Raw genomic sequence first — 57,671 nt, 5'->3', positions numbered from 1 at the left:
ACGGAGAACTGAATGTGAATATTTACGGAGGCTTAGGATTGATGATGTTCAGCGCTAATGCATATGACATTACGAGCAACACACTTTTAAGATTTACCAACAGTCCATCCAGTGCCCGAAATCCACTTTTTTTACGTTGGGGAAATCCTCATGGAAGCCCTGGAATCAAAAAAACAAACGAACGAATTATTCCAGTCGGCCTTTGCGTTGACTACAAACTTTTTGAAAAACTAATTTTTGGTTTTGATTACCGCTTTTATTTCGTGCGAACGGACAAAGTAGACGCCACATCAGGTATGCGACTGATCAATCCGGAAGAAGCAGACTCGTACAGTAAAACACCGAATGACAAATTCAGCTTTTTGTCACTTTCTGCAACCTATAAATTTAGCAGATACCCGAAGCGCGGGAAAAGATGACAGATGTTTATCTTTGTAAATAAAAGCGGCTTAACTTTCATCCATTGGCTTCAATCGCATATAATTTCTACCCGACACTGCTTAATCTTTTTAATCGATATCAAAAAGGATATCTCGAACGACAGGATTTTTTAAACCGGATCAATCGTGTACCAATGCCGCAAACAGAGGCACAGTTCAAAGGATCCTCGTTTGAGGAAGCAGTAATAAAAGGCGTTAATGAGGATGCGTTTGATCCTGAGATCCTTGACAAAGTCCGTGCGCTTTTGCCTCGTCCGATGATGAAAACGCAGGTTTACTGTGAGTATCAGCTGGATAATGTGTTGCTGTATGGATACGTTGACGTGATCGGGAAAACTCTTGCCGTTGATATTAAAACAACGAGCAGCTATCAGGAAGGTCGGTTTGCTCATAGTCATCAAAATTTCTATTTGCCCGCCCTGCGATCAAAAGGTATACGGACTTTGCGGTACGTCATCACCGATTTTCAGGATGTCTACCAGGAAAATTACGACCAGACAATTGATTTTTCAGTGCAGGAAATTCAGATTAAGCTATTTTGCGATTTTCTCGAAGAACACCGGAATGAGATAACGGATCGGAAGATATTTGGGAAATGATAATTTAATCAGCAATTAGGGTTCATACAGAACGAAGGTTGGATCAGCAACTTGACTAAATTGTTTATCCGCCAGCGAGAAGAAGAATGCCTAATATTATCATCGATCATTGTTTTACTCCCACTCATCACGAACCCTTTTTGAGATTCCTAAAGGGTCTTTCGTAAGAGTTATCTCCCCAAAATACATTATAGCATTTAATCTCTTCTCGCCTTTTTGCAAAGCATTACTTGGCAATACCTCCTATAATCACAATTTCTAAGTTTAATCGGATTAAAATTCAAATATTATAGCCATACAAGGTTGGCATCAGCTAATGCTAAAACAAAAAATCCTGCCAGAATTTCTTCTAACAGGATCTTGTGGTGATGGACGGAATCGAACCGCCGACACAAGGATTTTCAGTCCTTTGCTCTACCGACTGAGCTACATCACCAGCTCAATTCGTTCCCTTTGGGACTGCAAAGGTAGAATTACGATTTATCTTTCCAAATTATTTGGACAAATATTTTTCAAAAATTTAATTTGCTACCGTACAACTAAGACTTAGCATTCTGATTTTCTATCACTTACCAGAATGAAAAAAAATATTTATTTTAAAATAATTGATGCTAAATACATTTTTGTCATATTTGCTTTTAGTATGCTTGCATACTATCTGAACGAATATTAGTTATCAACGGAGCAAATCGAAGTATTATGGCGATAATCCAGCAAATCATCTTTTTAATTGTTCTTGGGATAGTCGGCTGGTTCGTCTTTAAACGCGCCAATCTGATCCGAAAAACTATCTCACTAGGACGGGATGAAGACCGTTACGATCAGCCGGCGCAGCGCTTTTCTATTATGCTACGCGTCGCTTTCGGCCAGAAAAAGATGTTTGATCGCCCATTAATTGGTCTCATGCACTTTGTTGTGTATGCTGGGTTCTTGCTTATAAATATTGAAGTTCTCGAAATTGTGCTGGATGGAGTTCTGGGAAAGCACCGGCTTTTCGCTCCATTTTTAGGAACATTTTATAACTTCCTTATCGGCTTTTTTGAATTTTTGGCCATTGGCGTTTTAGTAACCTGTTCGATTTTTTTAATTCGAAGGGCAATATTAAAAGTGGAACGGTTGCAACCCTCGCGTCATCGGGAAATGAATGGCTGGCCGGAATTGGACGGCAAAATCATCTTGCTCTTCGAAATCGTATTAATGATCGCAATATTAACGATGAATGCGGCGGATACTGTTTTACAGGAAATGGGAAGTCCACATTACACGCCCACCGGAGACTTTGCTTTTAGCCAGTTCCTGAAACCCATTTTTGCTAACTGGTCAGAAAACTCGTTAATTATTTACGAACGTTTTGCCTGGTGGTTCCATATCCTTGGCATTTTTACTTTTGCCGTTTATGTCACGTACTCCAAACATTTACACATCGCTCTTGCTTTTCCCAATACATATTTCTCTCGTTTAACACCAAAAGGAGAAATGAATAATATGCCTGATATCACGAAAGAGGTGAAAATCATGTTGGGTTTGACTACCTCAGAAGATCCTGCTTCCGGAACCGAAAGTGTTATTCCAGAGCGATTTGGCGCGAAAGATGTGCCTGACCTGAGTTGGAAAAACCTGATGGATGCCTATTCATGTACGGAATGTGGCCGCTGTACTTCTGCGTGTCCGGCAAATTTTACGGGCAAGAAATTATCTCCGCGTAAAATTATGATGGACACGCGTGATCGGTTAGAAGATATTGGAAGAAATATGCAGACAAATAAGGGAGAATTTGTCGACGATGGAAAAAGCCTGATGGGCGATTATATCAGTAACGAAGAAATTCTTGCTTGTACAACCTGCAACGCTTGTGTTCAGGAATGCCCGATTCTGATCAATCCGCTCGATATTATTTTGCAATTACGCCGGTATAAAATTATGGATGAGGCCCAGGCACCGGGGTCCTGGAATACGATGTTCCAAAATCTGGATACAAATCAGGCTCCATGGAAATTTTCACCTGACGACCGTTTTAACTGGGCCGAAAAATTAAGAAATGAGGTTTAAACCCGGCACGACCGACTTGCCTTAAAGACTATAAAATCATGAGTGAGTTAATAAACAAAGTACCAACTATGGCAGAAATGGCCGCTGGAAATGAAACGCCAGAAGTGCTTTTCTGGGTTGGTTGTGCAGGATCTTTTGACGATCGATACAAAAAAGTTACGGTAGCTTTTGTTAAAATTCTAAACAAAGCGGGTGTGAAATTTGCGGTTTTGGGTACCGAAGAAAGCTGTACCGGAGATCCTGCGCGTCGTGCTGGAAATGAATTTACTTTTCAGATGCTCGCGATGTCCAACATTCAGGTTTTGGATATGTATGGCGTCAAGAAAATCGTCACGGCTTGTCCACATTGCTTTAATACTTTGAAAAATGAATATCCGGAACTCGGTGGAAACTATGAAGTTTTACATCATTCCGAATATTTACAGCAACTCATCGACGAAGGTCGAGTTCGGATTGAAGGAGGAGAAACCTTTAAAGGCCGAAAAATTACTTTCCACGATTCCTGTTATTTAGGAAGAGCAAATGGAATTTATGAGGCGCCTCGTCACGTCCTGGAAGCATTGGATGCTGATTTGATAGAAATGAAACGCAGTAAAGTCAAAGGCTTATGCTGCGGCGCAGGCGGCGGGCAAATGTTTAAGGAGCCGGAGCCTGGGAAAAAGGACGTTAATATTGAGCGAATTGAGGAAGCAATCGATACCGGCGCAACAACCATTGCGGTGGCTTGTCCATTTTGTATGGTTATGATGACGGACGGCGTTAAAAATAAAGAAAAAGAAGATTCCGTGAAAGTTTTCGACCTGGCCGAATTAATTGCCCAGGCAGAAGGATTGTAAATAATTATTTCTCGATACCACTGAATAAATCTGTAATATCGATTAATAATTTCTCGTTAATCCAAAGCTGCCGCCCTCTTTTATTCCGAACTTAGTTTCTGGCAAGCTTGTTTTGATTGCTGAGATAATGGAAGATATTATTCTAAAACGATTAACCAGACTTACTGATGTATATCCCTTTTAATGAAATTAATTTATCTGCCCGCGTCTGGATCTATCAGGCAAACAGAAAGTTTTCAGAAGAAGAAGTTGGAATTTTGACAGAGACACTCAAAGCTGCACTCGAAGGCTGGGAAGCACACGGACATCCTTTAACGGCGTCAGGGAAAATTTTCGAACATCGCTTTGTAGTGATCGCGGTGGATGAAAGCAAGGAATTACCAAGCGGCTGCTCAATTGATAAATCGGTTCATTGGCTACAAGAAATCGGTGCGCGCCTGAATGTCGACTTCTTTGATCGTTCATTGGCCTATCTTGACGATGACAATAATGTTGAAACTATTCCGGTACCGAAAATAAAGCAGGCTGTTACAGATCAGATCATTACACCTTATACCACCATTTTTGATAATCAGGTAGCTACAAAGGCACAATGGATGAAACGCTGGAAAATTCCGGCAGCAGATTCATGGCTTAGCCGTTATTTTTCTGCACAAACTGCATCTTAGTTTTGAAAGGTTTCTTTGGCGGCTTAGCTTTGCAAACTACTTACTGATACCTGCATGAAAACTTTTGGACTGTTTGCCGCGATTTGTTTGGGAATTTTGCTTGCCGGATGCGACAAAAATGTTGTTTACAAAGCTTACGAAGATATTGATGACGGGCAGTGGTTTATCAAAAATACACCTTCTTTCAAGGTTGAAATAACGGATTCCTCTCAGGCGTATAATATTTTTTATCTGGTGCGAAATACGTTGCAATATCCTTACTATAACTTATATCTGACCAGAAAAATTACCGCCCCAGACAGTTCGGTGACTACGAATATGGAAGAAGTTTTTCTTTCCAATGAGACAACTGGAAAACCGTTTGGCAAGGGTTTGGGAGATTTATTTGATCACAAGATCCCTTTCCTGAAAAATCACAAATTTCCACGAAATGGTACTTATACATTTACGTTGTCACAATCCATGCGGCAAAACCCTTTACCATTTATTATGGGGATTGGTATAAGTGTCGAGAAAGTTGAGAATGGGAAATAATAAAAATGGATTCTCCTACCGGAGAATCCATTTTTATTATTGAATATTTGTGTTAGGTTGACCTCCTTCCCGGCTTTCCGGCTTTTTACGTGGACGGTTTCTGTAATTCCGATAACGTTTCTTCTGCCCCTCTTTCTGCTCAACTGCTTTTTGCTGCTCTTCGGCTTTATCTTCTGCCACTTCGTGAACCGGTTCTCCTAATAAAAAACCATAGGGTTCTAAACTTGGAATTGTATCTAAAACAACTTTTAAGATGGCCGTAATAGGTAAAGCCAGGATTAATCCGGATAATCCCCAAAGTTGTCCGCCAAGAAAAAGAGCAACGATTGCTGCCATCGGGTTTACACTTACTTTCGATCCGACAATATTTGGCGTAATGAAATTACCTTCCAGAAACTGGACAAAACTCATTACACCGATCACGCCGAGAGCATACCAGGGCGAATCCATGGTAACGATACTCAACAGCGCCGGAAATAGGGAACCGATGAGAATTCCTATGTATGGAATCAATATTAAAAAACCAGCCAGAAAACCGAAGAAAATGGCATGAGGAATTCCGAGTAACAAAAGGCCGATACTATTCAAAACACCAACAATTATAATTACCAGAAATAATCCGGATAAGTAGCTCTGAATAACTTCGTAAATTTTTTTCAGCAGGGCATTTAAGTTCTCATTGGGAACGCTGGCAATTGCCTTATAAAAAAATCGTCTGAAAAAATCTCTGTAAAGGAGAAAGAAAAAAACATAAAGGGGCAATAAAATAAACGTAGAAATTGCCCCTGTTGTCGTGACCAGCGTATTCAACAAAACCGCCCGGCCTTCACTAAGCATATTAACCAGATATTTTTTCGCTTCGGTCACTTGCTGGCTTCTACTCAGACTTAGATACCGCTCGCCCATTGTCAATGTTTGATCTAAAAGGACTTCTGCCTTCTCAGTGATGCGAGGAAGTTCTTCGGCAAAACTTCCGATTTGTAACGTAACAACATAAACCAGTACCACAATGACAATAATAAGCACAAGAATACTTAACAGAATTGCAGCAATTCGAGGTACTTTCTTATGTTCCAGAAAAACACACACGGGGTGCAATAAAATGGCGAGCAAAACTGAAAATGCAAGCGGAATCAGGGTTTCACGAAGTACAAAAAGAATATAAACGCCAGCAATAAGGGCAACAAGAACACTGGCCAGCTTCAGGTAAGTCGGTGTTTGATTATCTTTGCCAGGCACAGAATGTAAAGAACGGTTCATGAATAAGTTAGTATATCTGATGTTTGCTATTGAAACGGTGTTATGTACCTGTAACCCTGACAAGCGGACAAATAGTTTTAAAAAAGTCCGCTCTGATTACAAAATTAGTAAAATTGGCAATCTTCCTGATGTAGCTAACGAGAGTTCAGGCATCGCCAGAACGAAGAAAGGCACATTTTGGACCCATAATGATAGTGGGGGAAAACCAGAGCTTTATGAAATTGATTCCACAGGCAGGTTGTTATCTACAAAAGTCATTCCAAATTCTGAGAACAAAGATTGGGAAGATCTGGCACAGGATGAAAATGGGAATATTTACATTGGAGATTTTGGAAACAACAGCAATTCCCGACGTGCGTTAATTGTTTACAAAGTCCCGCAGGTAACGGGCGAAACAGAAAAAATCACGTTTAATTATGCGGATCAAAAAGAATTTCCACCGTCCAAAGATCAGTTAAATTTCGACTGCGAAGCTTTTTTTCATCACAAAGACAAACTGTACTTATTTTCCAAAAACCGCAGCCGGCAAAATAGATATGTAAAATTATATGAGTTACCCAGTCAAAAAGGGAATTATTCGGTAGCACCAATCGATAGTATCGAAATCAAAACGCAGGTAACCTCAGCTGATATTAGTCCGGATGGAAAGACGTTCGCGCTGCTGACCTATGGAAAAATTCTAACCTTCGGAATTGATGATGGAATTATTAATTTTAAAAAACCGCTGGGTTGCTTCAAATTTGCGAGAAAACAGGCCGAAGCGATGATTTTTGTAAATAATACAGACATGATCGTAACAAATGAGCAACAGCAAATTTTCCGTATTACTTACCGCTGATATTATTTTTTTGTTAACAATGCAATAAAGTAGATAATGTCAAAAACACAACAACTAATTTCGAACTGGATTTAACCTGGTAATCATCACATGAGCAGTGCAAAAGCAACAAACTCAGCACCGAAAGTATTAGTAGTTGACGACGATTCAGATATAGTAGAGCTTCTGGAATACAATCTGGTTAAAGAAGGATATTCTGTTCAAACAGCCTCCAATGGCAAGAAAGCAATAGAAACGGCGAAGACCTTTATCCCGGATCTTATCCTTTTGGACATTATGATGCCGCAGCTTGATGGTATCGAAACGGGCAGAATATTGCGCCAAAACCCTGATATCAAACATACTTACATTTTGTTTTTAACAGCCCGTTCAGAGGAATATTCGGAGGTAGCGGCTTTTGAAGTAGGTGCTGACGACTATATCACAAAACCAATCAAGCCACGCGCTTTAATGAGCCGCATTAATGCTTTGTTCCGCCGCGAAGCCCAAAAAGCAGATTCAGGCGACCAAATCGAAGTGCTGGATCTGGTCATTAACAGGAAAAATTATACGGTAACACAAGGTGCAGACAAATCTGTTGTCTTACCTAAAAAGGAATTTGAACTATTGTTTTTTCTGGCACAGACTCCTAATAAAGTTTTCAGTCGCGACGAATTGCTGCAAAAAATCTGGGGCGCAGACATTTATGTCTTGGAACGCACTGTTGACGTTCATATTCGAAAATTACGTGAAAAACTTGGTGACCGGTACATCAAAACGCTCAAGGGAGTTGGTTACATGTTCACAGACGAAGCAGAGTGATTTGGACTATTTTTCTACATCATCATTTTCCTCTTCCTCTTCGTCCTCTTTTTTGTCCTTAGGCTTCTTTTTCCGGAACGCCAGTTTTATATTGACCTGACCATCTTCATCCACGGCCCGAAGATAAATCCGAGAACCTTTCTTTTTCTTCGGGTCGTTTGGATTAAGCTGATAGGTCGAATCGCGGCGGCTCAGATTGCTTAATGGTATCGCTATACTCAGATCCGTTTTGTTTCCAAAACTATAAATTCCTTCCACAAAAAGCGTCATTACATTCGATTCGATTTCCATCTGCTTGATCTCAATTTCCTGGCCGGTCAGGATAAGATCATTCTTAATCGGAGCAAATTTCACCTGTTCAAGATTTCTGTTTTTGAAAATAAGTTTTTTCATTTTCAAAAACGGTTCGAAATCAATGATCTCACCCCGGACAAGATTTAATTTCACCTCCCCCTTCATCGTTTTTGGAAGCAAAGTCGCATCATTTTTCAGATTTGTGGCAAACTTGAATTCAGTGTTCAGTTTTCCTTTCAGATTCTGATGTGTAACTGCCTTTTGTCCGAAATTATTGAATGAATAAAATACGGAATGAACGTCTGCGTTGGTCACATTCCCGGCGATTTGAAGTCTTGGCGGCTCCGAGGTATATGGATTAAATATAGACCCGGAAATTTTGAACCCGCCACCAAAAGCCTTCATAGAGAAGTTGTTAAGACTTACCGTATTATTTTTTACGGTTATCATCCCTTTCATATTGTCCGCCGAAAAGTTGTGATATACCAGATGATTGGATTGAAGTTTGGCCTCGATTTCCATTTGGTCAATAACATTATCCAGAAGATCCGAAAGCTTAAATTTCTTTCTGTTGAGCTTCTGGCTTGCCCGCCTTTTCCCGACAAAAATTTCCATCCAGTTCATTTTCCAGTTTGGAATATTGACATCGAGGGACGCTTTGAGTATTCTCGGTGAACCAAAAAGATATGGGATCAGATTGGTAATACCTCCTTTGACATGAAGCAGATTATGCCCGTCGTTGATATCAAGTTTCGGAAGCAGAAAATCTTTTTCATCGAAATAAATATCTCCGTTTACTTTTGATAAGTGGACTTGTCGCGGTACATAATCCAATGAAAGATTTTCCGCATAGGCTCTGCCCGTCAATTTACCATTGAACTGATCTGTCTTTGGATTATAAAAATTTCGCAAGCTACCGTTGTAGTGGATTTGAATATAAGCCTCACCTCCCTTCACGACATATCTTTTGGGATCAAGTAGTCCGTTAATGGACGCAGAATCAGCCTTAACTTTACCTCGGATCAAGGCAATCGGATCTGTGATATTATCAATTTTTAAATCAAAACTGAATGGCAAAGTTTCGAAGGCTCCGCTCACGTGGGGCACATTTACTTGCGTATTTAATAAACCAGGAGGCTTGGTTTTGTTAAACTGGTTCGTATAACTTCCCCTTGCTTTCATGTTTTTCAACAAACCGATCGGCAATTGGTATTGAAAAGTATCTGTTTCAAAATCTACATGAACAGAGGGCGGTTCGTGAGAAAAAATACCTTCTACGGTCACGCGTGTGTTTACCCTGGTTTTAATTCCAATTGAATCAATTACATTCTCAATTTGTCTTGGAAGTAATTTTAGGGCAGTATTAACCTGAATTTTTTGCGCTGCAAAGCCAAGATTGAAGTGTGCAGGTTTCTCCGACAAATCGAAATTCCCTTTGATATCAATTACGTCCTGGGAGGCAACTCGGAGCTGCGAAGAAGGACGAATATATAGTGATCTGTCTTTTTGATTATAAGAAACAGAAAAATTCGCGTAGGTTTCCTGCTTGATTAAAAATCCACCTTTTTCAGGCTTAAAGGTCAGCCCTTCAAAATAAATCGGCCCACTTATATTAGCGATCCATGCAGAATCCGCATAATTTACCCGGTTTGTTACATCTCTGAAAATTGCGCCGAAATTCTTTCCTGTCGTCGAATCCGCAAAGCGAAATCCAAAATTATGCATATGGATCCGTCCAAGTTTATCGATCAGCCTATCCGGTTTTGAATCCTTCTTTTTGTCCTTGGGCTTTCTGGGCCCAAAAACCGATAAATTGGTATAGCCGTCCTTTCGAACAAATAAAGTCATGTCGCCGTCCTGCAAAACTAAATTCTGGAGCCGGATCGCTCCTTTGTAAAAACTGCTGAAATCAAGCGCTACATGAATCAGTTTTGCATTCAGCACATCTGTCTTATGCTGGCTATACAGGCTATCCCGTAGAACTACATTATAAAGCGTGAAGTTGAACCCAAATCCATCCTGAAAGGGTCGGAACCTAAAACTTTCTATATCAAGACTTCCACTAATTTCTTCATTGACTGCTGCCTTCACCTTTGTAAAAATCTCTTCCTGATTTTTATAAAACCAAAACTCTATTCCACCGATAAGCAAGCCGATGAAAAGTGCAAAAATTGCAATACCTTTTAAGAGTTTTTGAAACATGAAGAGATAGGGACTGTTTACAATAAAAATAGTTGTTTTTATTAAACTTACCACGATACAGGTAACCAAAATAAACTTAGCGGATACTAAGTAATTATGACCAAATAGTGGTACTGGATTTAATACAATTTATATGCCAGTTAAAATTCCCCTTTTTGTCTAACAACACGATCTTCCTTTACTTAACTTCGGTATTAACAGTAAAAAATGCTAATTTTGCGCACTCTTTTGCAACTCAAAGAGTTATCATTTTCATAAATATTGCCATAAAATGCTACTGAGCGAACAGGAAATATTGCGCCGCCAAAAGCGCGAAGAATTAATCAAGATGGGGATTGAACCTTATCCTGCGGAAGAATTTTTAGTAAATGTTACTGCTGCTGATATAATTAAGAACTACGAAAACAATAAGATAGATTATAAACATGTAACGATTGCAGGCCGTTTGATGGGTTTCCGTATTATGGGAAGCGCCGCTTTTGCAGAGTTACAGGATAGCACTGATCGTATTCAGCTTTATTTCCGCCGTGACGATCTTTGTCCGGGAGAAGATAAAACGTTATATAATACGGTTTTCAAAAAACTTCTGGATATTGGTGATATCATCGGAGTTACAGGTTTTGTATTCACAACACAAACGGGAGAAATCTCAGTACATGTGCAGGAATTCAAAATTTTAAACAAATCGCTTCGCCCGCTTCCGGTTGTAAAACGTGATGAAGACGGCAATATCTATGATGGATTTACGGATCCGGAATTACGTTATCGTCAGCGTTATGTTGATTTAATAGTGAATCCGGAAGTTCGTCAGATTTTCCAGAAACGTGCGCGGATCATTACGACGATGCGTTCTTATTTTGATTCCAAAGGATGGCTTGAGGTAGAAACTCCTGTTCTACAAACGATCCACGGTGGCGCTGCTGCACGTCCGTTTGAGACACATCATAATGCGCTTGATACTGATTTATTCCTTCGTATCGCCACGGAACTTCACCTGAAACGTTTGATCGTCGGTGGATTTGAGGGTGTTTATGAATTCGGAAAATTATTCCGTAATGAAGGTATGGACCGTACGCATAATCCTGAATTTACGACTGTTGAATTATACGTTGCTTACAAAGATTATTTGTGGATGATGAAAATGACAGAGGAAGTTCTTGAAAATGTTGCAATTGCGGTTAATGGTACTACAAAAGTTAAATTTGGAGAGACTGAGCTTGATTTTGCCGGTCCTTATCCACGACTGAGCATTACAGACGCCATCCACCAATATACAGGCTTGAACGTTTATGAACTGGACGAAGCTGCCATTCGCGAACAATGCCGCGCATGGGGAATGGAAGTAAACGACAGCATGGGTAAAGGAAAATTGATCGATGAGATTTTCGGAGAAAAAGTGGAAGAATTTATTATCCAACCAACCTTTATCACAGATCATCCTGTTGAAATGTCTCCTTTGACGAAAAAGCATCGTGAAAAACCAGGTATGGTTGAGCGCTTTGAATTGTTTGTCAACGGGAAGGAAATTGCAAATGCGTACTCTGAATTAAATGATCCGATTGAGCAGCGTGAACGTTTTGAAGATCAGCTAAAATTAAAAGAACGCGGAGACGACGAGGCTATGGAAATGGATGAAGATTTCCTTCGTTCTCTGGAATATGGTATGCCGCCCACATCAGGAATTGGAATTGGTATCGATCGCCTGACGATGATGCTGACCAATAATTCAAGTATCCAGGAAGTTCTTTTCTTCCCGCACATGCGTCCTGAGAAGAAACAGGAATTGGCGAAAGAAGCTGATTATGTGGCAGCTAACGTACCAGCAGTATGGATTCCAGCTTTACAAAAAATGAACATTCTTACGATCGAACAGCTGAAAGCGGCTAACCCAAATAAGATTTTCAACGATCTCGGAGGTATGCGTAAGAAATTGAAGATCGATGAAAAAATGCCTTTGCTTGACGATGTCAAAACCTGGGTAGAATAGGTTAAATTCACTTGGAAACAAAAATACCGCAACCTTAAACTGCGGTATTTTTTTGTTCTGACAAGTAGAAAAAAACTATATTTTTTTAACTTGAACAGCGTTTAGTCCTTTTTTCCCTTCAACAACCTCGTATTCAACCTGGTCGTTTTCACGGATAGTAAGTCCTCCCAATCCTGTCACGTGAACAAAGATGTCTCTGTTTGTGTCGTCTTCAACGATGAAGCCGTATCCCTTAGCTTCATTGAAAAATTTTACAGTACCTGTTGGCATAATAGTGGAATAAAAAAATGAAATAAGTTGAAAATACATAAAGAGTTGCTAACGTTTCATTACAAAACCTTGATTATCTTCTGCCAAAGAATTAAGGGAGGCTCAACCAATTAACAGAATAAATTTTGGCAATTTTTATTGAGGCATCCCAATAATAATGTCGTGCTAACAATTTCTTCAATCACAAAGAAACAAAAATTGTTGGGAAAACAATTTATTTGTACCAAGAATTTGAAAATTTCCAAGTTAACGGCATAAATTCATTGAAAAACTGTTCGCTGAAAATTCAAATACTCTTTTGTATATTGCATTGAGAATTGCCAGTTCCGAGCTAATTATTCCAATCAGGTATGAATCGCTTTCGATATTTTGTAGAGAATCAGATATTTGGTGTTTGTGCAAGGATGGGTGAAAAGCTCAATTTTCCGGCAAGCAGTATCCGTCGATATTTTATCTACGCCACCTTTATGACGTTCGGTTCGCCGATCATTATATATCTGGTACTTGCATTCTGGATGGAAATGCGCCAAAACTGGCGCAGACATAATAGCCCTACATTTTGGGAATTGTAGTTTCTTTGGGAAACGTAATGCCAGTTAATTGGGAGAAGCGGTGTTTTCCCAAAACAAAATATTCCCAGACAATGCTGCGATAATAGAGAGGAGCGCGATAGTGCGTTCTCCCCTGCTGTTCTTTTAATAATTTCGGGATCAGTGCATAAAAGGCGAAGTGTGCCTGAATAATGGCAAAAACGTCTGGCCAGGCACCGGCTGCGATAAACCTTACGCTTGAAATTCCATCCAATATTAATCTAAATGCTAATGTTTTCTTACGTCTCCCCTTCGGAAGATTTTTGAAAAGCATGATCAGGTTATTTCGATAGTTTAGGAATGTTTTACGTGGATTCGACTTATGAAGTGTACCGCCGCCGACATGATAAACGGTTGATTCAGAACAAAAAGTGATACGATAACCAATATTCAATAAACGCCAGCAAAGATCGATTTCTTCCATGTGCGCGAAAAACCGCTCGTCAAAGCCATCTGCTTTATGATAGGCTTCTGATCTCACAAAGAGACATGCGCCTGTTGCCCAAAAAACATCTTTTACATCATCATACTGCCCGAGATCCTCTTCCCGGGTATCAAAGATGCGGCCACGGCAGAACGGATATCCGAGATAATCCATGTATCCACCGGCAGCACCAGCATATTCAAAATGGGTTGGCAGATCGTATGCCCTTATTTTGGGCTGGCAGGCGGCGATATTTGGATCCGACTCCATAAAAGAAATCACAGGAGCAATCCAGTTAGGAGTAACTTCGATATCAGAATTTAATAAGACGTAATATTCGGCGTCAATTTGACTTAACGCCTTATTATAACCTCCCGCGTATCCTTTATTTTCAGAAATGACAAGTGTTTTAACACCAGGATATTGGCCTTTCAGCCATTCCAAAGATTGATCTGTTGATCCGTTATCAGCTACCCAAATTTCATAACCCTCAGAGTGTTTAAGCACAGTAGGAAGAAATTTTTCAAGATAATGTCTGCCGTTATAATTCAGGATGACAATTGCAACAGATGGAGTCATTCGTAAAAGAGGGGAATTATTTCATGAATCCCCCTAAGTCCAAACCGGGAATATTGGGAAGAACTCCGTCGGTCGCTTTTTGCAGATGAGCTTTTATTTTTGGTTCAATGTTTTCGAATGCCTTGTTAACTGCTGCAACGATCAGATCCTGCAACATTTCTTTATCATCCGGATTAACCAAATCTTTATCAACTTCTAAACCAATAAGCGTTTTTTGTCCGTTTACAGTCGCACGCACCATTCCTCCGCCAGACTCTGCCGATTCAACGATTGTAGCAAGTTCATCCTGCGCCTCTTTCATGCGCGACTGAAGGTCTTTCATTTTACCCATGAGACCCATCATGTCAGCCATATTTCCAAACATAATCAAAAAATTATGAAGTGATTTAAAAATTAAGTCTATTTCAAGAGCACAAAAGTACCGTTTTTTTTCACGGTTTGGTCTAAATTATTAACAATTTCGATCCGCCAAATGTATGAGCCAACGGGTGCAGGTTTTCCCTTAATCATTCCATTCCATCCTTTGGTGATATCATCAGAGTGAAAAATTACTTCTCCCCACCTATTGACTACTGACATTTTAAATGTTTTGAACATGGCCGCTTTTACTTCGAAAGTATCGTTGTAGCCATCATCATTTGGAGAGAAAGCATCGGGAGCAAAAATGTCTGTGTCTCTTTTGTAGATAATGCTATTCGAAAAACTTTGATAATTCCCGTTTTTCGAATCTGCCCGGACTTGAAATGTAAAAGAAAGATCGCTGAGTTTGGTCAAATCAGGATAAAACGTACTTGCCAGTTTTACATTTCTGGAATCATTAGATCCAGCCGCGCCAGTCCTGATTATTGTATAGGAATCAATATCATCTAAAAACGGCTTTTCAGTATTCCAAGTCAGCAAAGGTGATTGATTTTTTAATAAAATCGAACAAATAGGTTCCGACGCCGGAGCTCTCTGGCCGCAAGCATTCTGATAAATAAGACGATAGCAATAACCGGAATCATTCACTTTTACATCAAAATCCTGATAGGTAGCCTCTCCGTAAAGTGTATTCACTTTCTTGAAAATTCCGCCGTTCTCTGATCTCTCCACCACTAAATCATAATTTGTTTTCGTCCCGGATCCGGGAATTGTAGCAGCAACCTCAATCAGTCCATCACTCACGACGTTTACAAATGCCTGATCAATGGCCTTAGGAGAAGATAATGTTGTTTTTACTGTTACCGGCGCCGAGGTTGAAGTAATTGTTTTTGTTTTAGCAACAATATAGTATTCATAATTGTCGCCACACTGAACGTCCTCGTCTGAAAAAGAGGTAGTGTTTATATCATCAAAAGTTTGCAGCACAATTCCATCCCGCATCAAGGCATAACTGTCAAAGTCGGTGTTATCGGCATATTTATTCCAGGATATCTCATTTTTTTCGTCGGCCGAACTACCCTTAACAGCCATACTTGTCACAAAATCACTATCCAGCTTCCCTCCGCACAAATCTTTTGAAGCCAGTTTAATTTGATATGCCTGAGCAGCATTTAAATTAAAATTGCTAGTCTGTGTTCCGCCCGAAGTTTTGGTACCGCCAATCTGATAATTAGTTCCGTCGGTACTGTACATTACATCGGTGGAAATTCCGCTCAATCCTTCGTAAATTACCAGAAGGCGTCCGTTTCCAGTCATTTCGACGCTTTTGATCTGGATATTTTTAAGTAGTGGCTGTTGGAAACTAATCGTCAACGGCCATTGATAACCTCCTTTACAAGCAGAATTCGAGGTATATATTCCTCTAACCTTAAGCGTCGGATTTACCGAAGTATTCGTGTAAATATGTTCTATTTCCAGAGATTCTCCTTGATTCCAGATATGCTCACCAGATCCATCTCCCCAGTCTATCCCAACTTGATCATACGCGTCAAGGACATAATTCTTAGTCATAACGACTTTAATCTTCCCTCCCCCACATGAAGTGTATTCAGTATGAGGAGTCGCATTTTCGTAAACTTTTACCTTTTCACAATGATAAACTTCGGTTCCTCCAACGTTTGCACTCTGCAAAATAGTAAAAGTTCCAGCTCCTCTATAAGTAAACTGTTTAGCATTTCGAATTAATGTAGGACTGTCAGTCATCCCGTCATATTCCTGCGCGTATGCAAGCGATGATGCGTTAATTGTGGTGTTAATATTGACAGTCAACGGTGCGCAGCCTTCTGCTCTAGGGAGAAGGTCAAAGCCGCCGCCACCTACATTACAGAGTCCCTGAGCAAAGACCGGAACTGAGCTAAATCTCACTAGCGAGATTAAAGCAATAAAAAGTATTTTTCTTTTCATATGTGTGTATTTTTAAGAGTAGCAGCAGAACCTTTTAAGGTATTCGCCGCCTGAGTGGTTTACGTCAAGTCAATTAACAAAGGCGTCAAATTTAAAAAACTATCAATTAAGTCCTTCATTTTCAACCAAAATATCTGTAAAAAATATAGTAAACGGAAAGTTACCTAATCAGTAAAACAGTACCTTCCTTTACAAATGGCTTATCTTCAATATCGCTGATTTCGGTTTTGTATGTATAATATCCCGCCGGCGCATTGGCACCATTAATCGTTCCGTCCCAGCTCTGTAAAATGTCGTCAGATTGAAACACGACTTGTCCCCAACGATTAAAAACAGAGATTTGGAAAGAGTTGATAAAAAGGCCTTTTATTTCAAACCTTTCGTTGACGTTATCTCCGTTTGGCGTGAAGGCGTCCGGAATCAACAACATTACATTTTGCTCATACTTAATTAAATTCGAGAAACTTAGCAAACTGCCACTCTTTGATTTAGCTCTGATCTGGAAAGAAAATTCTGTTTTAGGCTGATTTGTCAAGTCAATCGGATAGGTCGTATTTAGTCCCATCGGCGTTAGCACTCCGGATTCGCTTTGAATTACGTCATATGAATCCAGGCCTTCGGTAAATGGAACTGCATCATTCCAAGTAAGTTCCTGTGGAGACTGGCGAAGCAAAATAGAACAAACCGGCTCAGTAAATTCTGTACTTAGCTGGCAGGAATTTTCGAACTTAAATCGATAGCAATAAGAAGTTGAACCCGTATTTACAGTATTATCTTCAAAATGAAGTTCCTGATTTTGATCTGTTGAAACCTGCGTAAAATTCCCACTTCCATGCTGAGCCCGCTCAATGACTAAATTATATGAATTCGTAACCCCTTTTTCTCCTAAAATAACATCCGCACTAATTAAATTATTATCAGCCACAGTAACGCTCGCTTCCTTAATCCTATCAGGAATTGTGCTAAGCATTTTTTCACTTTTCGGCGCAGAAAAAGAATTTACCAGGCTCGTAGAAGCAACAATCTGGTATTTATAGGTTTTGTTACAATCAATATCTGTATCTGAAAATGTTAAATCATCAATAGACGGGAAACTTTTAATTGGTACATCATCACGAAATAGTTGATAACCTACGAAATCATTACCCTCAAGATAGCGGTTCCATTTTAATGCAATTTCTCCCTCCTGAGAAGTGGCTTCAAGAACCATTGTTTTAACTTCTCTGCTGTCTTTTTTCCCTCCACAATTATCTTCAGAAGCCAATTTCAATCTGTATTCTTTTTCAGCACTGAGACCTTTATCTAAAACTATACTTCCGGGTTGCGCCACATTGCGAACTTCGCCTGTGGTTAAGTAATTGCCGTTAGCCTCGGAATAAAAAACTTCAGTCGAGACTTTTTCCATACCATTATAAAGCATCGTGATTTTACCATCAGACTGCATTTCAAGTCTCTTTATCTGAATGGATTCAATAGAATTTTCGACAGCAACCGGATCAAGAAATTTAGTTTCACCCGCACAAGGAACATTTGAACCATGTTTACCTTGAATTGATATTTTAGGGATAGCTCCTGAATAAGACCGCGTCATAGGACCATCTCCGCTTTTCCATATAGAATTATTCTGCCCGTCGCCCCAATTAATTTCAACAGTATTATATGCTTTCGCAACAATATCGTCTTCAATTGTAACTTTTAAAATACTGCAGAAAACTTCCAGTTTCGCATTAATCGCTTTATTTTCATAAACCTTAACCTGTTTACAGAGAGTGAATCCTGTTGATTGGAGGCTCCCAACTTGTAAAATGGTATATGTCCCCGGAGCATTATAGGTTGCAGAAGTTACGTTGGCTAGATTATTCGGTTGGCTTTTTAAATCGTAATTGGTATTGTAACCAACACTTGTTGCACTCGGAAGGTTGTTCTTTATCGTAGCAGTAAGAGTTCCGCAACCTTCAAATGGAGTCACAGAAAAATCCCCTCCTCCTGTTTTACAATAGTCCCCGTCAGTAATAACGGGAGCCTGGCTGTAAACACTAAAGGATTGAAGTACTAAAAAAATAAAAAATATCGACAGTAACTGTATTCTCATGAACTCTGAAGTAATAGTAAATAAGGACATCTACAAACTTCGAAATGACCTATTTTGAAACCCATCTGAAAAATCGATTGTTCACCTAAAGAAGGTTCAAAATTAAAACATTTCAACATTAAGACTGTACCTTTATATTCTAAAACGTGTTTTCCCGTAAAACTATTTTTTGTCTACCCGAATAATGAATAATAATAGTAATCCCATAGTATTAGATTCGATTGAAGATGCCATTGAAGCCATAAAAAACGGCCAATTAATTATTGTGGTAGATGATGAAGATCGTGAAAATGAAGGCGATTTTATCTGCGCCGCAGAGCTGGTAACTCCCGAAATAGTCAATTTTATGGCCAGAGAAGGCCGTGGTTTGATTTGTGTTCCGATAACGGAAGAACGTTGTGAAGAACTTGAACTTGATATGATGGTTGGCACCAACACCGCGCTTCACGAGACTGCATTTACAGTTTCTGTCGACTTACTTGGCAATGGTTGTACAACCGGAATTTCAGCAAGTGACCGTGCAAAAACCATTCAGGCGTTAGTTGATCCTAATACAGTTCCTGCGGATCTTGGTCGTCCAGGACATATTTTTCCTTTAAAAGCTAAAAAAGGCGGCGTTCTACGCCGTACAGGGCATACCGAAGCAGCGATCGATTTCCCTCGTCTTGCAGGTTTGTCACCTGCCGGAGTTTTGGTTGAAATTTTGAATGAAGACGGCTCCATGGCCCGCTTGCCTCAGCTTCGGGAAATTGCAGATCGTTTGAACTTGAAATTGGTGAGTATCAAAGATCTTATCGAATACCGTCTGCGCGAAGAGTCATTGATCAAAAGAGAAATTGGAGTGGATATGCCAACGGCATGGGGACATTTCGATCTGATTGCTTATCGCCAGGTCAATACCGGAGATTTGCATCTGGCTTTGGTAAAAGGTACATGGGAGAAAGATGAACCCGTTTTGGTTCGTGTTCATTCATCCTGTATGACGGGTGATATTTTCGGTTCATGCCGGTGCGACTGCGGCCCTCAACTTCATGCTGCCATGGATTTGGTTAGCAAAGAAGGAAAAGGAGTAATCGTTTATATGAACCAGGAAGGCAGAGGGATAGGCCTGCTCAATAAATTAAAAGCATATAAACTTCAGGAAATGGGCCGCGATACCGTGGAAGCAAATCTTGAATTAGGCTTTGCAAGTGATGAGCGTGATTATGGCGTAGGAGCTCAGATTTTGCGCGATCTGGATATTACTAAAATAAAATTGATCACCAACAATCCTAAAAAACGCGCCGGACTTATCGGTTACGGATTAGAGATTGTCGATTCGGTCAATATTGAAATACCTTCAAATCCTTACAACGAAAAATATCTGATCACAAAACGTGATAAGATGGGCCACAATTTGAGTAACCTAACTTTCCCGGGAAATCAGGTATGACACAGGTTCAGGTTGTTGCAACGGAGGCTGATATTTTAAAATGCCGCAGTGCAATTCAGGCACTGCGGCCTTCTTTAACTGACGAGCTTTATTTCGAGGCGGTTCAAAAAACGATGGCTGATAACAGGCAGATCATTTTTGTTGAAACCGGTGGACAAGCTGCTGCCGTAGCCGTTTTCGAAACGGGTTATAATCTTTTTCGTGGAAAATATATTTATATCGACGACTTGTCAACGCTTCCCGAACATCGGGGTCACGGATATGCGGGCATACTTCTGGATTGGATTATTGATTTTGCAAAAAAAGAAAAATATGACCAAATCCATCTGGACTCAGGCGTAAATCCAAACCGTACTGACGCGCATCGCCTTTATCTCAACAAACGTTTTCAAATCACCAGCATGCATTTCGTGGCAAATGTCTGATTGGTTTGATTTTTACAGCCCTTTGTACGAATTTTGGCAGCAAAAGTTTCCAGTATTGGAATTTACTGGTCCAAACCTATTCGTCAACAAACGGTAAATCCCGTCAAAATTATATTAATGAATATCCATCAGGTTTTTGAATCATTCAATTCTTTACGCGTACTGGTCATTGGTGACGTCATGCTGGACTCTTATGTTTGGGGAAAAGTTGAACGTATATCTCCCGAAGCACCAGTTCCCGTTGTCAATGTAAGTCATCGTGAATTTCGTCTGGGGGGCGCGGGAAATGTACTGTTAAACGTTCAGGCACTTGGCGCAGAAGCAATTATCTGTACTGTTATCGGAACAGATGCTTCGGGTGATTCACTCAAAAACAGTCTGATTGAAAAGGGTTTAAACTGTGAGGGCTTAATACGCAGCGAAAGCCGAATCACGACTATAAAAGAAAGAATCATCGCAGGCTCTCAGCAAGTTGTAAGAATCGATACCGAAACCGACAAACCTATATCAACCGAAGAAAAAGACAGGCTTGTCAGTAAGGCTAAAGAGTTAATTCCTTCGAGCAACGTAATTATCTTTGAAGATTACGATAAAGGAGTTCTGACGGCGGAGGCAATTGCAGAAATTACTGAGTATGCGAATGAACATAACGTTCCGACAGTCGTAGATCCCAAAAAACGCAACTTTTTATCATACAACAACGTAACACTTTTCAAACCAAACTTGAAGGAATTACGGGAAGGCTTAAAAGTTGAATTCAACGTAGACGATCCGGAAGAACTGAAACAAACCGTTGAGCAATTGAAGGAAACTTTGAACGCAAAAGGTGCTCTGATAACGCTCTCAGAAAGAGGAGTTTATATTGACTTTAAAGAAGAGACTCACAAACTACCCGCACATATCCGCCAAATTGCTGATGTTTCCGGCGCTGGTGATACCGTGATTAGTATCGCCGCTTGCTGTGTCGCACTTAACTTACCACCTCAGTCGATTGCAGGAATTTCTAATTTAGGAGGAGGACTGGTTTGTGAGTTGGTAGGTGTTGTACCGATTGATAAAGCTCTTTTGAAAACAGAAGCTGAAAAAGAAGGATTGATATAAAAAATCCAAAAATATTTCAAAGGTGATAACCAGACTTCAAACTGGTTATCACCTTTTTTATTTTCGGGTAAAACGCATTACTGCAATATCTCCGCCGATAAAATTGAGCGTATTTCCATCACTAATAGAATACGAATTCACCTTTTTGAGTGTTTCTGTGAAAACATTTTCACCTTCTCCGGGACACATCATTTTCGTCATCACATATGGATCTCTGAAATTGATCTGATTATCCTCCATATTTAATTTACCCGAAAAAGAATTGCAGCTCGTATTCCCGCTGAATCTTTTTTCTTTCAAATCAAACTTGATCTCCGGCTTCTTCTCTGCATAAAGTTCGTCAACTGATTTTCCGGGGGCTGAAACATAATTCAATACCCACGTTCCTTCCAATGAAGCTGAATTCTCAGCAGCGACAGATTTTGAATTCATTTTACTGCTTTTACAACCTGACAAAATTCCAAAAAACATCAATGAAAAAAACAGTAATCTTTTCATAATAAGAATTTTAATTAAACCTGGATTCTTAACCGAATCAAATATAAAAAACATCTGTTAATAAACTCATTACCAGTTAATTCCACCGCCTCCACCTAAATTCATTTTTCTTGTGAACCGGTTCGATAATTTTGACCTGCTTGTGATATAGCGTACACTTGCGCCAATGTAAGGCGTAGTTCCGGGAGTATAAGCTGTTAGCGTTTCGCGGGCACTATTAAATGTTTTCAACTGCCGAAAGGTGGTGACACCAGCCTCCAGAGAAATATTTATAGCTGTAAATAAATGCGCATTTGCAGAAACGCCCAGTTTAATCTGGCGATAATTTTCTCGTCGCAGCATTTTTTCTTCTGGTGTCTGAATCTGGAAACCGCCGCTGTATCCGTTTAACCCGGCAAGCATATCAACGTTAAACCACTTGGTTGTCCGATAGTTCACATTCATCATGAAAGGCAGTAGTGCCGAAACCCGCCAGTCTTTCCCAAATCTTTTATTCACACCAAATACCGGAACAAAACGAAGTTTTTGGTTATAGGCTAAAATTGAACCATACATAATCTGCGTGTGCAGGCCAAGAATATGCATACGCGCTGCACCTCCCCAAAAAAATGGCTGAGGGGAGAAAAATGTTTCATTACTTTCGGTCATCCCGAGACCGCCGCCGTATACCCAAAGCCTGTCTTTGATACTTGCCTGTAATCTTAGTACACCAACTGATAAAGTTTTATACCCGTTATCAGGAATATTTTTTCCATCCAACGTAGGTTGTAGCTGCGTAAATTGAGTAAGCAGAACGGTATGAACGGCGCGCAGGTCAAACTTTTTCCTCAAACTGTATCCGAGCTGGACTTCACTCTGGATTGGAATAATACCAAAAAAACCACTTCGCGTCAGGCCATAATCTTTTCCTGTTCCACCGCCCAAATTCGAGGGAACGTTGTAATCCGCCTTTAAAGTAAGATTAGGATAAAACAATCTGCTCAACGCAAAATGCTGAGCCTGAGCCGAAGATATGGTCGTAAAAAGTAAGCCGAAAAGTAAATGTCGGGAAAATTTCATGCGATGTTCCGGGGTGTAATTGTCGGCAAATAACGAGAAAAGGGTTTTCGTATTGTATCCGGCAAATCTCACATCACTTACTTTTTGCCATCCTGTTCTACTGGCGCGGGCTAATTTTTCACCCGATTTTCAAAATCAGCGTACGTCATGAAGAGTGGCGCATTATCAACAAAGGATCCTGAGAAAATAATTTTTTCAACTTCCAGCGCCTTATTTTCGATAAGTTTCAAAAGCGCTTTTTCTCCTGGTGCAATCCATTTTTCCTTATTTTTATTTTGGTGAGGATAATAACCTTCAAGATAAACAACATGTTCTTTTTCCAAATAATAAGCCACCCGAATACCAGACTGCTCTGGATCTGCTCCAGGATTTAAAATGAACACCTTTTCGGTTTGAGTTTCAAAATCCTGATCAAAGGTTTTTAATAAAGCCTTTTCATGGACAGCAATTTTCATTGAATCTTCCTCACGGTTCCCAGAGTTTAAAACAGCACCGAAAATTCCCGTTGCTTTTGGTGCTGCTATCTGAATTTGTTTTGAGAAAAAACAGGAGAGCGATATCAGTCCTGAGAGGTAAGATAGGCTATAAACGGATTTGATTTCAATATCTCCGAATTTGGTAGTAATCGCTTTCAGCTTCTTCTTATTAACTATCTCATTGTTTGCGAGATTAGTGAAAATGCTGATCGTCTTATCAGGATTCATGCTAATTATTGAGCGACTATTTGTGTAATCGTCCCTTTCTTCCATCAAAAATAAATTGTCACTAATTGCATAAAATAAGTAACTAATTTTTTCTTCATACGGCAGCGGTGGATCAAAAACGGAAGCAGGAAAAACTTTATTAATACTTATCCAGGTAACTAATTTATTGTCTGTAAATGGTAAATGGCTATCGGTTTCTTCGATCCGGTTTGGTAACAGAAACGAATCTTGCAGCTTGTAATTTTTATAGGAAATAACATTCTTGTAATGAAGTGGTCGTTGTCCCATCAAAGGATCTTCATCTTTCATCGATGTTACTAACCTGCTGACCAGCTTGCTCCTTGCATCAATATATACTTCCAGCCATTTGTTGTGTAGCTTCACCTGAACTACAAGATAATCCTGATCATCCATTAAAACCTTTCCAGTATAATGTAATTGAGCAGAATCCTGATTCATCACCTGCAACAGAAGCACAGGATTTATTTTACAAGCGAATATCAAGTTATTGGAATCCTCGAAATTATGTAATGAAGCCGTTGTGTCTTCCCGTTCCCTGAAGCGATTCAGCCTTATAGACTTGCTTGCAACCTTCTTTGAAGGGATATCAATGAAATGCTGATATTTTTTGCCCTCATATTCCTCAACAATCGTCTTGAAAAGTTCTGCCTCTCCTTTAACTTTCTGATCTGCCATTTCCTTCCGCATCGAATCAGGTAAGGTTTTCATCAGAGAATCCAAAAAATTCATCATTGGGTCAGGCTGCTGAAGTGATGCTGGTGCCTTGCCTGGCATATCATTTACAATCTTTACCTCAAAACGTTCCATTATTTTCCCGGAGGTATGCACTTTAAGTGCCTGCGCTACTATCTCTTTTGCCTTGGTTTTTTGCCCCTCAGCCTTAAATCCCATAAAAGAAAGCAGTAAAAAGAATAGTACAAAATACTTCATTCGATGTATAGTTTTATAGCCTGCATGTTTAAATGCATAATTAAATAAAATTTCATGAAACATATCTTCTTAATATCTATAATGCTGGTTTACTCCGTCGCAATCGCTCAGGTTTCGGAGCAGACTTATGCTGAAAAACTCGGTTATCCAAAGGGTAAAAAAGTGTTGATTATCCACGTCGATGATGTCGGGATGTCTTACGAATCTAACCAGGGAGCAATCAGGGCAATAAAAGAAGGAGTAGCCAATTCTTTAAGCGTGATGATGCCTTGTGGTTGGGTACCGGGTTTTGTGCATTATCTTAAGGAAAATCCTGAGCTTGATGCGGGATTACATCTAACGTTAACTTCTGAATGGAAAGATTACCGCTGGGGGCCGCTTGCGGGGAAAAATCAGGTTAAAGGCTTGGTAGATTCCGAAGGAGCGATGTGGCGCAGTGTCGGAGACGTTGTCAAAAATGCCTCACCGGATGAAGTAGAAAAGGAAATTCGCGCGCAGCTGGACAGAGCACGGACAATGGGATTTACACCTACCCATCTGGACTCACACATGGGAACACTTTTCGCGACTCCTGAATTTTTGCAGCGATATCTAAAAGTCGGGATGGAAGAAAAAATTCCGGTGATGTTTCCTGGCGGACATAATTCGGTGGTACAAAAACAGGAAAAAATAATTGCCGATCAGCTTGCTATGACGAAAACGGTTGGGAAACAACTTTGGGACTCGGGCTTGCCTGTTTTGGACGATCTCGAAAATTCCAGTTATGGTTGGAAAGGTCCTGAATCAGGTGATAAATCTGAAAAAGCACTTCAAAAATATAAGACTGAAAAGTATATTAATGCAATCAAAAATATAAAACCCGGACTGACCATGGTGATTATGCATTGCACCATCCATACCGAAGTTTTTCCTCATATCTCTGATTCCAATATAACACGCGAGGGCGATTTCCTGGCTATGATTGACCCGGAATTAAGAAGTTATATTGAAAAAGAAGGCATCATTTTGACAACCTGGAGAGAGGCAATGCAGCGACGTGCAAAAATTAAATGACAAACTATTTTTCAATAGTCTTCTTATCCAGATGCGTATAAACCATTTCGTAAAAGTCCAGAGGTAAAAATGGTTTAACAAGATATCCTGTGAAGCCATTGGACAAGGCTCGCTCCTTTTCGTCCTCAAACGTTGAGGCCGTTAACGCAACGATCGGTACTGTCGAACCTTCTGCCCGGATCAGGTTTGTAGCTTCAAAACCATCCATAACAGGCATTTTTAAATCCATCAGAATAAGATCATAATCCTGCGAAGCTTTGTATTTATCGTAGGCTTCTTTACCATTTTCAGCGGTTTCAAAATAAATTGATTTCCGTTTCAATAACGTGGTCGCCAACAAAAGATTGGTATAATTATCATCGACAACAAGAACTTTGCAATCAGGGTATAACGAAAGGGGTAAATCTTTTACCGGGTAACTTTTTATAATGGGTAACATCGAGTAATTAAAATCAATTTCAAACGAAAAATCTGAGCCTTCCCCCTGCACACTGGATAATTGGATATCACTTCCGAAAAGCCGTAAAATTTCTTTGCTTATCGCCAGTCCCAAACCCGAACCGCCGTATTGCCGGTCTCCGGAAGTGTGTGCCTGAGTAAATAAATCAAAAATAACCGACTGCTTATCTTCCGGAATTCCAATCCCGGTATCGGTGATGTGAAATAATAATTTTATGGAATTATCTTGCCTATCCTGCTCTTTTACAGAAAATTTCACTTCGCCTTTTTCAGTAAACTTGATGGCATTATGAATCAGGTTTGTTATCACCTGGTTAAGTCGGCCCTCATCACTTATCAATTGAGGCGGCAAAGAATCTGCAATTTCGAAAATGAGATTCAGATTCTTTTCATCAGCCTTCGGAATAAATGTTTTTTCAAGGCTTTTAAAAAATAAAGCCGGATTAAAAGGCTTCACTTCAAGCTTGACATAATTAGAATTTATTTTATTAAAATCCATAATATCATTCACCACAGTCATCAGGTGATTTGATGAAAATAGCAGTGTCTGAATCATTTCTTTTTGAAAATCACTTCGTAAATCTTCTTTCAAAAGCAAATGAACAATACCGACAATACCATTTAAAGGTGTCCGTATCTCATGGCTCATCATGGACAGAAAATCTGTTTTCGCTTTTGTCGCCTCTTGCGAAATTTTGATCTGCTCTTCCAATAACTCATTTTTTTCCCGGAGCGAATACCGATAATAAAATGCCCGTTTATCATTCGAATATTTGACGTTCATCACAAACGGAAAAAGAAATTGTCCAAGAAACAGAAAGAACCCGCCTTCCCGGATAAATTGTAGTAGCGAATCGGGACTGAGAAAATACAGTGCTGCGGGAAAAAGCAAAAGCACCATAACCGTACAAATAATGGATTCCTTGGGGGGCCAACACAAAATGAACGTGATAAATATCAACGCAAGCGTCATGTTGAAACTCGCCCTATCGTAAGAGGTATGCGGAATTGTCGCCAGGATAAGTGAATGAAAAACGATAATCGTAAGGAAAGTATAAAATGCAATGACCCGACTCGGTGCTTTTTTATAAAAATGAAAAAATAAAAGGCCGGCAATAATTGCACTTGCCAGCAATTGAATTTTCAGAATGGTTAGAAATACCGGATTATGGTTGAAGTAGTATAAAAAAGAAGTTATGGGGTATCCTATAAGGTGAGCAAAACAGAAAATTCGATTTCCCCACTGCGTTTTAATATCATGTTCAGTCTTCCAAATGTCATTAAACTGACTTGAATATTCTAACTTATCCAAACTGACTTTTTCATTTTTAATGTTGAGTCTTCCAATATACAATTAAAAAACTTGCTGTTTTAATTGACATTGAATTTTTGAGGGATAAAAATAATCGAAAACAGTAAGTTGATCCGATTATTCACAATTTTAGTACACCAAACCATTAAGATTGCTGCTCTTCCCAGATACGTTGCAATTCTTCAATGTCAGCTAAATCTTTACGTCGTCCTGTTGCCTCTTTTTCTTGTATCAAATCCCTAAGCTGGATGACAGGAAATGGAATTCCATCAAGATCGGCTTGCAAAGCACGTTCATAACAAGCATCAAAATCAGCTTCTGAAAATGCTTTTAGTGAATGTCCCAAATCAAGTTCAAATCCTGACATTCCAAAACGGACGGAGGTATAACCGAAAATAAGTGGCATGTTTAAAAGCAAATCGCTACCAACCACATCATTTTCGGATAGCGCTTTAATGAGTGCTTTTGTATTGTCAAGGTCGTTTTTAACCCATAGATCCATATCCTGCGTAGTACGAATGTGCCCGTGAACTACTCCTGCCATTCCTCCTATTAAAAGATATTTTACCTGAAATTGATTAAGACTTTTCAAAAGCTGCTGCACATCTTCACTACTAATATCCATAAAAATCGATTTTTTATTCAGTGGATTCGAACGATATAGTTTTCCTGCCAAACGGTTAAGCCTGCTGAAATTTTCTATATTTTCAGAATACTGCGATTTTGTATGAAAGTCACTATCAGGCATGGTTACGATTTTTATACTGTTATAAAATAGCTCATAAAATATATGAGTTAAAACCATTGCTTTTACTTAATTACAAGTAACATTATTAAAAATTAGTTCGCAAATTATATGAGCTAAATACAAAAACCCCGGCAGACCAAAATCCACCAGGGTTTTATTATTTTATCTGCCGAAAGCTGATAGCCGACGACCGAAAGCCTTATTACAAATCGATTGCCTCACCATAAGCCGCCTCAGTTGCTCCTTTCAAAGCTTCTGACATGGTTGGGTGCGGGTGAATTGAACGCATGATTTCATGTGCAGTAGTTTCCAGTTTACGGGCCACTACAACCTCAGCGATCATTTCAGTAACGTTTGTACCAATCATGTGCGCTCCAAGGAACTCACCATATTTAGCATCAAAAATTACTTTTACGAAACCATCCGTAGCGCCGGCAGCCGTAGCTTTACCAGATGCCTTAAATGGGAATTTACCAACTTTGATATCGTAACCTGCTTCTTTCGCTTTTTTCTCCGTGAAACCAACAGATGCGATTTCAGGCTGGCAATACGTACAACCAGGAATATTTCCATAATCCAGAGCTTCTGTCTTATGACCTGCAATTTTCTCTGCGCAGATGATACCTTCCGCAGTAGCAACGTGTGCCAAAGCAGGGCCAGGCGTACAGTCACCGATTGCGTAGAAACCCGGAACGTTGGTTTCGTACCACTCGTTAACAGAAATTTTACCTTTATCTGTTTTGATACCAGCTTCTTCCAAACCGATATTTTCGATGTTCGAAACGATACCAGCTGCTGAAAGCACTACATCAACTTCAAAAGTTTTTTCTCCATCCGGGGTCTTAACAGAAACCTTGCAACCGTTTCCGCTTGTATCCACTTTCTCAACAGAAGAGTTTACATAAGTATCGATGCCAAGTTTTTTGTATTGCTTTGCAATTTCTTTCGAAACGTCTTCATCTTCTACAGGAACAAGATTTGGAAGGAATTCAACAACAGTAACTTTGGTTCCCATTGTTGCGTAGACGTACGCAAACTCCATTCCGATCGCGCCAGAACCTACTACCAAAAGACTTTTTGGCTGTGTTTCAAGGCTCATTGCTTTACGGTATTCAATTACTTTCGTACCGTCGATTTTAATATTTGGCAATTCGCGGGCACGGGCTCCTGTTGCGATCACAACACCTTTACCAGCAGTATAATCAGTTTTCTTTCCGTCCTTATCAGTAACTTCAACTGTTTTTACACCTTTCACTTTTCCCGTTCCCATGATGACGTCGATTTTATTCTTCTTCATCAGGAAAGCAACTCCTTTGCTCATGCTGTCTGCAACACCGCGGCTACGTTTGATAACGCCTCCGAAATCAGCAGAAGATTCGCCTACGTTAATTCCGTAGTCTTTCGCATGTTTGATGTATTCAAATACCTGTGCGCTTTTAAGAAGGGCTTTGGTTGGAATACAGCCCCAGTTAAGGCAAATTCCACCTAAAAGTTCTTTTTCTACAATTGCTACTTTCAATCCTAATTGTGAAGCACGGATAGCTGCCGGATATCCGCCAGGACCGCTACCAACGACAATTACGTCATACGTTTGAGCCATTTTCTAGTATTTTTATTTGAAAGAAATGGGTTGACAAAAATTTCATGCAAAGGTACGAGGATTTGCTGGAAACACTACATGTAAACAGTTACGTATTTATGTGAAACTGACACTAATCCTGAATTGTTATACCTTTGCATAGATGGTAACAATATTCTATAACAATTGGAGCCAAAAATCTTAATAAATTTTTCAACTATAAATTCAAAAAATTCAATGACACTTGATCAATTGAAAGACTTGAAGGCCCGTGTAGAGGCTTTGGGGAGGTATCTTTGACTACGCTAACCGTAAAAAACAGCTAGACGACCTTGAACAACAAACTTCTCAACCGGAATTCTGGGGCGACTCGGAACGGGCTGAGAAAACAATGAAGGAAATTCGCGGACTTAAATTCTGGACGACAGGGTTTGAAGAACTTTCGAGATTACGCGACGACCTGGATACAATCTGGGAATTTTATGAAGCAAGTGAAGCTACCGAGGAAGAGGTAGACGAAGAAGGCAAAAAGCTGGAAGCGAAACTTGACGAAATTGAATTCCGAAAAATGATGGGCGAAGAAGGCGACGAACTTCCGGCCGTTATTGAAATTAACTCAGGTGCCGGTGGTACCGAATCCCAGGATTGGGCATCGATGCTGATGCGGATGTATATCATGTGGGCTGAAAAAAATGGATACAAAGTTCGTGAAGTAGATTTGCAGGATGGTGATGTGGCTGGTATCAAATCAGTTACATTGGAAATTTCCGGCGAATATGCTTATGGAAATTTGAAATCGGAAAACGGCGTTCATCGCCTGGTCCGGATTTCTCCTTTTGATTCCAATGCCCGCCGCCATACTTCATTTACTTCTGTTTATGTGTATCCTCTGGCGGATGACAATATTGAAATTGATGTTAACCTGGCGGATATTACATGGGATACCTACCGTTCCGGTGGTGCGGGTGGACAAAATGTGAACAAGGTTGAAACGGCAGTGCGTCTGCATCACAAACCTTCGGGAATCATTATCGCCTGTCAGCAGGAACGTTCCCAGCTTATGAACAAGGAAGTTGCGATTCGTTTATTGAAATCGCGTCTTTATCAGATCGAGCTGGAAAAACGAAACGCTGCTCGCGCCGAAGTGGAAGCTTCCAAACGTAAAATCGAATGGGGTTCTCAAATCCGCAGTTATGTTTTGGATGACCGCCGGGTTAAAGATCACCGTACAGATCACCAGACTTCTAATACTGATGCGGTATTGAATGGTGAGATCAATGATTTCATTAAAGCTTATTTGATGGAGTATTAAAAGATATTTAAATTAAAAGACCTCCAATTTTATTCCTTATTTGAATAAAATTGGAGGTCTTTTAATTTCTGGTTAACTTACTATCAAATCGAAGAAATTATGAACGAGGCAGATTTGATCAATAAAGTAGCCACACTTCCTCCCAACTTGAAAGAGGAGGTTTCTGATTATGTTGATTTTCTGATAAGCAAGCATTTAGGAAATTCAACTAAGAAGCCACTAACATTTGGTATGATGAAAGGTACTTTTGAAATTGCCGATGATTTTGATGAGCCGTTGGAAGACTTTAAGGAATATATGCCGTGAATTATATTTTGGACACACACACGCTTATCTGGTTTATGGAAGGAGACGTCTTTCTTTCAACCAATGCCAAAACCGCAAGAGAAGATGAGCAAAACACTAAATATGTAAGTACGGCTTCATTATGGGAAATTGCCATAAAAATTAGCCTAGGGAAATTGTTATTAAAAAAGCCCTTGGAGGAATTTCTGGATAACCTCTCACAAACCAATATCAATATCCTTCCGCTTAAATTTTCTCACTTTCTTAGAATAAGCAAGTTGGAATTTATTCATAAAGACCCATTTGACAGAATCATCATTTGCCAAAGCCTCGAAGAAAACCTGCGCATCATCGGAAAGGATCCGAACTTTCCAGCCTATGGAGTTAATCTTTTTTGGTAGTTTATTAATGAATTTACACTATCATCGCCTCGGCCACGGCCCAAAAATCCTTCTAACCTTCCACGGCATTGGCCAAACCGGCTTGACATGTTTTAAATCCTTTTCAGAACTTTTAGGAGATCACTATACAATCTACGCTTTCGATCTGTTTTTCCACGGACAAAGTAAAGGTCTTCATGGAAATGATGATTTTTCAGATCAGGATATTGTCACCAAAACATTTTGGAGCAAACTGATTTCTGAATTTTTAGAAGAAAATCAAATTGACCGTTTTGATATTGCTGCGTTTAGTATGGGCGGAAGATTTGCCCTGGCGACTTTGGAAGAATTTTCACCAAAAATCGATAATGCATTTTTAATTGCGCCGGATGGAGTTTCCGAACATCCTCTTTATACTCTGGCTTCACGCTTCTGGCCAACCCGAAAACTTTTTCACTGGGTACTTCAAAATCCTGATATCTTAATTAAATCAGCTCTTTTGTTCGAAAAAGTGGGACTAATCCACAAAAGCCTGATCCGTTTTACACAATTCATGCTCGCCGATCCACAACAACAGGAAATTATTTACCGCTCCTGGCTGGCTTTCCGGATGCTGAAATTTGACATTTCTGCGATCTACAAAAAACTTGATGGAACGAAGGTTTATTTGTTTATTGGTAAATACGATAAGTTGTTAAAGGCAAAAGATGTGAAGAAATTGTCTGTGCTTCTTCCGGAAGAGCAGTATTTTTTGCTACCCGCCGGGCATGGAAATCTTGTTGAAAAGGCTGCAGATATCATCCTGCAAATAGTTTCATGATACGACGGTAACACCGATTTGAAACCGGTGTTTCATGGTTGAGCGTGTGTAAGGCTTGCAACCAAAGGAAAGTGTTCGTTGCTATTAAATAAAAATCATATTGCAAGAAGTTAACCCTTACCCGAAAATTTAAGGAACAAAAAATTAAGTAAAACAGTACTAGAAACAGCACTCCAGATCGCAATCCAAAATCCCGGTTCGGCGGGGTTATGACTCCAATAATACCCGGGCGTATACATTAATGCCAGAGCGTGAACAACCGTCAATACTAAGGAAATATTTCGTATTTTCTTGTTAAGGAATATTTTCATGACCCAAGTAATATTAATTATTCAACAAAAGCCATCAGATTGTTATCTCCTCCGGAACGATTGTTACGCTTAAAAATAACAATTTCTACCCATCCGCTTAACCTCTCCATAAAATCTTCTATCTTTAAAGGACTCCTTTTTTCCTGCAAAATCCTTGAAGTACATGATAGAAACGAATACTTCCAGCACCGCTACTCAAAAAAATGACACCAACTGGCGACTCAAAGCCATCATGGGCGGATCCATTGGTAACCTTGTTGAATGGTATGATTGGTACGCATATTCGGCTTTTTCTCTCTATTTCGCCGGTAGTTTTTTTCCAGATTCAAATCCGACAGTTCAGTTGATCAACACTGCCGGAATTTTTGCAGTTGGATTTCTAATGAGGCCGATCGGCGGATATTTGTTTGGTAAAATTGCAGATACAAAAGGGAGAAAAGAGTCGATGACTTTATCTGTTTTACTTATGTCTTTCGGCTCGTTATTAATTGCATTTTTACCCGGCTATGAAACCATAGGAATTGCCGCACCCATTTTATTATTAATCGCCCGGCTGTTACAAGGCCTCAGTGTTGGCGGAGAATATGGAACATCTGCGACGTATTTAAGCGAAGTGGCCACAAAAGAACGGCGTGGATTTTATTCCAGTTTTCAATATGTAACACTTATTGGCGGACAACTAATCGCCTTAGGCCTCCAACTTATTTTGCAGAGAATATTCCTGACAGACCAGCAAATGCATGCATGGGGCTGGCGCATACCGTTTGTGATTGGCGCTATTTTATCACTAATCGCTTTGTATTTACGCAGCAATCTTCATGAAACAGACGCTTTTCAAAATAAAAGCTTGTCTGCGGAAAAGAAAGAGGGGTCAATAAAAGAATTGCTCAAACATCCCAAAGCGCTTGCTGTTGTTGTTGGACTTACCCTGGGAGGAACACTCGCATTTTATACTTACACCACGTATATGCAGAAATTCCTGGTAAATACGGTGGGACTCACGAAAGGACAATCCACAACATTGACATTTTGCTCCTTATTAATTTTCGCTTTGTTACAACCTGTCTTCGGAGCTCTGAGTGATCGGGTTGGGAGAAGACCTTTGCTTATCGGTTTTGGGGTTTTGGGAACGCTTTGCACAATTCCACTGCTTACAACATTAAGCCATACTTCAACGATGTGGGGCGCATTCGGTTTATTGATGGCAGCACTGATAATCGTCAGTGGTTACACCTCGATCAATGCAGTCGTAAAAGCAGAATTATTTCCAGTTGAAGTACGTGCTTTGGGAGTCGGGCTACCCTATTCTTTAACCGTTGCTATTTTTGGCGGAACGGCTGAATATCTGGCTCTATGGTTTAAAAATGCAGGTCACGAAAACTATTACTACTGGTATGTTACAGCTTGCATTTTTATTTCACTCACAGTATACATCACGATGAAGGATACTAAACACACCTCTCTTATAGAACATTGACAGTAAATTTAAGAAGTCAATTAAAATGTACTATTCTAATTAAAAAGATAATTTATCTATTGATTTCGATTTTCTAATTTTATAACTTTCTGGAAACCAAAACATTCTGAGAGTTATGGAAATGATAAATCGAATTGAACGTTGGGGAGACACACATCATCCTGCGTGGATGGATGTTGTGCGTATCGGATTGGGTGTTCTTCTTTTCGTAAAAGGCATAAGCTTTATCAGCGATACGGCAAGACTTTCGCATCTGATCAGTGATATGGATTTTCACCTGTATACTGTCATGGCGGTGCACTATGTAGCTTTTGCTCACATTTTCGGAGGCTTTCTGATCGCCCTTGGATGCCTGACACGGACGGCTGCAATTTTCCAGATTCCGATACTCATCGCCGCCGTTTTCTTTGTAAATGTCCGCGCTGGATTTTCCTATTTCAATTCAGAATTATGGTTATCGATGATCACGCTTTTATTGGTCTTAACATTCACTGTCATAGGTTCTGGTAAATTTTCCATGGACGAATGGTTGAAAAATCATAATAACTAAGAAATTCAACGTTACATGTTCCGCGAAACAGTGCAGTTTTAAGGCACGGCAACTGAAAATCGCCTGCTTGATAACTGTACTGTTTTTAGTTTAAAAGGTCTTCACCTCATCAACCAATTTATTTCCTTCGGGTGTGTTTTTAAATAAATACTTCCGCTTGTATTCTAATGGAGTCATATTCGTTACATTTTTGAAGTGCCGGTAAAAATTGGAAATATTATTAAATCCGCATTCAAAACATATGATTTCGATCGTCAGGCTGTCTTCAATTAAAAAGCGACAGGCGTGGCTGATCCTGATCTCGACAAGAAAATCATTGTAGGTTTTTTTTGTCATTAATTTAAAATACCTGCAAAACGACGTGACTCCCAGATTTGCTATTGCGGCTACATCCTGCAATGCGATCGGATTTTTATAATTTGCCAATGTATAAGCATACACTTTATTCAAACGCAAAGTCTCAGAGTCGTTGGATTTGTAAAAAGCGTGCGCAGATGTAATAGTATCTGTTTCGTTTGTTTCCGTCAGGATTTTTAAAATTGTGAGCAGCGAAATCAGGCGATCAAGGTTTTCTGCTTGTACTGTTGAACGCATTAAGGTTATAATTTTTTCCCTTGCTTCCCCTTTAATTACAAGACCTTTTTTCGCTTTTTCGTAAAGCTTTGGAATAAGGTAAGCCTCCGGTAAAGTCAGCAGATCTCCACCCAAACAATCCGGTAAAAAATGGATGATGATCACCTCAACCGCAGAATTTGCTGCTTCACCCTCCGTTCGCCAGGTATGAGGAAGATTTTCGCCTAAAAGAATTAATTCTCCATCTGAGAAATTACTGATATTATCGCCGATGAACCGAACACCGCTTCCTTTAATAAGATAATGTAATTCCAGTTCAGGATGATAATGCCAGACCGTACCAAAGCTGGACTCCCGTTCATGTCTGATACTGAACGAGTTTTGAGATTTGATCGGAACTTTATGAAAGTGAGGTTTCATCGTATTTACTAGCAAGACCAGACTTATACTTTCTTGTATGAGTCGTTTTCAAATTAAGTAAGAACGAAACCTCACCATTCTATCTATGAAAGGATTTAAATCTTTTTTCCGAAATAATGATGCAATTCCTTTTGATAAAATCGTAGAATATCAGATAACCTTATTTAGATATTGTTGCCTCAGTATCTGATCCTTTTCGAACTTTTTAAACTGATCAAAAATATGATTTCGCAGGTTAATAAACAGATAACTTTGAAAACTAACCTCCGGTTTTATCTGAACACGGCAGTCCCAGATTTTCTCGAACACATCTTTTATTACATTTTCGGCCTCCTGTTCATCTTTGAGCAAAGTCCTGCAGAATTTTAGTGCGGGCGAACGAAAATGCGTGCGCAATTGAGAAAATGCCGCTTCATCTCCCTGACTAACGCGATAAAGAATTTGTTCATTAGGAAAGTTCATAGGGTCAGGAAGTAAGAATTTATAAAAATCTTCGGATTAGTCAGCTGTTAACCAATTCAGGTTGAATCGATAATGTATACTACTGCTTATCAAATGAATAAGGTTGTCCGGTGATTGTGTCAGTGCCAGGTATCCCCTCGGCTCTGCATTTTTTTCATCCATTTCGAATGCACCAGTCCATGCACCTCCGTTCAGGTATCGTTCTTTTTTGTCTGTTAATAATTTTTTAACCGGCCAGGTTTTTCCCTCGTCATAGGACAAAGCCGCATACATGCCGTATCCTTTGTAAGAATTTCCCTTTGAGTCTTTGAAAGTCATTCCGATTTTTTTCTCATCCGTTTCTTCGGGATGATGCGTGAATGAAATCACCAGCAGCGGCCCTTCATTAAGCCTGAATAAGATTAACCGCTGTCCCCCGGCAATCGGCGGAAATTCAGAAGCAGCATAATTCCAGGTTTTTCCCATGTCCTTCGATATGCTCGCCGGCATTCGAAAACCAGATCCTTCCTGCGCTTCTATGTTATTATTTCTTCCCAGCGCAAACAGACTACCGTCTTTTAATTGTACGACACCCGCATGAATTCCCGCAATTAATCCGCCTGACCTCCCCTCCTTAAAATCCGGTGTCTCCTTTCCAGGATAAGGATTTTCCCAGGTTTTTCCTCCATCCTTACTCACATGTATCGCTGTTCCTCCGACCGGTCCCGGATCGGCATCTCCCGCCTGAACCAGCCAGCCTTCTTTTGTTTGACTCATACCTGCAATAACCTGATTCCGGACCTGATGCTCTGGATCAGCCATTGACGGGATGGACCAGGTTGCTCCGTTGTCCTTACTGGTTCGTAAGACCATGGCAAGATTTTTCCAATCGCCATCCGTTTCAACTCCGTTCATATGATACAAAGTCCCCTTTCCATCGTCGAAGAGCGAAGTTCCTGTCATATTCCTGTCCGGTACATTAAAAAACTCCGAAGGCTTATCCCAGTTCTGCTGTCCTGCCCGCAAACGACTGGCCAGAATTGTCATTTCCCTTCCTGATTCCTGGTTGGTTGAAAACCATGCAGCGAGCAAATCTCCATTCGGACACCACGTGATTGCCGGGCAGTGATTATGTTGAAAAAAGGGCACTTCGTCTGTGCATTCCGGTTTGTTCACATACCGGATAGGTTCCATGAAAATCGGCTTTGTGTCTGACACTTTTTTCCATGAAAAAGGTTTTTGGGAAACATTTTGATAAACAAAAGTAGCAGGCTCCGCCGGAAGCGGTTTTGTTACGGGAAGATCTCCTTCAACGATTCTGAAACCCAGCTGAAAATGTTTGTCTTCCGGAATCATGGCCATACGGTTCGACGATCGCAGATAGGTCAGTGGCGTACCGTGACTTCCGCCTCGCGTCACGCGGTATAGACCAGAAATTCTTCCAACCGGATCTTTTTGCTCGCCAGCCGAATAAGCGCCATACCAGTCCGAACACCATTCTTCGACATTTCCATGCAGGTCGTATAATCCAAATTTATTTGCCTCGGCCTGACCCACTTTTAATGAAACGATAACCTGTTCCCGATCCGTTTTCTGACTTTTCAAATGTGCTTTCGATAGAAACCTTCCCGTAGAAAAATCTGTAACTGTTCCTGCTCTGCAAGCATATTCCCACTCCGCCTCTGTCGGCAAACGATATTTTTTACCTTCTTTTTTACCCAACCATTCACAAAAAGCCGTCGCGTCCCGATAACTGACAAAAACAACGGCTTCATCATCTTCCTTGGAAAATCCGTCCTTACCTCTGAATTTTTTATGTGATGGATCAAAAGCTTCAAATTGCGCATTCGTAATTTCTGTTATCGCCATTCTGAACGGTTTCGATACGGTCACCCGATGAACCGGATTTTCATCCGCATTTTCTCCTTCACCTTCTGAACCCATGTAAAATTTTCCTGCGGGAATATCTGCCAGTGTAATTCCCAAAGAATTTGTGGTCTGGGAAAATGCTGTCTGCGTCAATAAACCTGCAAGAAATGTTATGCGAATCCAATTCATTTTAGTAACCTTTTTTTTATTTTACCAAATACTGGGTGAAATTACTGGGAATACCCAAATCGGCCTGTATCTTTTCCACTTCGACCAACAAATTATCCATCTGAGTTTTTAATTCTGGAGTTAACACTCCAACTTCTCTTCTTGTATAAAGTGATATCGGGAAACCTCTTTTTTGTAAACTGTATTTTGCGATAATCGGATAGGCAGTATGGACAAGATCCATCGAATCGATAAAAAACTGCTGCACCTTTTTAACGTCTTCCTGCCGTTCCGGATTATTGAAATTTTTGCAGATCCAGACGACAAGTTCCGGATAAATATTTCCCTGAATACAGGAAAGTCCAGCAGCTCCTGCTTTTAATGACGCAACGGCGTTTACCATATATGCGTCATAAAGACCAAATTGCTGGCCGTCCGCCAGAGCGATCCGCTGTTTTACCTCCGCCAGATCCAGACAAGTATCTTTATGATAAACCACTCGCCCGGTTGCAACTAATGGTTCCAGAATGTTGCTCGGAACCAGTCTTTTATAAGGAACAGGACATTCATAAAAACCGAGAGGAATATCTCCGGTCAGGGAAATTAATTCTAGCGCATTTTTCAAAAATTCCTCATCAGAATCACTCTCATCGGCTATCAGACCTGATATAATAATGGCGGCCTGCACACCGGTACCGTATATACGTTTTACAAATTCAGCCTGATCAGAAATAGGCCCTCCGAACGTTCCTGTTGCGACGACTGGTAATCTTCCCGCCACTTGATCCACAACAGCTTTTGTTACAGAAATCCTCTCATCTTCACTCAGTTCAAACATTTCGCTGGAAAGACAATTTGCAAAAAGTCCTGCTGCACCTGTTGTTAAATAAAATTCTGTTAGTGTTTTTAAGCCAGCATAATCCACTTCTCCTGTTTCCAGAAAAGGTGTTAACATAACAGGAATAAATCCTTGCGGCAAAGAATTGGTAATTGCTGTCATACCAGTTTTATAAATATTGCGTAAAATTTTGTCAGAATGCGCCAGTTCAACCTGGATCTTAGCGGATCAAATTATTGACTACTTGTTTAAGTACAATCACTTCATCAGGAAATATGGCCGTCGGCAAGGATTTCCTTTTCAATCTCTATGGGTTTTCCTTTTAATCTTGTCAGCAACAAACCTCCAAGAAAAATAGAAAGTGTGCCTACAACCATCACCATATTTTGATGAAGCGGATTTCTCAGAAACGAATACTCATCCGGCAATTTCGCCGAAAACGTCATCCAGATAATAACTACGATACCAATTAAAGTTGCTGTCAGCGTTTCAGTATTTTTAGTATTTTTTGAGATTATTCCCAAAAGAAATAATCCGAGCATACCTCCTGCGAAAATTCCTGACAGCAGCCACCAGACATCCAGTACACTTTTTACACCAATCATCGCAATTCCGGTGACCATGCCCAAAAGCCCAAACCCTGTTGTAGCGATGTATAATAATGTCATGGATTGCTTCGGAGACATATCTTTTTTAACATACCGCTGATAAATATCTACCATAAACACGGTTGCAGAGGCATTCATTCCTGAACTGATCGTGCTCATCGCGGCAGACATAATCGCTGCAATAATTAGCCCAAGAAGGCCTACGGGAACTTTCGTAACCATAAAATGTGGCATCACTTTGTCGCCTATGTCTGCCGGTGTCAAGGTCGAAGCCAGCGTGCGAATTGCTTCCGGCGTACCATTAGGCAAACGCTCCCCTGCCACCTGCATCTGGACCGCATTTAACAATTCCGGATTACTCTGATAGTATGCAAACAGACATGACCCAAGAATAAAAAAGATCAGCGAAACCGGTAAATATAAATAAACGCATAACCAGACAGAGCCCGCCGCTTCCTTAATTGATGTGGTCGTATGATACCGCTGAACATAATTCTGGTCCATACCAAAGTTGTTGAGGTTCATGAAGAAACCGTACAACAACACTACCCAAAATGAAGACTGCGTAAAGTCTGGCGCAAAACTTCCGAGACTGAATTTATTATCTACTTTTCCAATATCAATAATTTTTGACACGCCTCCATCCATACCCGAAACTACCAGATATAAAATGATCAAAGCACCGGCAGTTTTGATCACTCCCTGAACAACTTCTGTCCAGATAACAGCCTCCATTCCGCCCATTACGGTATAAAGCACGATACAAATTCCAACTACGATCATTATCGTAGCCATCGGATATCCGGTTAAAGCCTGCAAACTGAGCGCGATTCCAAAAAATATCGAACCCATCCTGGCAAGCTGCGTCAACAGAAAACAGACAACTGCATAGGTTCTGGCCCACGGACCGAAGCGATGTTCTAGATGAGTATAAGCCGAGACAGCTCCCGTATTTCTGTAAAATGGTATAAAAAATTTCGTAGCGACCCAGGCGGCAAGCGGCATGGATAAGCTAAAAACGAATGAATTCCAGTTACTTCCAAAAGCTTTTCCAGGCACTCCCAGAAAAGTATTACTGCTTAAAAAAGTTGCATAAATTGAAATCCCTATCGCCCAGCCCGGAATTTTTCCCGAAGCCTTCGTAAACTGGTCTGCCGTCGTATTTTTTCGCGAAAAGTATATACCCACCGCGACCATCCCTACCAGATAGACAATGACAATAAGCAGATCGATTAAGGGTAAGGATTTCATTCTACTTTTTTAATAAGTATAACTTAAATGCAAATAAACAGGATTAACTTCATGTATTTATGTGGTTTTATATCCTGTTATTATACGATATTATCATTCTGAACACATTTAACATTTGCGTAATGTCAATGCTTGTATTCTTCCTTGTCCTTAAACAAATATCCAATGCCAACCGAGGAAATAACGATCAGTGATAAAAGAAGGATTTTAGTACCCAAACCTTCATTCGGATGTTCCAGTAAATAACGGATTTCCTGCGCTTCTCTTCCAGCCCACACGGCCAGAACAGTTCTTGGAATCATTCCCAAAGTACCACCAGCGAGTACCTGAGGCAGCTTTGCACCCACGACGTTAAAAAATAAATTTGTTATCGTAAAAGGAAGAACTGGCGAAAGCTTGGCAAAGAAGATAAGACGAAACTGGTTTGCTTTGAATTTTCTGATGAGCGATTCGATTTGGGGATAAATCTGAACCAGATAAATGCGGATCGATTCGGCATTGAAGAAATCTGCCAGAACGTATAAAATTCCGATTGCACCCATATTTAAAATAAATAAATACGGAACTGCATACCATCCAAGAAAATAGCCAAAGACCAGCGCCAGAAAAGTCGGCGGTGTTAAGGCGATGGCAGACGTAAATGTCAAACCCAGTGTGACAAGCGTCCAGGTCCCAAAGGACCAGCCGCGTAATATTTCTTCATTCGCAATCGCAGACGCGGTCAGTAATGAGGTAGTAACCAAGGGAACAACAGTGAGTAAAACGCTTACAACTAGGGGTAAAGGGAGTTTTTTTACTAATGGATTTGCCAAAAGAAGATATTTTTAGTCAACACAAACATTTCAGATATCAAATTAACGACTTCTTTCGGTAAAAGGTTTTTCAAGAAGATTATCTTTGATTTTTTTACATTTTGCGAAATCAATTTACGATCATTATATTCTATGAAATTCGCTACCAAAGCCATACACGCAGGCGTTGAACCTGATCCGACAACCGGTGCAATCATGACGCCCATTTACCAGACTTCAACATACGTTCAGGAAAGTCCGGGAAAACATAAAGGTTATGAGTATTCCAGGACTCACAACCCAACGCGCACCGCTTTGCAAACTGCGCTGGCTGCTTTGGAAAACGGAAAACATGGCATTTGTTATTCTTCCGGCTTAGCTGCAACAGATGCAGTATTGAAGTTATTTAAACCCGGCGACGAAATTATTGCGACCAACGATATCTATGGCGGCACATACAGGATCATGAAAAAAATATATGAGCCGTTCGGTTTAATATTTCATTTCGTTGACATGAGCGATATTTCAGAAATTGAAAAGGTGATTTCCGAAAAAACGAAAATGATCTGGGTTGAAACGCCGACAAACCCTTTGCTGAAAATTATTGATATCGAAGCTGTAACCGGTTTGTGCAAAAGCAAAGGAATTTTGAGCGTAGTGGACAATACATTTGCTTCGCCTTACCTGCAAAATCCATTGGATCAGGGTGCCGATATCGTTATGCATTCGGTTACAAAATATCTTGGCGGACATTCAGATACAGTTATGGGTGCTCTGATCGTGAATGATGATGAACTGGCAAAACAACTGGCATTTATTCAAAACGCAAGCGGTGCAGTTCCCGGCCCGCAGGACTGTTTTCTTGTTTTGAGAGGAATTAAAACTTTACATATCCGGATGCAGCGCCATTGTGAAAATGCGAAAGTTGTCTCCATGTGGCTGGAAGATCACCCCAAAGTCGGAAAGGTTTATTATCCCGGGCTTCCTTCACACGATGGACATTTGCTTGCCTCGCGTCAGATGCGCGGATATGGCGGTATCATTTCTTTTGAATTGAAAGGGGATGATTATGCACAGGCTGTTCGGGTTATGGAAAATCTGGAAGTATTTTCGCTGGGAGAATCTTTGGGAGGTGTTGAGTCGCTTTGCACGCACCCTGCAAGCATGACGCACGCCAGTATCCCCAAGGATGCACGTGAAAAAACCGGGCTCAAAGATACGCTGATCCGACTTAGCGTTGGCATCGAAGATGTGGAAGATCTGATCGCAGATCTGGAGCAGGCAATTGGATGAGAATGCGATTCTCTTTTGCATTCCATAAGCAAAACCATTACTTTTGATCTCTATTTTTTAGCAAAACTTACAAAACGTTTTTCCATGGAATTAACAGGAACTGTCATCGCTTTACTCCCTGAGGTATCTGGTCAGGGTAAAAATGGAACATGGCGGAAGCAGGAATTCATTCTTGAAATCCCTTCGCAGTATCCAAAAAAAGTATGCATTTCATTGTGGGGTGACAAAATTGATCAGGCTGGTTTACAGGTTAACGACGCTGTAACTGCATCGATCGATGTTGAAAGCCGCGAATATAACAATCGCTGGTATACAGAAGTAAAAGCGTGGAAAGTTGATAAGGCGGGTGCTGCAAACGGTGGCGGAAATTCTTACAACTCTGGAAGCAGCAACAGCACTTTGCCTCCTGTAACTACATTTACTGAAGACGAATCGGACGATCTTCCATTCTAGTATTTCAGATATTATAAAGCGGTCCGTCCCTTGCAATTTCAGCAACGACGGACCGCTTGTTTTTTTTCATGGCATTTCACGCCATCGCTACGGTAAAATGATCCAGCACTTCATGCGGGTGCACCTCCAATACATTAGCGAGTACGAGCATAACCAAAGTATTTGAAGCAATTTTCCGGGAAATTCCTGCGGCAGCTGCAAATAATTCGACCGTCACCGTCTTTTTCTCGTCCAGAAGCTTCATTAGTTTTTCTTCTTTGTCGCCGTATTGAAAACGGATATCCCGTTTGAACCGGCCACGACGCATAATCTCACGCATTTCCTTGCTAGCCTGGATCGACTTATCCGCTACGCGCACATAAGCTTTTTTGATTCCCGAAGAATCTACAACATAATGTGGCTTATCGAGACTTCGCGGAATGGTCAAAACCAGAACCTCGCGCTCCATATCGATAGGAATTTTTTCTAACCGGTAATCAAGTTTGGGAAAACAATAAGTATTAATCGCTTTAACGAGTGTGTATTCATCTTCATCTGAATCTTTCACTCCTTTGATCGTCCGGTCATCTCCAACACCGACGAATAATTTTCCACCGCCAGAATTGGCGAAAGCGACTAGTTCACGGACAATTTTCTCGGGGTGATTAGATTTCAACTTGAATTCCACATGATCACCCTCGCCCTTTCTGACCAACTCTTTAAGCAATCGTAGTTCCATCAATTGGCCTGGATAGATAGTTAACTATGAAAAAAACAATTTGGATTTTGGCTAAATGCTTTTCATAATAACGTTACTAATATACATTCCTTTCAGAATATTAAAAAAATATTAACTGAATTAATCTACACAAAATCCCTTTTTCAGATACTAAAAAACAATGCCGTTAATAAAACGAGAAACCCGTAAAAACAAAAAACGGCACCTGCTGGCGCCGCTCTTCATTTAATATTCATCTTCATTAAAGAAGAAGTCATCTTTGGTCGGATAATCCGGCCAGATTTCCTCAATGCTTTCATAAGGCTGACCATCATCTTCCAATTCTTGTAGGTTTTCAACTACTTCTAACGGAGCTCCTGTTCTAATTGCGAAGTCAATCAGCTCGTCTTTGGTAGCTGGCCAAGGAGCATCTTCCAGATATGATGCAAGTTCGAGAGTCCAGTACATAGTTTTTTCGCCTATTAAATAGTTACTTAATTTTTTAAGGATTGCAAAAGTAAAAAAAATTGCATCTTTTGATAATTTTAAACAAAAAATATTAAAAATAATTGTTTTTTATTATTAATATTTTTCCGGATAGGATAAACATTTGAATATCATAAATTTATACCTCCTTAAAAGATGCACCTCTTTCTATTCTGATATCACTAATTGTATACAAAAAGCATTCCCCGCCAATTTTAGTCATTTTGCAGAAATTTAATCGTTATCACCGGCGAGACAAAATCTTTTGTAAATTTCCCCAACATTTAGAATTTGAAACAATTATGACAATTGAAGTTTGTGCATATTCACTTGAATCCTGCTTAAATGCCCAGGTTGGTGGTGCAGGGCGTATTGAATTATGCGGAGGGCTTGGCGAAGGAGGAACCACTCCAAGCGCAGGCCTTATTGAAATGGTACTTGAACATATCAAAATTCCGGTGTTTGTGATGATCCGTCCGCGTGGAGGCGATTTCGTTTATGATTTCTTTGAAGAAGAAATTATGAAAAGGGATATTTCACTCGCTAAAAAACTGGGTGCGCAAGGTGTGGTTCTGGGTATACTTCTCCCTGACGGTCAGGTTGATGTAGCACGTACGAAAGCACTCGTAGATTTCGCGGCACCAATGAAAGTAACTTTTCACCGGGCTTTCGATCTCACTCCCGATCCTGTTAAAGCTTTGAAAGCCGTAATCGAAACAGGAGCTGAAAGAATATTAACGTCAGGACAAAAAGCCAGTGCTCCTATGGCTGTCCCGCTCTTGAAACAATTGGCAAAAACAGCTGGAAGTTCCATAGAAATTATGGCAGGTGGCGGTGTTAATCACCACAATGCAAAAGAATTAAAAGAAGCCGGTGTCCATGCACTCCATTTGACCGCCAAAGCATTCCGCCCGGGCAGGCAAAAGTTTTTTCCCGCAGATGTTTCCATGGCAGGAGAAATTCCGGACGAACGTTCAGTATTATATAGTGATTTAAATCTTATTGAAGCGATAGTGGAGGCGGTTGCAGATACAGAATAAAGCAAGGCAGGAATTTTCACCCAAGTCTCCGTGATATGAAATTTTTCAAAGCTGTTTTGACGGTTATACTTACAATTGGCTTAGTATATGCATTGAACAGGCCATGGGGACCAGTTCCTGCCTTAGGCCCTTTTCTAAGCCCTTTTACAGGGTTTTGGCAAAACGGTGAAAAGATTTACGAGCCGAACGAAGAAATTGTTTTAAAACTGGATAGCCTTCGGGAAGAGGTTATCATCCGCTTTGACGATATCGGCGTTCCTCACATTTTTGCCAAAAATGACTTCGATCTTTTTTACGCACAGGGATATCTTACTGCAAAAGACCGGCTGTGGCAAATGGATATTCAAACCAGGGCAGCGTCCGGGCGACTTTCCGAAATACTCGGCCCCGCGACACTTGAAATGGATAAAAACAGCCGTCGCCTTGGAATGGCCTATGGCGCCGAGGTAAATATAAAAATTGCGTTAAGCGATCCTAAATCCAGAGAAGCGCTACTTGGCTACAGCGCTGGCGTTAATGCTTTTATCAGCCAGCTTTCTCCAAAGGATTATCCGGTAGAATATAAATTGCTGGGCTATAAACCGGAGCTCTGGAAACCAATCAATACCATGTACATGCTGGAACAAATGACATTGACGCTCGCCGGGCGTTCAAATGATCTGAATATGTCAAATGTTTTAAAAAAGTATGGAAATGAAGTTATTAAAGATCTTTTTCCGGATTACCCGATGCTTCAGGAAAGTCCGATTATTCCGGTGGGGACTGCATGGGATTTTAAACCACTGCCAATTCCTGATGACAAACATTCTGAATCAAAAGATTCAGTACTGTTAAATGAATTTTCAAAACCAGAGATGAAACCTGAGGGAATCGGAAGTAACAACTGGGCAATAAGTGCCGAAAAATCGATAACCGGCTACCCTATTCTTGCAAATGATCCGCACCTCGAGTTGACGCTTCCGTCCATATGGTATCAGGTTCAGCTGCATTCGCCGGATGTAAATGTCTACGGAGTTTCGTTACCGGGAATTCCGAGTGTGATTATTGGTTTTAATCAGAATGTGGCATGGGGTGTAACCAATGTTGACGCAGATGTCTATGATCGTTACAAAATAACTTTTAAAGATACGTCTCAGTCGAGTTACTGGTATGACAATCAATGGAAGCCTGCTCGCAAGCGTGAGGAATTAATTTATATAAAAGGGAAAGCAGAACCTTATCGGGAGCAGGTTACTTATACTCATCACGGCCCCGTCACCAAATATAATGATGAGCTGACCGGATCGGTATATCTGGCCACCAAATGGATAGGACATGAACCCGGAAACAGCTTTCTGACTTTCTACGAACTTAATAAAGCGAAGGACTACGATGACTATCGTAATGCCTTGGCAAAATATGTCGGCCCAGCCCAGAATTTTGTTTTTGCTGACAATGGAAAAAATATTGCCATGACGGTAAATGGGAAATTACCACTGAAACGAAAAGATCAGGGAAAATTCCTTCTGGACGGTTCCAGTCCGGACGACGACTGGAAAGGCTGGATCCCTGCTGACCAAAATCCATTTGTGAAAAATCCTACAAGAGGTTTTGTAAGCTCTGCGAACCAATCTTCAACGGATCCAAGTTATCCATATTATATCAATTGGATTTTCGCTCCCGCTGAACGAGGGATAAGGATCAATGAACGACTGGAGAAAATGAATTCTGCTAATGCCGATAGTTTGAGAATACTGCAGAATGATAACTACAATGTTTTAGCCCGGACTATACTTCCGAAACTACTTTCCATCTTAGAAACTACCCCGCTTAATTCAACTTATAAAGCTGCTCAACAGGTTTTGACAGAATGGAATTATCAGAATTCTCCTGAAAAAATAGCTCCTTCTATTTTTGAGGAATGGCTTCCCGCTTTAAGAAATGCGGTATGGAATGATGAATTTGACTCTTCGGAAGCACCTCTGGCATTTCCTTCGAGAGACCGGCTCTTATATATGATATTAAAACAGCCCGACGCCAAGTGGTTTGATAATGTAAAAACGCCTAAGAAAGAAACATTAGCCGACATTACCATTTCAAGTTTTAAAGCCGCTGTGGATACATTAAACGCCAGACATGGCGCAATGAGTCCGTCATGGCAATGGTCAGAAGTGAAAGATACCGAAATCAGACATTTGAGCAGAAGCTTAAAGCCTTTTAATGCACCTCATCTGAAACTCGGCGGTGGGACAGGAATTGTCAATGCAATCACAAAGAGAAACGGCCCATCCTGGCGCATGGTTGTTGAACTTGGACCAACTCCCAAAGCTTACGGGATTTTTCCGGGAGGACAATCAGGAAATCCGGGAAGTCCTTATTATCTGAATTTATTGGAAAAATGGGAAAAGGGAGAATTAAATGAACTCGTTTATTTGTCCTCCCCTGACCAGCAGAATAAGCGCCTTACATCCAGAGTCATTCTTAAAAAGAAATAGCGCTATGAATTTTCTCATCATTTTCATCGTCACGGCGATATTGCAACTTTTCGCGCCTTGGTGGACCGTCGCACTGATTCCCTTTTTAATCATGCTCTGGCGGCCATTAACCCCGCTCCATGCTTTTGTGACTGGTTTTCTCGCGATTGCGCTACTATGGTTTTTTTATGGCTTATATCTCCATACAAGTACCACAGGTGCCATGTCGAACCGGATTGCTGAGATTTTTTCCTTGCCAAATGGAATTTTACTTCTCGTGGTAACAACGATTGTGGGAGGAATTATTGGTGGCCTATCAGGGCTGTCCGGATATTTTCTCAGAAAGACCGTTCAATGAAAAGAATATATTTCGGCGTATTTCTGTTGCTCTTCGCTTTTCTTCTTATCGCCTTATTTGTGCATAATCTGGACTACTGGGTAGCCGTCAAATGGTGGTCGCTTAACACTGTAACGATTGGTTCATTATGTATTTTTTTTCCTGTTATGGAAAAATTTAAGACCACTTATATCTATCAGATATTATTCACACCAAAGAAGTGGTATATCAGCGTTCTTTCCTTATTGGCTTTTATTCTTTCGTTAACTATTCTTTACATGGTAATCGAAAAAACTGCAATTTCGACTAATAAGGCAATACAAGCTTATTATTTAAAAGGAAAAGTACAAGGCACCAGAGCCAGAGTTGTCGGTATCGTAAATCTTCGCTTTACATTAAAATCAACTTATCATCAGCCGTTTATGGCGATCGAGTATATCACTCCGGACGGGGTCCTACGTCAGGGACTGGATATTAAACAGTTTGCACACCTTAAAAACGGACAATTAATTGACATTGTTTATTCGAGAGATCATCCTTCGATATTTAAAGTAGAGTAAAAAATTACGGAATTGTAGGCCTTGAAACACAAATCATTATCTTTGCGGCTCTTTCTAAAAAAACAAAACCTTAAAAACGTGAATAACAATACTTCGTTAATTTGGAACATCGTGCTCAGCATAGCCGTAGCGGTGTTATTTTTCTTACATTTCTCAGGAAATAAATCAGAAGCAGGTGCAGGATCATCAGACGGAGGAGTTGTGGCTGGCCGTCGTACTGTGTATGTTCAGGTCGATTCTCTTTTGACGAATTACGATTTCTTTAAGGATACCAAGAAAGCGCTTGAAAACAAACATTTCCAATTGGAAAATGAGTTGAACACAAAAGGACGCTCTTTGCAGAATGAAGTTGCTTTTTTCCAACAAAAAGCACAAACAATGACGCCAGATCAAGCGCGTTCTACCGAAGCTCAGTTGATGAAAAAACAGCAGGATCTTGTTGCTTACCGTGATCAGGCAATGGCTGGACTTCAACAGGAAGAAGCTGGTAAGAATGAAGAGCTTTACAAGCAAATCAGAGCTTATATTGAAAAGTATAACAAAGAAAATAACTACGAATATGTGCTGGGATATTCTTTGGGCGGCGGAATTTTATTTGCTGACAAATCTCTTGATGTAACTCAGAAAATCATCGAAGGTTTGAACAAAACTTACAAAGAATCGGATGCTGGTAAGGCTTCTGCTGACAGTACTGCTAAGAAATAATTTCTGACAGTTCTTAATCAAGGAATTTTGTGCGAAGGCGACTGATATATCGGTCGCCTTTTCTCTTTCTGAGCGATGCCTTTTAAACGTGTTGCCATTTCAATTTCTGACAATAAAGCTGACGTTTTATAACACAAAGGGACGACTTAAATGAATAAGCCGTCCCTTTTATATCTCTGATTTCCTTCGAACTTATACTTTCTAAACTGCTTTCGAAGAAACTTTCGCTCCTAGATATTCGCGGTTCATACGTGCAATATTCTCGAAACTGATTTCTTTTGGACATTCAGCCGAACAAGCGTGGGTGTTAGTACAATTACCGAAACCTTCCGCATCCATCTGTGCAACCATTTTCTCTGCACGGATACTTCGCTCTGCCTGCCCCTGCGGCAACAAAGCAAGTTGTGAAATTTTCGCTGATACGAACAACATCGCAGACGCGTTTTTACAAGCTGCTACACAAGCTCCGCAACCGATACAAGCGGCAGCTGCAAATGCGTCGTCGGCATTTTCTTTCGCAATCGGAAGGCTATTGGCATCCTGCGCGTTACCTGTGTTAACAGACACAAAACCACCTGCGGATATAATACGGTCAAAGCCATCACGATTTACAACCAAATCCTTGATAACAGGAAATCCTGCTGCTCTCCATGGTTCAACAGTAATGGTATCACCATCCTGGAAAGAGCGCATGTGCAACTGGCAGGTTGTTACGCCTTTCAAAGGTCCGTGAGGCTGGCCATTTATAAACATAGAACACATTCCGCAGATACCTTCACGACAATCGTGATCGAATGCGACTGGTTCTTTATTTTCTTCAATTAATTGTTCGTTAAGAATATCGAACATTTCAAGGAAAGACATATCCGGAGAAACACCATCCAGATTATAATTCTCGAATCCTCCTTGTGTATCTGTATTGCTTTGTCTCCACACTTTAAGCGTAAGACGCATATTGCCTGCACTCATTTTTCTAAACTGTTAATGATTAACTATTAACGAAATTTATTTAGTTATAAAACTCATAAGAAGTACCGGATTTAAAGCCGATAGCTGAAAGCCGAAAGCCCCTGGCTATTTATAACTTCTCTGAGCGATTTTAATGTTATCATAAACAAGGTCTTCCTTGTGAAGTTCCCATTTCTCAGTCGCGATATGTTCCCACGCCGACACAAACATAAAGTTTTCGTCGTCGCGAAGGGCCTCACCTTCTTCTGTCTGGTATTCTTCACGGAAGTGGCCTCCGCAAGATTCATTCCTTGTCAGCGCATCGATACACATCAACTCACCTAACTCGATGAAATCCGCAACACGGTTTGCCTTATCAAGTTCCGGGTTGAAATCACCGATTTTACCCATTACTTTCACATCTTTCCAGAATTCTTCGCGTAATGCACGGATTTCCACAATGGCTTCTTTTAATCCCTTTTCATTACGTGCCATCCCACATTTATCCCACATAATCTTACCTAAACGGCGGTGGAACAACTCAGGCGAAGTATTTCCCTTAATGGAGATCAATTTCTCAATTCTGTCTTTTACTTCTTTTTCAGTCTGAACGAATGCTTCATGATCGGTAGAAATTTTACCGGTTCTGATCTCTCCTGCCAGGTAAGCTCCGACAGTGATTGGAATTACAAAATAACCATCCGCCAAACCTTGCATCAATGCTGAAGCCCCCAAACGGTTTGCACCGTGATCTGAGAAATTTGCTTCTCCTAATGAATACAATCCCGGAACAGTTGTCATTAAGTTGTAATCAACCCAGAGTCCACCCATTGTATAGTGAACCGCAGGATAAATACGCATAGGCACTTCATAAGGATCTTCTCCTGTGATCTGCTTGTACATATCGAAAAGGTTGCCATACTTTTCTTTCACTACTGCTTTACCCCATTCAAGAATCTGAGCTTCTGAGGCGTTAGTAATGTTATTTTTATTTGCTTCTCCTTGTCCGTAACGGTGGAAAGCAGCGGAGAAATCAAGGAACACTGCCAGTTTAGAAGAGCCTACTCCATATCCTGCATCACATCTTTCCTTCGCAGCGCGGGAAGCAATATCACGAGGAACCAGGTTCCCAAAAGCAGGATAACGGCGTTCCAGGTAGTAATCTCTTTCTTCTTCAGGAATTTCGTTTCCAGGACGTGTATCGTTTTGTTTTTTCGGCACCCAGATACGACCATCATTACGAAGTGATTCTGACATCAGAGTCAATTTCGACTGATGCTCACCAGATACCGGAATACAAGTCGGGTGAATTTGTGTGAAACATGGGTTTGCGAAGAATGCTCCGCGTTTGTGTGCTTTCCATGCAGCCGTTACGTTGCTACCCATCGCATTTGTCGACAGATAAAAAACATTTCCGTAACCACCTGTACAGAGCAAAACGGCGTGCGCTGAATGTCTTTCCAGTTCTCCTGTGATCAGGTTTCTTGCAATGATACCACGGCACTTTCCATCGATTTTTACAACGTCAAGCATTTCGTGACGGTTGTACATGGCGATTGTCCCCATACCAACCTGGCGCTGCAAACCTGAGTAAGCACCTAACAAAAGCTGCTGACCTGTTTGTCCTGCTGCATAAAATGTACGTTGAACCTGCACTCCACCGAAAGAACGGTTGGAAAGAAGCCCGCCGTATTCACGTGCAAAAGGAACACCCTGTGCGACGCACTGGTCAATAATATTTCCTGAAACTTCCGCCAGACGATGCACATTGGCTTCGCGTGACCGGTAATCCCCCCCTTTAATAGTATCGTAAAAAAGACGGTGAACAGAATCACCATCGTTCTGGTAATTTTTAGCAGCATTAATACCTCCCTGTGCCGCGATTGAGTGCGCACGGCGAGGTGAATCCTGGAAACAAAAAGCTTTTACTTTATATCCCATTTCCGCCAGCGTTGCAGCAGCAGAAGCACCAGCCAGACCGGTTCCAACTACAATTACTTCAATATTACGCTTGTTGGCAGGGTTTACAAGGGGTACTGATGATTTGTATTTTTTCCACTTATCTTCCAGCGAGCCTTGAGGTATTCTGGCATCCAGACGAGATGAAGTTGCCATATATTTTGAAATGTTAATTAACCTGAAAAATTAGATTCAACAACTTTGTCAAGAATATTCAACAGTCAGCTATTTAATTATACTGACGGTCAAACACTTGGAATTTAATAAACCCATCCGAGGTATATCGAAACAGGCATCAGTGCAAAAAGAAGCGGGACAACAATTGAAAATACAACCCCTACGACCTGAATCGCGCCATTGTATTTAAAATGGTATAAACCCAATGTTTTAAATGCGCTTTGAAAACCATGCAGTAAATGCCATGCAAGTGAAAAGCAACCGAGTACATAAATGATGACAACCCAGATATTCTGGAATATGTCAAGCATCATCTGATACAGATTAAGTTCTTCTCCTGTTGCAAACTGGTTGCTGCGATTCGGAATCCAGAAGTGCGATGTGTGAATCACCAGAAAGATCAATATCAGCGTACCCAACAAACCCATACTGCGTGAATACCAGGTGCTGTTTGCTTTGGCATTTGTCACAGCATACTTCACTGGTCGTGCATCATTGTTATTTTTAGTCAGCCAGAGGCCGTCAGCAATATGGATCAGGAAACCTAAAACCAGACCAATTTCCAGTGTACGGATAATGGGGTTAGTACCCATAAAATGCCCCCAATGAGAAAAAGTTTCGCCGCCATCATTATAAAAAATCATTGCATTGATGGTCGCATGTATTACCAGAAAACTGATCAAAAATAAACCGGTAAGCGACATGATCAGCTTCTTACCGATGGAACTTGTTAACGCTTGTGTAAACCAAGACATAGCAAACACGAATAGTTTTAGTACAAAAAAATGAGGTATATTTAGAACCTTTCAAAGGTATGGCACAAACGTTTGCGAGACAATAAAAGAGGATCATTTTTATGGACCGCTTTACAATTTATAATGATTATTAAATACCCCTTCTGATTAATTTACCGCTGAAAGTCGCCAGACTGATTAAAGGCCAAAATTTAACAGGTTAATTTGCCGCAAACAGTGGTTTTATTACGAATAGGTAAATACATTTTAAAATAGATTTTTCGTTGATGTTTCTATGATATTGAGACCAGCCATTTTTATTTTTGAGATAAAAATGTTTGCTTTAACAGATATCACAGTCATTATTTAATATTGCAGACAATCTGTATTTTGGACCGATAGTGAAGTGTTTGCCTCTATTCAGGATAAAGTAATTAAATTATATGCGCAATAATCTACAATTTCAGGTTTTACTCCTTCTATTGATCTGCTTTGCCTTTGGAAACAGGGCTTATGCGACGCACGCAAGAGCCGGCGAAATTACAGCTAAACGTGTTCCCAACAATCCGCTTGCCTACGACGTAACATTTACTGGTTATTTCGATGTCAGCCCAAATGGTATCGGAGCGGCAGAAGCTCAGAAATTTGTTTTGATGTATTTTTACAACGGAGCTTCCGGCACCAACGCAGCACCGACACAAGTGGACCGTATCGATGCTTTGACACGGAATATTGGAAACAACACGACTCAGAATATTTATACTACGCGTTATGTCTTTCCCTCGGCCGGCAACTGGAGTATTTCTGTTTCTATTGATAACCGAAATGTTAACATTTTAAATTTGAGTCCGGTACCAACTGACCGTCTTAATTTTTATGTACATACCAATATTGTAATCAACTCATTTGTAGGCGTTAACCAGACCCCGGTTTTGTTGAATGCTCCGATTGATATTGCCGCTGTCGGACAACGTTATATCCACAATCCCGGTGCTTTTGATGCTGATGGAGATAGTATTGCTTACCGACTTTACACACCTCAACAAGGTACTTCAAGAGGTTTAGGTGAAAATCTTGGCTACAAAAATCCCAATCTGGTAACGCCTCCCGGCACGACCGAAACTGGTCAGACGCCGGCAACTTTTAGCATGAATTCTCTCACCGGCGATCTCATCTGGGATGCGCCCGTTACCAAAGGATTATACAATGTTGCGTTCGTGGTGGAGGAATGGCGCGATGGTGTTAAAATTGGTGAGATCATCAGAGATATGCAGATTATAGTGGAGGACGCCAGAAATGACCGCCCAAAGCTGGATCCCATAGATGAACTTTGTGTCGAAGCCGGAACGCTGATCAATCAGACCATCAGGGCTACAGATAAAAACGGCGACAAACTCACGCTTACAAGCACGAGCGGCGTTTACCAGGCAACGCCACTCATATCGCCTGCTTATGCAACCTTCACGGTTCCTCAACAAGGAGCGCAATCAACCATTACAGGTCAGTTCCGATGGCAGACTGGCTGTAATCATGTCCGGCTCGAGCCATATGAAGTATTATTTAAAGTAGAAGATGGTCCGGCAACAGGAACTCCGAATCCTTCATTATTTAGAAAACTTGTCGATTTCACAACCTTTAACATCCGTGTCTATGGTCCGCCACCGCAAAATTTGCGCGCCGTTCCGGTGGCAGATGCTGCTGGAAAAGCTTTCCGTGTAACATGGGATACTTACAAATGCCCTGTTCCAGGTGCGCGAATTGTGATTTACAGAAGAGAAGGCTGTAGAGTTATTCCAATTGATGTTTGTCAGCCAGGACTTCCAGCAGGTTCAGGTTACGAAGAAATTGCCCGGGTTGGTATCGGAGAAACTTTTTATGTTGACAATAATAATAACACTGGCCTGGAATCGGGTATTTCGTATAGTTATAGAATTGTAGTAGAATTTCCAAGACCAGGTTCAGACATCAATGAACCAGGATATTTAGTCGGCGGTGGAGAAAGCATTGTTTCTGATCAGGTTTGTATCGAAGTGCCGTTAATTATGCCTGTCATCACTAATGTTACGGTTGACGAGACGAATGAGACAAACGGACAAATCACTGTGAAATGGACACGGCCAACGCTTCAGGAAGGAGCTTCCGTTCCTGCTCAATACAAACTTTTCCGTGCAACAGGGCTCAACGGCACTGCTTTTACCAACATTGCAACGATTAATACCAATTTATCGGCCAATGCAGCGGATACGGTTTATGTGGACAGAGGTCTGAATACGGTTGCGAATGCCTACAATTATAAAATTGAATATTATTATACAGAGGCAGGAAGTCTTGTAAAGCTGGACGAAACAGAAACTGCAAGCAGCGTAAGGTTGTCTCAAGGTCAGGCAAATCCGACAAGTATTCGTCTGAACTGGACGGCAAATGTGCCTTGGAGCAATGATAACCAGGTGCACAGAGTATATCGGGAAGATAAATCAAGACCCGGCACTTTCAACAGAATTGCAGATGTTACGGTACAAGGTCCACAGAGTTATACTTTCACAGATGACGGGTCAGATAAGTATGCAGCTGACGGGACGGTAAGTATATCGATCGTTAAAGATTCTGTCTATTGTTATAAAGTTGAGACCGTTGGATCATACAACAATACGCAGATCAAGGCTGACCCGCTTTACAATTTCTCGCAGATCATTTGCTTATCGGCTTCCGATACGACAAAGCCTTGCGTTCCGGTGTTATCCATCGATGAGCTGAATTGTGCGGAAGTTAATCGAGATACGTATTGCGGACAGACTTCTTTTACCAATAATCTGTCCTGGGCTTATCCGCAAAATGCTGAATGTGACCAGAATATTATTGCTTACCGTTTGTATTATACACGGTTTGAAGGCGACACGCCTACTTTGCTGAAAGAAATTGCCGCGCCGGCTTCCACTTCTTTTGCACATGAAGGAATGACTTCTTTTGCGGGCTGTTACTACGTAACCGCTGTGAATAAATACGGAACAGAAAGTGTGCCAAGCAATACGGTTTGCAAGGACAACTGCCCGATCATTGAACTGCCAAACGTTATCACACCAAACGGTGACGGGAAAAACGATACTTTCAAACCGTTGGATTGTCCAAGTTTTGTTCAGGCAGTTGAATTTAAAATCTTTAATCGCTGGGGAGCAAAAGTATTTGAGACTAATGATGTAAACATCAACTGGGATGGAAAAAATAATTCCGGAAACGAGCTTGCTGCCGGACAATATTATTACGAACTGACTGTCTATTTCGAATCCGTTCAACGCGAAGGAAAACCAGCGCAATTTAAAGGATGGGTGCAGGTGCTGAGATAGTCTCTGAATTTTTGAAAAATATTTTAAAGCCCGGTTCTTTTGAGTCGGGCTTTATTTTTTCCTTTTTACTGATAAATACAAATATTTAAATCAAGTATCCGACGATCGACATTCATTTACTCAGCACACACATTTTTTAAAAAAATTTCGTTGAATAGATAATTGTGGAACAATCCCGGATATTATCTGTAAGAAATCTTCCAATAACAATGATCGCCGTTGTTGAAAAATGGCAACCTCTATCTTTTAAAGTTATAAGCACATGCGCTCAACTCTACATTGTCT

The 57,671-nt window shown here is 40.6% G+C and carries 53 protein-coding genes and 1 tRNA gene (2 of these 54 cut by a window edge); 29 read left to right on the top strand and 25 right to left on the bottom strand.

Annotated features, from left to right (window positions below; translation table 11 throughout):
• Positions 1-419, top strand: partial view of a hypothetical protein gene (locus BMY70_RS16700; RefSeq protein WP_143072114.1) — the 3' end only. It extends 433 nt beyond the left edge of the window; the window shows 419 of its 852 coding nt (coding positions 434-852); the start codon falls outside the window, past its left edge; it ends in the stop codon at positions 417-419.
• A 44-nt stretch (positions 420-463) separates the two neighbouring features.
• Entirely contained in the window at positions 464-1,039 is a 576-nt protein-coding gene (locus BMY70_RS16695; RefSeq protein WP_090337070.1) for a BCNT domain-containing protein, read from the top strand.
• Positions 1,040-1,402: 363 nt separating this feature from the next.
• Here BMY70_RS16695 and BMY70_RS16690 read toward each other — a convergent pair.
• Positions 1,403-1,475, bottom strand: a tRNA-Phe gene (locus BMY70_RS16690).
• Positions 1,476-1,738: 263 nt separating this feature from the next.
• Between BMY70_RS16690 and BMY70_RS16685 the strand changes: the two genes are divergently transcribed.
• The 4 genes from BMY70_RS16685 (at position 1,739) to BMY70_RS16670 (ending at position 5,126) form a co-directional block, all read left to right on the top strand.
• Positions 1,739-3,088 (top strand): 4Fe-4S dicluster domain-containing protein, encoded by a 1,350-nt coding sequence (locus BMY70_RS16685; protein ID WP_090337067.1) that lies wholly within the window; start codon positions 1,739-1,741, stop codon positions 3,086-3,088.
• A 38-nt stretch (positions 3,089-3,126) separates the two neighbouring features.
• On the top strand, positions 3,127-3,924 hold the full coding sequence (locus tag BMY70_RS16680) for a (Fe-S)-binding protein (protein WP_090337065.1): 798 nt from the start codon (positions 3,127-3,129) through the stop codon (positions 3,922-3,924).
• Positions 3,925-4,091: 167 nt separating this feature from the next.
• Positions 4,092-4,592, top strand: a complete 501-nt coding sequence (locus BMY70_RS16675) for a hypothetical protein (RefSeq protein ID WP_090337064.1) — start codon at positions 4,092-4,094, stop codon at positions 4,590-4,592.
• A 54-nt stretch (positions 4,593-4,646) separates the two neighbouring features.
• Positions 4,647-5,126, top strand: coding sequence for a gliding motility lipoprotein GldH (locus BMY70_RS16670; protein WP_090337062.1), 480 nt, complete (start codon positions 4,647-4,649; stop codon positions 5,124-5,126).
• A gap of 36 nt (positions 5,127-5,162) precedes the next feature.
• On the opposite strand, the gene BMY70_RS16665 is transcribed toward BMY70_RS16670, so the two are convergent.
• Positions 5,163-6,386 (bottom strand): AI-2E family transporter, encoded by a 1,224-nt coding sequence (locus tag BMY70_RS16665; protein WP_090337060.1) that lies wholly within the window; start codon positions 6,384-6,386, stop codon positions 5,163-5,165.
• On the opposite strand from BMY70_RS16665, the gene BMY70_RS16660 reads away from it, so the two are divergent.
• Positions 6,385-7,224, top strand: coding sequence for a YjiK family protein (locus BMY70_RS16660; protein ID WP_090337058.1), 840 nt, complete (start codon positions 6,385-6,387; stop codon positions 7,222-7,224). The genes BMY70_RS16665 and BMY70_RS16660 overlap by 2 nt on opposite strands.
• Before the next feature lie 90 nt (positions 7,225-7,314).
• The gene (locus BMY70_RS16655; protein WP_090337056.1) at positions 7,315-8,025 is read left to right on the top strand and encodes a response regulator transcription factor; all 711 of its coding nucleotides are present in this window, start codon (positions 7,315-7,317) and stop codon (positions 8,023-8,025) included.
• Positions 8,026-8,031: 6 nt separating this feature from the next.
• On the opposite strand, the gene BMY70_RS16650 is transcribed toward BMY70_RS16655, so the two are convergent.
• Positions 8,032-10,521, bottom strand: coding sequence for an AsmA-like C-terminal region-containing protein (locus tag BMY70_RS16650; protein WP_090337055.1), 2,490 nt, complete (start codon positions 10,519-10,521; stop codon positions 8,032-8,034).
• 271 nt (positions 10,522-10,792) lie between these two features.
• Between BMY70_RS16650 and lysS the strand changes: the two genes are divergently transcribed.
• Entirely contained in the window at positions 10,793-12,508 is a 1,716-nt protein-coding gene (lysS, locus tag BMY70_RS16645; protein ID WP_090337053.1) for a lysine--tRNA ligase, read from the top strand.
• A gap of 75 nt (positions 12,509-12,583) precedes the next feature.
• On the opposite strand, the gene BMY70_RS16640 is transcribed toward lysS, so the two are convergent.
• Positions 12,584-12,778 carry a cold-shock protein gene (locus tag BMY70_RS16640; RefSeq protein ID WP_026629450.1) on the bottom strand — a complete coding sequence of 65 codons (195 nt, stop codon included), beginning with the start codon at positions 12,776-12,778 and terminating at the stop codon, positions 12,584-12,586.
• Between the two features lie 350 nt (positions 12,779-13,128).
• Here BMY70_RS16640 and BMY70_RS16635 point away from each other — a divergent pair, with 350 nt between their 5' ends.
• Complete coding sequence (locus BMY70_RS16635; protein WP_090337050.1) at positions 13,129-13,350, top strand: PspC domain-containing protein; 222 nt, start codon at positions 13,129-13,131, stop codon at positions 13,348-13,350.
• Here BMY70_RS16635 and BMY70_RS16630 read toward each other — a convergent pair.
• The 4 genes from BMY70_RS16630 to BMY70_RS16615 all read right to left on the bottom strand — a co-directional run bounded on the left by BMY70_RS16630 (position 13,331) and on the right by BMY70_RS16615 (position 18,788).
• On the bottom strand, positions 13,331-14,371 hold the full coding sequence (locus tag BMY70_RS16630) for a glycosyltransferase family 2 protein (protein ID WP_090337048.1): 1,041 nt from the start codon (positions 14,369-14,371) through the stop codon (positions 13,331-13,333). The two genes, BMY70_RS16635 and BMY70_RS16630, sit on opposite strands and share 20 nt — an antisense overlap.
• Before the next feature lie 16 nt (positions 14,372-14,387).
• Complete coding sequence (locus BMY70_RS16625; RefSeq protein ID WP_090337045.1) at positions 14,388-14,735, bottom strand: YbaB/EbfC family nucleoid-associated protein; 348 nt, start codon at positions 14,733-14,735, stop codon at positions 14,388-14,390.
• 35 nt (positions 14,736-14,770) lie between these two features.
• Positions 14,771-16,696: a T9SS type B sorting domain-containing protein gene (locus BMY70_RS16620; protein ID WP_090337043.1), complete on the bottom strand. Its 1,926-nt coding sequence runs from the start codon at positions 16,694-16,696 to the stop codon at positions 14,771-14,773.
• 160 nt (positions 16,697-16,856) lie between these two features.
• Complete coding sequence (locus tag BMY70_RS16615; protein WP_177197049.1) at positions 16,857-18,788, bottom strand: T9SS type B sorting domain-containing protein; 1,932 nt, start codon at positions 18,786-18,788, stop codon at positions 16,857-16,859.
• 184 nt (positions 18,789-18,972) lie between these two features.
• Here BMY70_RS16615 and BMY70_RS16610 point away from each other — a divergent pair, with 184 nt between their 5' ends.
• The 3 genes from BMY70_RS16610 to BMY70_RS16600 all read left to right on the top strand — a co-directional run bounded on the left by BMY70_RS16610 (position 18,973) and on the right by BMY70_RS16600 (position 21,746).
• On the top strand, positions 18,973-20,220 hold the full coding sequence (locus BMY70_RS16610) for a bifunctional 3,4-dihydroxy-2-butanone-4-phosphate synthase/GTP cyclohydrolase II (RefSeq protein WP_090337039.1): 1,248 nt from the start codon (positions 18,973-18,975) through the stop codon (positions 20,218-20,220).
• Positions 20,217-20,645 (top strand): GNAT family N-acetyltransferase, encoded by a 429-nt coding sequence (locus BMY70_RS16605; RefSeq protein ID WP_090337036.1) that lies wholly within the window; start codon positions 20,217-20,219, stop codon positions 20,643-20,645. Before BMY70_RS16610 ends, BMY70_RS16605 begins: the two co-directional genes overlap by 4 nt.
• A gap of 117 nt (positions 20,646-20,762) precedes the next feature.
• A complete protein-coding gene (locus tag BMY70_RS16600) occupies positions 20,763-21,746 on the top strand; it encodes a bifunctional heptose 7-phosphate kinase/heptose 1-phosphate adenyltransferase (RefSeq protein WP_090337034.1) in 984 nt (327 codons plus the stop codon).
• 57 nt (positions 21,747-21,803) lie between these two features.
• Here BMY70_RS16600 and BMY70_RS16595 read toward each other — a convergent pair whose 3' ends face one another.
• The 3 genes from BMY70_RS16595 to BMY70_RS16585 form a co-directional block, all read right to left on the bottom strand.
• Positions 21,804-22,178, bottom strand: coding sequence for an META domain-containing protein (locus tag BMY70_RS16595; protein ID WP_218148641.1), 375 nt, complete (start codon positions 22,176-22,178; stop codon positions 21,804-21,806).
• 135 nt (positions 22,179-22,313) lie between these two features.
• Positions 22,314-23,375 (bottom strand): DUF6268 family outer membrane beta-barrel protein, encoded by a 1,062-nt coding sequence (locus BMY70_RS16590; protein WP_229209655.1) that lies wholly within the window; start codon positions 23,373-23,375, stop codon positions 22,314-22,316.
• 38 nt (positions 23,376-23,413) lie between these two features.
• Positions 23,414-24,958, bottom strand: a complete 1,545-nt coding sequence (locus tag BMY70_RS16585) for a hypothetical protein (protein ID WP_143072113.1) — start codon at positions 24,956-24,958, stop codon at positions 23,414-23,416.
• A 54-nt stretch (positions 24,959-25,012) separates the two neighbouring features.
• Between BMY70_RS16585 and BMY70_RS16580 the strand changes: the two genes are divergently transcribed.
• Positions 25,013-26,011, top strand: coding sequence for a polysaccharide deacetylase family protein (locus BMY70_RS16580; protein WP_090337030.1), 999 nt, complete (start codon positions 25,013-25,015; stop codon positions 26,009-26,011).
• A gap of 4 nt (positions 26,012-26,015) precedes the next feature.
• Here BMY70_RS16580 and BMY70_RS16575 read toward each other — a convergent pair whose 3' ends face one another.
• From BMY70_RS16575 to lpdA, 3 genes are all read right to left on the bottom strand, one after another.
• Complete coding sequence (locus tag BMY70_RS16575; protein WP_143072112.1) at positions 26,016-27,782, bottom strand: ATP-binding protein; 1,767 nt, start codon at positions 27,780-27,782, stop codon at positions 26,016-26,018.
• Between the two features lie 145 nt (positions 27,783-27,927).
• Positions 27,928-28,530 (bottom strand): DUF6036 family nucleotidyltransferase, encoded by a 603-nt coding sequence (locus BMY70_RS16570; protein ID WP_229209654.1) that lies wholly within the window; start codon positions 28,528-28,530, stop codon positions 27,928-27,930.
• A 202-nt stretch (positions 28,531-28,732) separates the two neighbouring features.
• Positions 28,733-30,130 (bottom strand): dihydrolipoyl dehydrogenase, encoded by a 1,398-nt coding sequence (gene lpdA, locus BMY70_RS16565; protein WP_090337026.1) that lies wholly within the window; start codon positions 30,128-30,130, stop codon positions 28,733-28,735.
• A gap of 216 nt (positions 30,131-30,346) precedes the next feature.
• On the opposite strand from lpdA, the gene prfB reads away from it, so the two are divergent.
• From prfB to BMY70_RS16535, 6 genes are all read left to right on the top strand, one after another.
• A protein-coding gene (gene prfB / locus BMY70_RS16560) for a peptide chain release factor 2 (RefSeq protein ID WP_143072111.1) occupies positions 30,347-31,421 on the top strand; the annotation gives its coding sequence in 2 pieces (ribosomal slippage) (positions 30,347-30,406 and positions 30,408-31,421; 1,074 coding nt in all).
• 99 nt (positions 31,422-31,520) lie between these two features.
• Positions 31,521-31,727 carry a type II toxin-antitoxin system VapB family antitoxin gene (gene vapB / locus BMY70_RS16555; RefSeq protein ID WP_218148640.1) on the top strand — a complete coding sequence of 69 codons (207 nt, stop codon included), beginning with the start codon at positions 31,521-31,523 and terminating at the stop codon, positions 31,725-31,727.
• Positions 31,724-32,107, top strand: a complete 384-nt coding sequence (locus BMY70_RS16550) for a type II toxin-antitoxin system VapC family toxin (RefSeq protein ID WP_090337021.1) — start codon at positions 31,724-31,726, stop codon at positions 32,105-32,107. The genes vapB and BMY70_RS16550 overlap by 4 nt, the downstream gene beginning before the upstream one ends.
• Positions 32,085-32,906, top strand: coding sequence for an alpha/beta fold hydrolase (locus BMY70_RS16545; protein ID WP_090337019.1), 822 nt, complete (start codon positions 32,085-32,087; stop codon positions 32,904-32,906). Before BMY70_RS16550 ends, BMY70_RS16545 begins: the two co-directional genes overlap by 23 nt.
• A 474-nt stretch (positions 32,907-33,380) precedes the next feature.
• Positions 33,381-34,694 carry an MFS transporter gene (locus BMY70_RS16540; RefSeq protein WP_090337017.1) on the top strand — a complete coding sequence of 438 codons (1,314 nt, stop codon included), beginning with the start codon at positions 33,381-33,383 and terminating at the stop codon, positions 34,692-34,694.
• A gap of 115 nt (positions 34,695-34,809) precedes the next feature.
• Complete coding sequence (locus BMY70_RS16535; protein ID WP_090337015.1) at positions 34,810-35,244, top strand: DoxX family protein; 435 nt, start codon at positions 34,810-34,812, stop codon at positions 35,242-35,244.
• A 90-nt stretch (positions 35,245-35,334) separates the two neighbouring features.
• Here BMY70_RS16535 and BMY70_RS16530 read toward each other — a convergent pair whose 3' ends face one another.
• The 6 genes from BMY70_RS16530 to BMY70_RS16505 all read right to left on the bottom strand — a co-directional run bounded on the left by BMY70_RS16530 (position 35,335) and on the right by BMY70_RS16505 (position 42,224).
• Complete coding sequence (locus BMY70_RS16530; protein WP_090337013.1) at positions 35,335-36,237, bottom strand: AraC family transcriptional regulator; 903 nt, start codon at positions 36,235-36,237, stop codon at positions 35,335-35,337.
• Between the two features lie 150 nt (positions 36,238-36,387).
• Positions 36,388-36,699 (bottom strand): RNA polymerase sigma factor, encoded by a 312-nt coding sequence (locus BMY70_RS16525; RefSeq protein WP_090337011.1) that lies wholly within the window; start codon positions 36,697-36,699, stop codon positions 36,388-36,390.
• Between the two features lie 36 nt (positions 36,700-36,735).
• A complete protein-coding gene (locus tag BMY70_RS16520) occupies positions 36,736-38,736 on the bottom strand; it encodes an SUMF1/EgtB/PvdO family nonheme iron enzyme (protein ID WP_090337009.1) in 2,001 nt (666 codons plus the stop codon).
• Between the two features lie 16 nt (positions 38,737-38,752).
• Positions 38,753-39,715 carry a dihydrodipicolinate synthase family protein gene (locus BMY70_RS16515; protein WP_090337007.1) on the bottom strand — a complete coding sequence of 321 codons (963 nt, stop codon included), beginning with the start codon at positions 39,713-39,715 and terminating at the stop codon, positions 38,753-38,755.
• 104 nt (positions 39,716-39,819) lie between these two features.
• Positions 39,820-41,412 carry a sodium:solute symporter family protein gene (locus BMY70_RS16510; RefSeq protein WP_090337005.1) on the bottom strand — a complete coding sequence of 531 codons (1,593 nt, stop codon included), beginning with the start codon at positions 41,410-41,412 and terminating at the stop codon, positions 39,820-39,822.
• A gap of 125 nt (positions 41,413-41,537) precedes the next feature.
• Positions 41,538-42,224, bottom strand: coding sequence for a TVP38/TMEM64 family protein (locus BMY70_RS16505; protein WP_090337004.1), 687 nt, complete (start codon positions 42,222-42,224; stop codon positions 41,538-41,540).
• A gap of 132 nt (positions 42,225-42,356) precedes the next feature.
• Between BMY70_RS16505 and BMY70_RS16500 the strand changes: the two genes are divergently transcribed.
• The gene (locus tag BMY70_RS16500) at positions 42,357-43,496 is read left to right on the top strand and encodes a cystathionine gamma-synthase (protein ID WP_090337002.1); all 1,140 of its coding nucleotides are present in this window, start codon (positions 42,357-42,359) and stop codon (positions 43,494-43,496) included.
• A gap of 84 nt (positions 43,497-43,580) precedes the next feature.
• Positions 43,581-43,949, top strand: coding sequence for a DUF3127 domain-containing protein (locus BMY70_RS16495; protein ID WP_090336998.1), 369 nt, complete (start codon positions 43,581-43,583; stop codon positions 43,947-43,949).
• Positions 43,950-44,025: 76 nt separating this feature from the next.
• Here BMY70_RS16495 and BMY70_RS16490 read toward each other — a convergent pair whose 3' ends face one another.
• Positions 44,026-44,667 carry an AlbA family DNA-binding domain-containing protein gene (locus BMY70_RS16490; protein ID WP_090336996.1) on the bottom strand — a complete coding sequence of 214 codons (642 nt, stop codon included), beginning with the start codon at positions 44,665-44,667 and terminating at the stop codon, positions 44,026-44,028.
• Positions 44,668-44,892: 225 nt separating this feature from the next.
• A complete protein-coding gene (locus BMY70_RS16485; protein WP_013927448.1) occupies positions 44,893-45,114 on the bottom strand; it encodes a DUF2795 domain-containing protein in 222 nt (73 codons plus the stop codon).
• A 320-nt stretch (positions 45,115-45,434) separates the two neighbouring features.
• On the opposite strand from BMY70_RS16485, the gene BMY70_RS16480 reads away from it, so the two are divergent.
• The 5 genes from BMY70_RS16480 (at position 45,435) to BMY70_RS16460 (ending at position 50,227) form a co-directional block, all read left to right on the top strand.
• Complete coding sequence (locus BMY70_RS16480; RefSeq protein ID WP_090336995.1) at positions 45,435-46,172, top strand: copper homeostasis protein CutC; 738 nt, start codon at positions 45,435-45,437, stop codon at positions 46,170-46,172.
• Between the two features lie 35 nt (positions 46,173-46,207).
• The gene (locus BMY70_RS16475) at positions 46,208-48,646 is read left to right on the top strand and encodes a penicillin acylase family protein (RefSeq protein WP_090336993.1); all 2,439 of its coding nucleotides are present in this window, start codon (positions 46,208-46,210) and stop codon (positions 48,644-48,646) included.
• Positions 48,647-48,650: 4 nt separating this feature from the next.
• Entirely contained in the window at positions 48,651-48,983 is a 333-nt protein-coding gene (locus tag BMY70_RS16470) for a hypothetical protein (RefSeq protein ID WP_090336990.1), read from the top strand.
• A complete protein-coding gene (locus BMY70_RS16465) occupies positions 48,980-49,522 on the top strand; it encodes a hypothetical protein (protein ID WP_090336988.1) in 543 nt (180 codons plus the stop codon). The genes BMY70_RS16470 and BMY70_RS16465 overlap by 4 nt, the downstream gene beginning before the upstream one ends.
• Positions 49,523-49,600: 78 nt before the next feature.
• Positions 49,601-50,227, top strand: coding sequence for an OmpH/Skp family outer membrane protein (locus BMY70_RS16460; RefSeq protein WP_090337820.1), 627 nt, complete (start codon positions 49,601-49,603; stop codon positions 50,225-50,227).
• Positions 50,228-50,428: 201 nt separating this feature from the next.
• Here BMY70_RS16460 and BMY70_RS16455 read toward each other — a convergent pair whose 3' ends face one another.
• The 3 genes from BMY70_RS16455 to BMY70_RS16445 all read right to left on the bottom strand — a co-directional run bounded on the left by BMY70_RS16455 (position 50,429) and on the right by BMY70_RS16445 (position 54,066).
• Positions 50,429-51,181, bottom strand: a complete 753-nt coding sequence (locus tag BMY70_RS16455; protein WP_218148646.1) for a succinate dehydrogenase/fumarate reductase iron-sulfur subunit — start codon at positions 51,179-51,181, stop codon at positions 50,429-50,431.
• A 120-nt stretch (positions 51,182-51,301) separates the two neighbouring features.
• Positions 51,302-53,290, bottom strand: a complete 1,989-nt coding sequence (locus BMY70_RS16450; RefSeq protein WP_090336983.1) for a fumarate reductase/succinate dehydrogenase flavoprotein subunit — start codon at positions 53,288-53,290, stop codon at positions 51,302-51,304.
• Positions 53,291-53,394: 104 nt separating this feature from the next.
• Positions 53,395-54,066, bottom strand: a complete 672-nt coding sequence (locus tag BMY70_RS16445; protein WP_090336980.1) for a succinate dehydrogenase cytochrome b subunit — start codon at positions 54,064-54,066, stop codon at positions 53,395-53,397.
• 422 nt (positions 54,067-54,488) lie between these two features.
• Between BMY70_RS16445 and BMY70_RS16440 the strand changes: the two genes are divergently transcribed.
• Both BMY70_RS16440 and BMY70_RS16435 read left to right on the top strand, forming a co-directional pair.
• The gene (locus BMY70_RS16440) at positions 54,489-57,386 is read left to right on the top strand and encodes a T9SS type B sorting domain-containing protein (RefSeq protein ID WP_090336977.1); all 2,898 of its coding nucleotides are present in this window, start codon (positions 54,489-54,491) and stop codon (positions 57,384-57,386) included.
• 262 nt (positions 57,387-57,648) lie between these two features.
• Positions 57,649-57,671 carry the 5' end (the start) of a T9SS type B sorting domain-containing protein gene (locus tag BMY70_RS16435; RefSeq protein ID WP_090336975.1) on the top strand. It continues 2,875 nt past the right edge of the window, so the window shows 23 of its 2,898 coding nt (coding positions 1-23); the start codon lies at positions 57,649-57,651; its stop codon lies beyond the right edge, outside the window.

This window comes from Dyadobacter koreensis, from assembly GCF_900108855.1.
Classification (GTDB): domain Bacteria; phylum Bacteroidota; class Bacteroidia; order Cytophagales; family Spirosomataceae; genus Dyadobacter; species Dyadobacter koreensis.
Note: the sequence above shows the minus strand (reverse complement) of the source record. Positions and strands in the feature narration are given on the sequence as shown.

What these genes read in the sequence shown, in the direction of transcription:
- BMY70_RS16685 (WP_090337067.1), top strand. Translation starts at nt 1,739, where the DNA reads ATGGCGATAATCCAGCAAATCATCTTTTTAATTGTTCTTGGGATAGTC.
- BMY70_RS16680 (WP_090337065.1), top strand. Translation starts at nt 3,127, where the DNA reads ATGAGTGAGTTAATAAACAAAGTACCAACTATGGCAGAAATGGCCGCT.
- BMY70_RS16675 (WP_090337064.1), top strand. Translation starts at nt 4,092, where the DNA reads ATGTATATCCCTTTTAATGAAATTAATTTATCTGCCCGCGTCTGGATC.
- BMY70_RS16670 (WP_090337062.1), top strand. Translation starts at nt 4,647, where the DNA reads ATGAAAACTTTTGGACTGTTTGCCGCGATTTGTTTGGGAATTTTGCTT.
- BMY70_RS16660 (WP_090337058.1), top strand. Translation starts at nt 6,385, where the DNA reads ATGAATAAGTTAGTATATCTGATGTTTGCTATTGAAACGGTGTTATGT.
- BMY70_RS16665 (WP_090337060.1), bottom strand. Translation starts at nt 6,386, where the DNA reads ATGAACCGTTCTTTACATTCTGTGCCTGGCAAAGATAATCAAACACCG.
- BMY70_RS16655 (WP_090337056.1), top strand. Translation starts at nt 7,315, where the DNA reads ATGAGCAGTGCAAAAGCAACAAACTCAGCACCGAAAGTATTAGTAGTT.
- BMY70_RS16650 (WP_090337055.1), bottom strand. Translation starts at nt 10,521, where the DNA reads ATGTTTCAAAAACTCTTAAAAGGTATTGCAATTTTTGCACTTTTCATC.
- lysS (WP_090337053.1), top strand. Translation starts at nt 10,793, where the DNA reads ATGCTACTGAGCGAACAGGAAATATTGCGCCGCCAAAAGCGCGAAGAA.
- BMY70_RS16640 (WP_026629450.1), bottom strand. Translation starts at nt 12,778, where the DNA reads ATGCCAACAGGTACTGTAAAATTTTTCAATGAAGCTAAGGGATACGGC.
- BMY70_RS16635 (WP_090337050.1), top strand. Translation starts at nt 13,129, where the DNA reads ATGAATCGCTTTCGATATTTTGTAGAGAATCAGATATTTGGTGTTTGT.
- BMY70_RS16630 (WP_090337048.1), bottom strand. Translation starts at nt 14,371, where the DNA reads ATGACTCCATCTGTTGCAATTGTCATCCTGAATTATAACGGCAGACAT.
- BMY70_RS16625 (WP_090337045.1), bottom strand. Translation starts at nt 14,735, where the DNA reads ATGTTTGGAAATATGGCTGACATGATGGGTCTCATGGGTAAAATGAAA.
- BMY70_RS16620 (WP_090337043.1), bottom strand. Translation starts at nt 16,696, where the DNA reads ATGAAAAGAAAAATACTTTTTATTGCTTTAATCTCGCTAGTGAGATTT.
- BMY70_RS16615 (WP_177197049.1), bottom strand. Translation starts at nt 18,788, where the DNA reads ATGAGAATACAGTTACTGTCGATATTTTTTATTTTTTTAGTACTTCAA.
- BMY70_RS16610 (WP_090337039.1), top strand. Translation starts at nt 18,973, where the DNA reads ATGAATAATAATAGTAATCCCATAGTATTAGATTCGATTGAAGATGCC.
- BMY70_RS16605 (WP_090337036.1), top strand. Translation starts at nt 20,217, where the DNA reads ATGACACAGGTTCAGGTTGTTGCAACGGAGGCTGATATTTTAAAATGC.
- BMY70_RS16600 (WP_090337034.1), top strand. Translation starts at nt 20,763, where the DNA reads ATGAATATCCATCAGGTTTTTGAATCATTCAATTCTTTACGCGTACTG.
- BMY70_RS16595 (WP_218148641.1), bottom strand. Translation starts at nt 22,178, where the DNA reads ATGAATTCAAAATCTGTCGCTGCTGAGAATTCAGCTTCATTGGAAGGA.
- BMY70_RS16585 (WP_143072113.1), bottom strand. Translation starts at nt 24,958, where the DNA reads ATGAAGTATTTTGTACTATTCTTTTTACTGCTTTCTTTTATGGGATTT.
- BMY70_RS16580 (WP_090337030.1), top strand. Translation starts at nt 25,013, where the DNA reads ATGAAACATATCTTCTTAATATCTATAATGCTGGTTTACTCCGTCGCA.
- BMY70_RS16570 (WP_229209654.1), bottom strand. Translation starts at nt 28,530, where the DNA reads ATGCCTGATAGTGACTTTCATACAAAATCGCAGTATTCTGAAAATATA.
- lpdA (WP_090337026.1), bottom strand. Translation starts at nt 30,130, where the DNA reads ATGGCTCAAACGTATGACGTAATTGTCGTTGGTAGCGGTCCTGGCGGA.
- vapB (WP_218148640.1), top strand. Translation starts at nt 31,521, where the DNA reads ATGAACGAGGCAGATTTGATCAATAAAGTAGCCACACTTCCTCCCAAC.
- BMY70_RS16545 (WP_090337019.1), top strand. Translation starts at nt 32,085, where the DNA reads ATGGAGTTAATCTTTTTTGGTAGTTTATTAATGAATTTACACTATCAT.
- BMY70_RS16540 (WP_090337017.1), top strand. Translation starts at nt 33,381, where the DNA reads ATGATAGAAACGAATACTTCCAGCACCGCTACTCAAAAAAATGACACC.
- BMY70_RS16535 (WP_090337015.1), top strand. Translation starts at nt 34,810, where the DNA reads ATGGAAATGATAAATCGAATTGAACGTTGGGGAGACACACATCATCCT.
- BMY70_RS16530 (WP_090337013.1), bottom strand. Translation starts at nt 36,237, where the DNA reads ATGAAACCTCACTTTCATAAAGTTCCGATCAAATCTCAAAACTCGTTC.
- BMY70_RS16525 (WP_090337011.1), bottom strand. Translation starts at nt 36,699, where the DNA reads ATGAACTTTCCTAATGAACAAATTCTTTATCGCGTTAGTCAGGGAGAT.
- BMY70_RS16520 (WP_090337009.1), bottom strand. Translation starts at nt 38,736, where the DNA reads ATGAATTGGATTCGCATAACATTTCTTGCAGGTTTATTGACGCAGACA.
- BMY70_RS16515 (WP_090337007.1), bottom strand. Translation starts at nt 39,715, where the DNA reads ATGACAGCAATTACCAATTCTTTGCCGCAAGGATTTATTCCTGTTATG.
- BMY70_RS16510 (WP_090337005.1), bottom strand. Translation starts at nt 41,412, where the DNA reads ATGAAATCCTTACCCTTAATCGATCTGCTTATTGTCATTGTCTATCTG.
- BMY70_RS16500 (WP_090337002.1), top strand. Translation starts at nt 42,357, where the DNA reads ATGAAATTCGCTACCAAAGCCATACACGCAGGCGTTGAACCTGATCCG.
- BMY70_RS16495 (WP_090336998.1), top strand. Translation starts at nt 43,581, where the DNA reads ATGGAATTAACAGGAACTGTCATCGCTTTACTCCCTGAGGTATCTGGT.
- BMY70_RS16490 (WP_090336996.1), bottom strand. Translation starts at nt 44,667, where the DNA reads ATGGAACTACGATTGCTTAAAGAGTTGGTCAGAAAGGGCGAGGGTGAT.
- BMY70_RS16485 (WP_013927448.1), bottom strand. Translation starts at nt 45,114, where the DNA reads ATGTACTGGACTCTCGAACTTGCATCATATCTGGAAGATGCTCCTTGG.
- BMY70_RS16480 (WP_090336995.1), top strand. Translation starts at nt 45,435, where the DNA reads ATGACAATTGAAGTTTGTGCATATTCACTTGAATCCTGCTTAAATGCC.
- BMY70_RS16475 (WP_090336993.1), top strand. Translation starts at nt 46,208, where the DNA reads ATGAAATTTTTCAAAGCTGTTTTGACGGTTATACTTACAATTGGCTTA.
- BMY70_RS16470 (WP_090336990.1), top strand. Translation starts at nt 48,651, where the DNA reads ATGAATTTTCTCATCATTTTCATCGTCACGGCGATATTGCAACTTTTC.
- BMY70_RS16465 (WP_090336988.1), top strand. Translation starts at nt 48,980, where the DNA reads ATGAAAAGAATATATTTCGGCGTATTTCTGTTGCTCTTCGCTTTTCTT.
- BMY70_RS16455 (WP_218148646.1), bottom strand. Translation starts at nt 51,181, where the DNA reads ATGCGTCTTACGCTTAAAGTGTGGAGACAAAGCAATACAGATACACAA.
- BMY70_RS16450 (WP_090336983.1), bottom strand. Translation starts at nt 53,290, where the DNA reads ATGGCAACTTCATCTCGTCTGGATGCCAGAATACCTCAAGGCTCGCTG.
- BMY70_RS16445 (WP_090336980.1), bottom strand. Translation starts at nt 54,066, where the DNA reads ATGTCTTGGTTTACACAAGCGTTAACAAGTTCCATCGGTAAGAAGCTG.
- BMY70_RS16440 (WP_090336977.1), top strand. Translation starts at nt 54,489, where the DNA reads ATGCGCAATAATCTACAATTTCAGGTTTTACTCCTTCTATTGATCTGC.